The following is a 57,671-nucleotide window of genomic DNA, read 5'->3' as shown; positions in this document are numbered from 1 at the left end:
TCGGATATTTATCAACGGCAATGGCTGACCAATAGTGGCCCGCTCCACCAGGAATTAACACAAAGACTGGAAGATTATCTGGGGGTACAAAACCTGTTGCTGGTATCTAATGGCACCCTGGCATTGCAGGTGGCGTTTAAGGCGCTGGGCCTGCAGGCAGACGGCAAGGTGCTAACCACACCTTTTACATTTGCTGCCACCCCCGGTGCCCTGGCGTGGGAGGGGTTAAAACCGGTGTTTTCCGATATTTGCCCTAAGAGCTTTAATCTCGCCGCTGGCACTCTGCCCGAGAATGGGAATTTTAGTGCAATTCTTGGTGTGCATGTCTTTGGTAATCCCTGCGAAACCCAAGCTATACAAGCTTACGCCGATGCCAGGCAAGCCAAGGTGATTTACGACGCCGCGCATGCTTTTGGGGTGACACAAAAAGGCAAGTCTGTACTCTGTGCAGGTGATGCGTCAACCCTGAGCTTCCACGCCACCAAGTTGTTCCATACTGTTGAGGGTGGGGCTATTGTGTTTCGGCAGCGCGAGGATTTTGAACGCGCCAAGCAGATGATTAATTTTGGCTTGGATAGTCACGGCATACCCCAGACGATAGGTATTAATGCCAAGTTGAGCGAAGTTCACGCCGCGATGGGATTGGCTGTATTAGATGATATTCAACGCATAACTGAACGTAGGCTGGCAATAGTTAATCAATATAAACTGAATCTGCAAGGGTGTGTTGGTTTTCAGCATTGGCAGGAAGGTGCATCGATCAATGGTGCTTATATGCCTGTAGTCCTGGAATCAGAGGCAGATATTAATCGTTGTGTGAAAAACCTGCAAGAAGAGCAAGTATATCCCCGGCGCTATTTTTATCCCAGTCTGAACAAAGCTCCGGCATTTTATCAACAGTCTGATTGTTCAAACTCGGAGTCTTTGGCGAATCGAATACTTTGTCTTCCTCTCTATACAGACTTGTCAACACAAGAGGTGGATCGCATATGTCACATCTTAAAAAGTGGTTTGAGTTCCTAGCTTGGAAATTGCTCAGAATGCTCGAATTGTGAAAATAAGCAGCCTATGAACTTATTTAATCGTGCCAAAAAAGGCTTGGCCTGGAATTCTCTTGGCACTTTGTTAAAAAGTGCACTCGGATTGGCACAAATAGCCTTGTTGTCACGTTTTTTTTCGGCAGAAGAGCTTGGAACGTATTCACAGTTCTTCCTGGTGTATACCTTAAGCTTGATGTTGGTTGATTTTGGCTTAACAACCGCAGCTATTAACAGAGATCAACTGACAGAACATGAAAAAAGACAACTGGGACTCGGATTCATTGGTAACGGCCTGCTGATATCTGTAGCCTTGTTTGTCGCTGCGCCTGCACTGGGTGCCTTGTTAAACAATCCATTGCTAGCCACTATATTACCTTGGTACACACCAGCACTGTTAATTATGGCTGTTGGTAACTATGCCGCGATGGAATGCCAAAAGACATTAAACTTCAGTAGGTTAGTGTTGGCAGAGACCTTGGCTTCGGTGATTGGCTTTACCTTTTTGACAGTTGCACTGCTAAATGGCTTTGGTGTCTATTCTTTTATACTGTCCATTACAATCAATCACCTGGTACGAACCGGGATGCTCTTGGTGGTGCATCGACAATTATCCTGGCGCCTCTGGGAACTGCGCATCAGTCAACTCAGCGCGTTTTACCGTTATGGAGGACACTTTACCGGCGCTAACCTGCTGAGCTTCTTGGTAACCAGTCTGGATATTTTACTGATCAGCCGTTTTCTGGGGGTGGAAAAAACCGGGCAGTACGGCCTGATTAAGGACTTAGTTTTCAGAATTGCCACCTTACTTAACCCTGTGCTTACTCGTGTTGCCTTGCCTTTTTACGCAAAAATGCAAGGGTATACTGGCCTTGGTAGTATCTACTGCCGGGTCAAGGAACTCCTTTGCTATTTGACTGTGCCCATTTATAGCTTTTTTATTATGTTCCCAGAACTGAGTATCAATGCGCTGCTTGGTGAAAAATGGTTGCACCTGTCAGTATTGCTGCAACTTTTGGCGGGCTGGATGATTATTCGTTCAGTAATGAGTCAGTCCGGTTCACTACTTTCTGCTATAGGTTGGGTAAGGCAGGCATTTGTGTGGAATATCTTTATCGCAGTGCTGGTTCCGCTTGTTATCTGGTTTGGTACACAATCAGGAATAAAAGGCGTTGCAACAGCGTTACTCGTTATGCAATTGTCATTGTACCTCCCACATTGGTATTTTTTGCTTCGCCCTGCAGCAGCAGTCTCTGTCAGTCATTACCTACTGGCGCTCGCATTGCCGCTGCTTACTAGCATACTGACGCTGTCTTTTGTTGAAATGTTGCTACCAGGCGAGTCCAATGACATCGGGACACTACTCATCGCATTGGTAATGGCTGCGCCGATTTATATGCTACTAGCATCATTTAGATTAAAGCATTTGTACCTGCAACTAAAAACACAAGTCTCCGCGGTCAGTTAGCTTCAAACGTGTTTTTTAAGATAAATTCACCAGCACTTATGAAGTGTATTCAGCCAAGAGGTCGATATCTATTATGAAAACCCTGCTTATCACTGGTGGTGCCGGATTTATTGGTTCTAATCTGGTACGTTTTATTAACCGCATTTCAGACTGTCGGATTGTCAATGTTGATAAGCTAACCTATGCCGGGAACTTGGCTTCACTTGACAAGCTGACTAACCCAGCGCGACATGTATTCAAGCAAATTGATATATGCAACAAAGACAAATTAGATTCTTTGTTTACTGAGTACAAGCCCGATGCCGTTATGCACCTGGCTGCAGAGTCTCATGTGGACCGTTCAATAGATGGACCCGCAGAATTTATTCAGACCAACATAGTGGGTACTTACAATTTACTTGAAGCGGCCAGAGCTTACTGGAATGGGCTGGACGAGCAGAAGCGGAAAGAGTTCAGGTTCCATCATATTTCAACAGACGAAGTGTTTGGCGATTTGGAAGGTCTGACAGATTTATTTACTGAAGATACCGCTTATCAGCCGAGTTCTCCGTATTCGGCCAGTAAAGCGGCGTCAGATCATCTAGTCAGGGCATGGCACCGCACCTATGGACTCCCCGTGTTGATTAGCAACTGCTCAAATAACTATGGTCCATTCCATTTTCCTGAAAAGCTGATCCCCTTGATGATACTGAATGCATTGGAAGGAAAGCCACTACCTGTGTATGGCGATGGTGGTCAAATCAGGGATTGGTTGTATGTTGAAGATCACGCTGAAGCACTGTGGACTGTGGTGAATCATGGCAGAGTTGGTGAAACCTACAATATTGGTGGACACAACGAGCAGACCAATTTGAAGGTAGTGCAAACAATATGTGCCATTTTGGATGAACGTATAGCGGAAAAGCCAGGTTCAATTGCCAGCTTTGCTGAGCTGATTACCTTTGTTAAAGATCGACCGGGTCATGACCGACGTTACGCAATTGATGCCAGCAAGATGGCGAAAGAGTTAGGCTGGCAACCCAAAGAAACTTTCGAGTCAGGGCTTAGAAAAACCATTGAGTGGTACTTGAGTAACTTGGATTGGTGTGCCCAGGTACAAAGCGGGAATTATCAGCGCCAGCGGTTAGGCCAGCACAATGAATCATGACGGATAATGGCCCTCATCATTGTGCATGGAAACAAAAAACGACATTCAGTATTATTCGCTGCCTAAGTGCAGCCAGATTTAGCCGAGGAAAACAGTGACAACGGAACAGCGCCAGACAAAGGGGATAGTGCTAGCGGGGGGCAGTGGCACGCGCTTATACCCATTAACTATGGGGGTATCGAAGCAACTGATGCCTGTTTACGACAAGCCGATGATTTACTACCCCATTTCTGTGCTTATGTTGGCAGGTATCCGGCAGATCGCATTAATTACTACCCCGCACGATCAATCTCAGTTCCAAAAACTACTTGGTGATGGTCAACGCTTTGGAATAGAGATCACTTACTTGGTACAAGAGCAGCCAAATGGTATTGCCGAAGCATTTTTAATCGCGGAAGATTTTATTGCCGGTGACAATGTCTGTCTTGTGTTGGGTGACAATATTTTTTACGGCTCAGGCTTCTCTCCAAAACTCAAAGCTGCCGCCAGGAAAAATAGCGGAGCTACAATATTTGGCTATCAGGTTAAAGATCCGGAACGTTTCGGTGTGGTTGAGGTTGACGAGCATCTCAATGCGGTGAGTATTGAAGAAAAGCCTTCTAAGCCAAAATCTAATTACGCTGTTACTGGCTTGTATTTCTATGACAGCCAGGTTGTGGAGATTGCAAAAACTATCCAACCATCTGCCAGGGGCGAGTTGGAGATCAGTTGTGTCAATGATGTTTATTTGCAGAACAAACAATTGCAGGTAGAGATTCTCGGACGGGGGTTTGCCTGGTTAGATACCGGCACCCATGATAGTTTGATGGAAGCTTCTCAGTTTGTTCAGACTGTTGAACATCGGCAAGGATTCAAGATTGCTTGCTTGGAGGAAATTGCATTCTTGAACAAATGGTTGCAAGCGGACGACGTTTTAAGGTATGCCGAAATTCTAGAGAAAAACGATTATGGTCAGTATCTTCGGTCGCTAGTTAATATATGAGTATGGGAAGGGTAATGGTGATCCATGTTTTTCACTCAACACCTCAACATAACCTGAATATGATCCCATATTTCAGAAAAGTATATATTGAGCAGGATTTGTCTTTTTGTGTCCGAGTGCCAAATGACAATGAAAAACTCAAATATGCACACTTAGAAGGGGTAGAGTTTTACGGTAACGCACAACAGTTGTTCGAATTGTTATCTACCAAAGACTGCGACGCTATTGTATTCCATGGCATGTTTGATCTGGCTGTGGCCTATCGACTGGCACTCTCTAAGTTAACGTCCAAGTGTCATTGGATAGCTTGGGGAGGAGATATTCATGATATGCGTGTCCGGCCCAGACGACTTTATTCAAGAACTCTCAAGCGCATCATTCGAGGGCTGGCGGCTCACAGAATGAAATCTGTTTCAGCACTGAACAGTGGTGACGCAGAGTTGCTTGAAAAACTACTTAAGCATCGCAATGTCGGAGTGTTACCTTATCCTTTAATCGATGTTAAACCACTGCCCTTCAAAAAGAATACTGGTGGTCCTCTGAAGATCCTGTTAGGAAACTCTGCGACAGAAACCAACTGTCATATTGAACTTTTACATGACTTAAGCAAGCTTGCATCCGAAGATATTGAAATTCATGTGCCATTGAATTACCCAAGCGTAGTCAGCAGAAAGTATATAGAAATGGTTATTGACACAGGGAAGCGTCTCTTTCCTTGCAAGTTTATTCCTATATTAGAGCTGTTGAGTAAGTCTGATTTTGAGGAATATCTACTTGATATGGACGTGGCAGTTCTCGGACATGAAAGGCAGCAAGGACTTTTTGTGGCATATTATATGCTCATGAATGGAAAAACCCTTTATGTTAAAAGTGGTACTAGCAGTTTTAACACTTTTAAACAGCTTGGATTTTGTATTAAAGATACCCGTACTATTAAGGATGAAGATTTCTTATCTATATCTATTAAATCTGATGTGAAACTTAATAGGAATAAAGAATTGTTGCTTGCCAACTTCTCCGAGCAAGCATTGCAAGATACTTGGTTGAAGTTGTTATCATGAATTTTAGTTCATTAAATAAATATATTTTACTCACCAGTAATGCTTACTTACCTAATCGGGGTGGAGTAGAAAATTCTTTGTATTATCTTGCCAGAGCATTCTCTGAAAAAGGATATAATGTAATAATATTGATTAGTGACGTCGGCTGGTCTCCAGCTTATGTGGATGAAATAATCGAGAATGTTGAAGTCAGGAGATATCGTACAAGATTTATTAATTCAAAAATAGCACTACCTTTTAATGGAATTATTGTGCTAATGAATTTGCTTTCCCAGTTTATAGAAATTAGAAAGCGTTATTCACCTGTTCTTACTGTTTCACGCTATCACCTTACCACGCTTTTAGCCACCATGGCTGGTCTAAAGCCTCAGTGTTACTTAATTCCCGGTGTGGTTAAGTATCAGGATTCTGTTAAGAATTTGCAATCAAACCCGGGACTCTCTCGTTCCATGATATTACGGTTGAAAAAGAGATATCATATGTGGGTGCAAAAGTTGGCACTTTCTTTTGTTGACAGGTGCTTGGTATTCAGCGAGACCATGTTTAAACAAGTGGCAACTGTTGCATCCCCAAAAGACACTGTATCAATTGTAAAACCTGGGGTTGATTGTGACTTTTTTAAACCGCTTAGTGAACAAGCTAAAAAAGCACTGAAAAAAGACTCTTCCATCTTTGAAAATGACTTTGTGTTTTTGTCAGTGGGTCGAATGGTTAGAGCCAAAGGTTTTGATCTTTTAGTAGACGCTATGCGGTCCTTAAGTCAATGCAAGCTTGTTCTTGTTGGAGACGGTCCAGAGCTGGAAGAACTAAAGCGTCGTGCAAATGAACTCGGCATGTCAAACCAGATTGAATTTATAGGTCAAAGTTCCAATCCACTTAAGTATTATCAGATAGCTGATGCTTTCGTTATGAGCTCAAGATATGAGCCATTGGGGCAGACGATACTGGAGGCGCTGGCCTGCGATTTGCCTGTGGTTGCTTTTCGAAGTGGACCAGGCGTTGATACGGCAACCGAGGAGGTCATTGGTAAATATGCCTTTTATGCTGATGATGCGAATGCTGAGTCTTTGGCTGAGGCGATGCAAAGATGTATGGAATGTAAGTTTAACAACGGTCTGGCATATCAACCCAGACAACTGGCGCTAACTTCCTTTTCGTGGAAAACGCTGGCCGGGAAACTGTTGAATGAGTGAAATCATTGTGTCGGTCATTATACCGGTTTATAACGACACGAGCCGACTTTTCAAGTGCCTCTCAGCGCTTAATGTGCAAAGTGGAGATGTACCTTTTGAAGTTATAGTTATCGACAACGGCTCAAGTGAACCATCTGCAATTGAGAAGTGTTGTAGTCCCTTTAAATTTGTCAGATTAGCCACAGAAACCGAAAAGGGGTCTTACAAAGCTAGAAACAAAGGATTATGTATTGCCCAAGGAAACATCATTGCATTTACTGATTCAGATTGTATTCCCGACCCAAGTTGGATTGCCGAAGGGGTAGCTGCCCTTAAAAACGAGTCAAAAAATGTAATAGTGGCGGGGGATATAAAGGTTTTTTCAGCTTCAAGTGTTCCCAATTCAATTGAATTATATGAACAACTATTTGCCTTTCAGCAACGTGAAAACGTTAGAGCGGGGCACTGTGTTACTGCCAACTTGTTTTTGCATCGAAAGATATTTGAAGATATCGGTGTATTTAATGCTGAGACATTGTCTGGCGGAGATGTTGAGTTTTGTAAACGTGCAAGTCGGATGGGAAAATCTTTTGGTTTTGCTGAACACGCAGTTGTTTTACATCCTGCCAGGGCCAGTTGGAAAGAGTATCGAACCAAAATTAGAAGGATAATGGGCGGTGCATACAAATTGAGAAATCAGGAAGATTACATGGCCGAACAATTCACTTTCTTAGGGCTGCTTAGACTATTAATACCGCCAGTTAATGGTGTGATGTACATTGCCAGAAGGTCAAATAGCTTGACGGATTTTATTCGAATTGCTTCTGTCTTAATGATGGTAAGGTATTATGGGTTTTGGATTAAGTTTCTGTACAAGTTCAAGATTTTGAGGGAGTTCGAGAGAAAATGATTGAAATCACTAAGCTCATTCTTTTCAAATTTCTCATCTTTTTTTTGGGATTTGCATTGAAAATTTTTTCTTCCCCAAAAGGGAGTGATCTGTTAGCAACGATGCAATATCGCTTTGATCTAATAAGATATAAGAAGAAGGGGGTGGTGATTGGTGCTGGCTCGGTTTTGTATGATTGTCGATTCTCTCATTCTTACAAAGGAGATAGATTCTTCATTGGTAACAATTGCACTATAACTGGTACTACTTTTCTAGGGCATGATGCCTCTCCAACAGTCTTTATGCCCGAGCTTAAGGTGCGAAGCCAGCCATATTTGCCTGGCGCTAGACGTTCTTATAGGTCTGCTATTCATGTAGGCGATAATGTATTTATAGGTGTCGGAACTATTGTATTAGCAGGCGTCACTATCGGTAGTAACGTCGTAATTGGGGCCGGTAGCGTTGTCACTAAAAATGTGCCCAATAGTACAGTGGTTGCAGGAAATCCAGCTAAATTTATTAAGCGTTTCGAAGAATACGAGAGTAAATACAGACAGCGATTTCTAGATGAACCGGAGGCGTTTTGAAACTGTCTGGTATAGAAGTCAGTATAGATATACCGAAGTCGATAATTCTTCTTTGTGTTTTAATTTTGCCGTTAGTTGATAACCTTACGGGGGCGTTGTTTAAGTTAGGGGTGTTATCGGAAGGTGCGATAGGTTCACCTTCTCAATTGGCACGTGTGTCAATGCTTTTAATTCTATTCTTTGCTTCCTTTCAGTTTAGTCAGTCTCGGGTTATTTTGTTTAAATTTTTTGCTTTACTTGGCTTTATGTTGTTGACAGAGTCAGTGGTGGCATTTTTTCATGTGAATCCAAAGGCATATATTTTTGGAGTGGTATTTCTCACAAAGGTACTTTTCTTCTTTTTATTATATGAATTTCTTAAGGCCTGGATTCAATGCCGTGACGATGCCTATGCCTTTATTATGAAGTCTGCGGTTTTATATGGAGTTGTTATCTCTATCACTCTGATTGCTGCGTATATCTCAGGTTTTCATATACCAAACTATGAAGGTAGAGGTGCGGCTACCAGAGGACTATTTGTTTCAGGGAATGGCATAGGTATTACATTGGGGATCGCTTGTCTTCTTAGTTTATATGCCAACTATCTGAGCAATAAGTTAAGTTACCTATGCTATTCAATCTTAATGCTATTTTCGATTGTGTTGATTGGTACTAAAGCCGCTTTAGTGCTCTCTATAATTTGTTTCTCGGTGCTTGCTTTTTTGTGCTGGAGAAGGGCTCCTATACTGACTTTAATCTTATTTTTATCATGTATCTTTTTTTTCTACTCTCATTTGGTTTCATTTCTTTCGCTGGTTTTTGAAAATATACTATCAAAACTAAATTCGGACTATGACAAAGTTCAGATACTGGCAAGTTCCAGAGATGTATTTATAAAAGATGCTTTCTCGGTAATAAATTGGAATGATTGGAAAAGTCTCAGATTTTTATTTGGTGGCGGGGCATATTATAGCTATCTTGACTTTTGGTACAGCCAATCTGTAATTAGAAAAACATTAGAGAACGATTTTTTTGAACTTTTTTTCTGTTATGGAATATTGATGGCTCTATTGTTTACTGTTCTTCTGATCAGAGGAATGGTTAAGGGTATTCTGTCAGGGAAGATATTTATTGTTATGTGTCTATTCCTGATTTCAATGCATTCTCTTCTGGCTGGTCATGTGCTATTTAATGGTACGTCTTCAATTATGTTAAGTATTGTGCTTGCACTGGCGTTTACTTCAACTTCGTCAGATATTCGCGATAGGTGGGCAAAAAGTGGTTGATATCTCTGTTGTAATTCCTCTTTATAATAAGAGGGACTATATCATCAGGGCTGTGCAGTCTGTTTTAGAACAGACGTATCAAGCGCTAGAGATTATCGTCGTCGATGATGGTTCAAATGACGGTAGTGCGGAGCTAGTGAGAAAGTTGGCGCATAGCAAAATTAGAATCATACGACAATCTAATCAAGGAGTATCGTCGGCACGAAATACTGGTTGGAAAGCTTCCATGGGAGCACATATTGCCTTTTTGGATGCGGACGACTACTGGCAGAGCTCATTTCTTGAACAGATTGGTCTGCTTATTGAATCGTATCCGGATGCTGGCGCGTATTGCTCTGCCTACTCCTTTCTTATTGACGGGGTCAGAAAGCCTGCAAAGTTATCCGAAGTTCCTCATCGGTCGGGGTTACTTGATAATTATTACGCCAGCGCCAGTAAAGGGCACTTGCCGGTAACGGCTTCATCTGTCGTTATTAAAAAATCCAAACTTCAGCAATTTAACGGTTTCCCTGTTGGTTGGCCAATGGGAGAAGATCAATTCATGTGGATGTCGTTGGCAAGTCATTCAAAAATTGCTTTCGTAAACATAGATTTAGTTACATATGTTCATCAAGTTGACGGGAGTGCTTGTAGTGTTAATAAAGTGTTGGAGCCACTTCCGCATGTCAAGTTACTCAATTGTTGGTTGCAAGAGGGTGTTATTGCTAGAGAGCATACTCAAGCCGTTAAAGTGCTATTAAACAGAAGCGGTATATATATGGTTTTGAATAACATTTCTTCAGGGCGAACAGTCGAAGCTCGAGCTTATCTCAAGTCACTTCCGTATATAAGCTGGAATGTTCTGTCTATTGCCAGCTTTGTGTTGAGTTACTTACCCAATAAATGGTCTTCTTTTGTTATCCAAAAGGTATTGAAGAAGTGAACGCCCTGATTAATTTAAAGCTTAAGAGTGCCCCCTCAACTGAAGAGTTGTTGGCGTCCCTTTTAGTCGACCATGATGAGCCTGTTTCAGTATCTTTTGTCAACCCCTACTCCTATCAAATACTAGCGCAAAGGCCTGATCTATTGAATGCCTTGGATCATCTTTATTGTGACGGTGTTTCGGGGGCCAAGCTGCTATCTTGGAGGTTGAAATGTAAAATAGAGAGAGTCAGTTTCGACATGACGTCACTGGCTCCCATATTTTTTAGATTCTCTGAAGAGAACAATCTGCGAGTTTATTTGTTGGGTGCCAACCAGAAGGAAGTGGAAGGTTCCCGGGATTCTTTTCTTAAGACGTTTCCGAAACTTAATGTTGTTGGTGCAAGGAATGGCTATTTCTCGAATGAGAGTGAGATGACAAAAGCCTGTGAAGATATTTTTTCCAAATCTGCAGACGTGGTAATAGTCGGCATGGGGACACCTAAACAGGAAGAGTTTATAAAATATATTAAATCTTACTCAAATACCGGACTAAAAGGTATTTTTACTTGTGGTGGGTTCATTCATCAGAGCTCCCTGAAGGCAGAGTATTACCCCTATTGGATAAACAAGTTGGAGCTACGTTGGCTGTATCGCCTGTTGTTTGAGCCTCATTCCCGCAAGAGAGTGTTTAAATACTATCCAAAATTCCTAATCAATTTATTATTTAGTAAGGACTCGTCATGGCAATAAAGCAAGAGAATATGCTGTTAAAGATAGGAATAGGAGAGTTCTGTCATGAGCTTATTAGGCGTTGGACTTGGGTCGCTGCCTCAGGTATTGCAGTCGGCATTGTCTTCGGCATTTTTGCCTGGACAACCTACGACACATACCGGGCCGATGTACTACTAGTGCCAAACTCTGTTAATGATGCATCTGGACTTTCGGCAATGGCCAGTCAATTTGGTGGTTTGGCCAACCTGGCGGGTTTATCAATACCTCAAGCGAAAGATAAAACCACTTTGGCATTGCAAGTTCTGGAATCCAGGCAGTTTTTAAACGAATTTGCCAGGAATCGGAATTTGGAAGTGCCGTTAATTGCGGTTAAAGGTTGGAATAAGGAGACTGATACTGCGATCTACGATTTGGAAAAGTTTGATCCAAAAACCAATACCTGGCTGAAGAGACAAAGTGGTGAAAGTACCTATTATCCTACTACAACAGAGCTCTACCTCGCTTTAATGAGATTAATTGAAATTGAATACAACAAAACAGAACAGACAGTGTCGATTTCATTCGTTTATTATGAGAAGCATCGATCGAAGCAATACCTAGACTGGCTAATTTCTGATTTGAACGAAAACATGAGAAATGCTGAAGTATTGGAGTTGCAACGCACGGTGGACTATTTGACGGAGAAAGCTGAATCGGCCTCTAATGTTGATATTCAAACTAGCTTTTATCGTATTATTGAGGAACGCCTTAAGGCAATAGCTTTAGCGAGTGTCCGCCTTGAGTACGTATTAAAAACTATTGATCCCGCAATAACCCCGGAAGAGAAATATGCTCCTAAGCGTGCTCTAATTGTGGTGTTGGGAGTTCTTGTCGGAAGTTTATTTGGAAGTTGCGGGATCTGTATATCAATAATGTTTCGAAGGTAAGAATTTATTTTTTATATTAATGGCTGGAATAAGAATTATAGCTTTTTCCTACTTTTAAGTTGCCCTTTTCCAGCCTGAATTTTAGAGTAGACTGTTAAAGCATTACCCGGGTATATGTCAGATTAATCTAGCACATATTTTAGAAAGCCAAGTTGCAAATTGGCATAAGGTTGTCTGATTTTTTTCAAAAAAAACGTTGCGCTTATATTGCGTATTGAATAGCTGTCCCGCATTCAATATCTATTTTTCAAGAGGATGTGGACGTTGTTTGTATATGGAAAGACAGTATTCCTTCCGCCGCCAGCACCCATGGAAACGTTGAGATGGTACAACGATTAGAAGTATCCCTTTAGTGATGCTTATCGTTGGTTAATAAATACCCTGACGCTCCCATATAGTTATCTATATTTCTTAGTGCAAAATCAGATAGTTTTTCAATATTTTGTAGATGTTGCTTTAGTACTTTGCTTTCGTATCCTTCGAATTTAAGACAAGTACTCCTGAGTTCTTTCCAGTAAAGAACATTCATTTCGATAATTTTATTTATTATTTCTTTTGCCGCGCTTTCCAATTGATTTGAGTTGGAAAATAATCCACTGATGTTTATATAGTTAAGGATGAAGTTAACTATCATCATTAGGCTGGTCCATCTATCTTTACCTGGAATTACCAGACTGCTAATATCTAGCCTGTTGTCTTCTAATGCGAATGTGCTAGGCAGAAAATCTCGTAGCCCTTGCATTTCTTTAGGTATTTTGGCATTGTTAACGGCACCTGTACAATTAAGTACTCTTATATTCAATCCATTTGAAATTTGAAATTCTAAAGGAACACTGAAAAACCATGGGGCATGCTCGTCTACAAAGCCATAGGTGAGATAAGTAATTACAGGATCGTCAAAATTATATCTAACAAAGATCTCATCTCCACTGTTAAGCTTGTTACCTGCTACTTCAATGCTTGGCTTATCTTCATTCACTGAATAGCCAGGCACATGCATGGAGTGGTTTAGAAAATCAATAACAGATAGCAACCCATATTCGACTTCGTTATGAGTTCTAACTCCCGCTGTCTTAAGTGTTTTCTGATTATATGAAAATCTTCGAGATGAAAAATAACTGCTGATCAATAACTCCTCATTTTTTTCTGAACGCAGTAAATCCAGCATGGCATTGAGTGAGCTGGAATGACGTTTACTTTCGCAAAGTTTGTTCAACAGCTCAGGATGGGCAGCCAATGCGGTAAGAGGATAAACATCCTTCCACTGTTGAATTTTTCCTGTTGCATTATATAGCTCTATCAACAACTGCATGATTGGAACGGATTCAGAGTTCATAGGTACTTTTTTCGGAGTACAAATCAATTGATAGCTAGTATCAATGCTAAACTCATAGTCGTCTAACAAAGGCATGCAGCGAACAGGAACGGACATAAGAACTGTAGGGTCTTCTATTGACTGAGAAGTGACAATGGATAAATTCCCGTCAAAAATTACAAAGCGAATTCTTTGGTCGAAAAATGCTCCATTTTTTTCAAGTGTTGTGATTAATTTTTTTGTTACATCAATGGCGTGTTGATTATCTCCATCCACTCGATGAGAGGGTATGTAACTTGTTGTTTTATAGTTTATAGTTCTTGTGTTATTTTTTGTTGTGATTCTGTCTCTTACTTCTGAAAACCAAATTTCATTTTCAATTGATTTTTCTATCTTTTTAAAAAAAGAACTCTCTTTTTCAAACTCATTACATTGATGAAATAAATTAAGAGCTTGGAGTAAGTAATTTTTTTCAAGAAAGTTAGATCTTGCTACAGCTTTGTCAAGCCATTCAAGCATTGAAACTCGATCATTGTTTTTTTGATGGCAATCTATAATAAAGAATAAAGTGCGATTGCTCTGCTCTTCATTACTTAATAATGGTTTGGCAAATTCCACTGCTTCACTATAATGTTGTTCTTCGAATAGTATATTGCATAACTTCATCCTTGCCTGAATGTTGGCGATAGAACCATCTATATTAACACTCTGTATTAGTGAGTTTTTAGACAGTTCTTTATCTTGAAGAAAGTGTCCCACTGCTGACAGATTGTTAAGCGTTCTAATGCGTTGCTGTGGTTCCGTCGCCATATTCAGGGCTTCGCTAAAAGAAATTTTTGCTAATTTGTATTGTTTGGTATTAAACCAGCAAAGCGCTTCTTGCTCAGCGGATAGAAAGTGCTTAGGTTTTTTATTTTTTTTCAACAGTGACAGTGCTTTTTTGAACTTTCCTGCTTCTATCAAGGTTCCAATGTCATCGCTCATCTACAATAAACTCAGGTATATGGCTATTTGGTCCAGCATAAACATAATGTTCTTCATCTGTCCATACACAGCCTGCTGAAGACGGCTGTGTAGTGGCCAAGTGAATTAGGCCACCTGATTAGAGCTGCGATGATGTTGCCTCAACCACATTAGGTGACACAATGGCAAAGACGAAAACCCCAACTTCCTCTTCTTGTTTGAAGCACCAGGCAAACAAGTTGCATGTTGCTCGATTGAGCTAATTATAAGTGTTCCTATTTCTCTGCCACATTAATGGTCCCATGGCCTTTGCCAGGGAACGGGAATGCTGCCATAAAGTCTTTCTCTTGTTTATGCAATGTCCACATCACTTCGCATTGATGGCTGCGGCTCTCGGTTTTATGCAGGGTATAACAGAGTTTTCAGTTCTGTTGACTCAGGGAGTACAGACCGGCTGGAGCATCAACCTCAGCATGGCGATAAGCAAGTCAGAACTTTTTAAATTCTAACCTGGTCTGGCATTATATAATCCTTCCATATTGGTTTGTTCTTGGCGTTGACACCAACCATATTCCGAGCTGCGGGGCTGCAATAGGTCAGCAATCTGACTACTGCTATGACCTTGGTTGGCAGAGTCGGCTTCCTTGTGTGATCGATAGGTAGGAACAGCTATTTGGCCAAGCCATGTTGGTCAGTGCGGCGAGGTCACCACCACAACGTGCTACTTTGTAGCAAGGTTAAATACAATATCAATTAATAACATTTTGTACGGTTGATTAAATTTTCGGTAAGCATACACTCTAACAGTCCATTGGCGCTTTGGGCCGTAAAGCCTGAAGAGTATAAATATAACGAGAATAGGATATGGGCAGGAACTTGATGAACCGGCTGCAATCTCTTAGAATTGCCGCGCCCACTAGGGCTTTAGCAGGAAGGAACCTGACAAAAGTAACTGGTTATACAGGTTTTCTTATCCTTAATTTTCCTTTGTAGAGTTTTATCGTGTTAAGTACTGCAATAGTTGTTGCTGTAGCATTCGCCACGTCTTTTTTGTGTGTGATGACCTTCCGCCCCCTTGCTATCGGTATGGGGCTGGTGGACAGACCTTGCGCCCGCAAGCAGCACATAGGTGATGTGCCGCTGGTGGGTGGGCTGGCCATTTATACTGCTATCTGTGTTAGTAGTTTCTTGTTCGTGGACTTTGACAATCAATATAAGCTGTATCTGATCTCCACCGCCTTTATGGTGTTGATCGGGGCGCTGGATGATTATCATGATTTAGACGCTGGCTTAAGGCTGGTGGCGCAGTTTTTGATAGGTTCACTGATGGTGTTTGGTGCCGATCTCTATATCAGTGAACTGGGTAATCTTTTCGGTGGTGGCAGTATTAATCTTGGTTGGTTTGCGCCTCTGTTTACCTTGTTAGCAGTAGTGGCCGCCATCAACGCTTTTAATATGACAGACGGCATTGATGGACTGGTAGGCACCCTGAGCATTAATACCTTCGTGGCGATGGGGATTCTGGCGCTGTTTTCAGGCGTGGTCATTTCATCCGAGTTGCCCGCTATGTTCCTTGGCGCATTGTTTGCGTTCCTGTTTTTTAACTTTGGGCGCTTTAAAGGCGGTCGCTATAAAGTCTTTATGGGTGATGCGGGTAGTATGCTGATTGGTCTGACCATGATCTGGTTGCTGGCTTATTTCACTCAGGGCGACGGCGCCTTTATTCAACCTGTAACTGCCTTGTGGCTGATTGCGGTGCCCTTGATGGATATGGTCTCAGTGATGCTGAGAAGGATATTAGCCGGTTTGTCACCGCTGCGGGCCAGTCGCGATCATTTACATCATATTATGTTGTTCAATGGCTTGAGCCCTTTCCAGGCCACCTGTTTTATCGGCGTAGTGTCTGCGGTGGCCAGTTGTGTCGGTATCGTTACCCAATTAGCGGGTGTCAGTGAGAGCACAAGATTACTGGCCTTTATCGGAGTCTTTGTGCTGTACAACAGCCTGATGATCAAGCAGGACAAAAAGATGGGCAACCACGCCCAGAATCTGGATTTGTTTAAGCGCTTGCGCTAATTGTTGACTACAAAGCCCTTAAATTTGAGGGCTTTTTTATTGCTGTCAATTTCCCGCCGTCTAAAAACATAGATTAACCTACTGATATTTATAGGCTAAAAACTGGCACGGTCTCTGCTTTGCCCTTATGTCCGTTGTATAACGTCCAAGTTTTGACATGAGGTAGCCATGCTTAGCCAGCCTAACGCCGCTGCAGACCAAACCACTCTCCATTCACAAATGGAGATTTTACCCGACGCCGGTGAGCTTTTGCGTTTACAGCAACAGTCCTCGCGGTTGGAGCATTTGCTAGAGGTGATGCCGGCCGGCGTGATTGTGGTGGACGGCCATGGCCAGGTACGCCAGGCCAATCAGGTTGCCATTGAATTGCTGGGCGAGCCTTTGGAAGGCGAGGCCTGGCGCACTATAATTCAACGTTCCTTTAAGCCGCGTGCCGATGATGGTCATGAGATATCGTTGCGTGATGGTCGCAAGGTGAAACTGTCTATCAGCCCATTGGAGCTGGAACCCGGTCAGTTGATTGTGCTGACCGATCTGACCGAAACCCGGCGCCTGCAGCAGCAGCTCAGCCATATGCAGAAGCTGTCGTCCTTAGGGCGTATGGTCGCATCCCTGGCCCATCAGATCCGCACGCCGTTATCTGCGGCTATGTTATATGCGGCCAATTTACAAAACACCACTCTGACACTGGATGCCAGAGGCCAGTTTGCCGACAAACTGCTATTCCGGCTTAAAGATTTAGAGCAGCAGGTGAATGATATGTTGCTGTTTGCTAAAAGCGGCGAACAGCAGGTGGTCAGTGAGTTATCGCTGCAAAGCCTGATGCTGGAAGTAGAAGCCGGTGCCGAAGCGATGTTGATGGCGCGTCAGGCCATTCTGACCGTGGAGCTTCCCGAGCCGGATATTCTGGTACTGGGCAATAAAACCGCCCTGGCCAGTGCCCTGCAGAACCTGATTCACAACAGCATTCAGGCCATGCCCAAGGGCTGCCGTATTCACCTGCAAGCCGGGCGCGATCCCCTCAATCCAACCGAAGTGGTGATCAGCGTGGCAGACAACGGCCCGGGCATTCCCAAAGCGCAGTTGCTGCATATTTTTGACCCATTCTATACCACCAAAAGCCAGGGCACAGGTCTTGGTCTGGCGGTGGTCAAGGCCGTTGCCCAGTCCCATCAGGGCCAGGTGCGGGCGGCCAATCTGGAACAGGGTGGGGCCAAATTTGATATTCGCTTGCCCATCTTGCGGCAACTGGAAAAAACCTTAACTCCTAAGGAGTGCAGAGGATGAGTAACAGTAAAATCCTGATTGTTGAAGACGACGCTGGTTTGCGCGAAGCACTGATTGATACCTTACTGCTGGGCGGCTATCAGATTGTGGAAGCCGATTGTGCGGAAGCCGCTATGGCGATCCTCGGCCAGGAGCCGGTGGACTTGGTGGTCAGTGATATTCAGATGGGGCAAATGTCTGGTTTGTCGCTGCTGCGCAGCATTAAGCAGAAGCTACCTAATTTGCCGGTGCTGCTGATGACGGCATATGCCACAATTGACGACGCAGTGCAGGCCATGCGCGACGGTGCCACGGATTATCTGGCCAAACCATTCGCTCCGCAGGTGCTACTTAATCTGGTTGGGCGTTATGCACCAGCGCAGAAGGTGGAATCCCGCCAGCCTGTGGTGGCAGACCCTGCCAGTAAAAAACTACTGGAACTGGCCAAAAAAGTGGCTAAGGCCGATGCCACTGTGATGGTGTTGGGCCCGAGCGGCTCCGGAAAGGAAGTGCTAGCCCGCTATATTCATGACCAGTCCAGTCGCAGTGAACAGCCTTTTGTGGCAATTAACTGTGCGGCGATTCCGGAGAATATGCTCGAAGCCACTTTGTTTGGTTATGAAAAAGGCGCTTTCACCGGCGCGCTGCAGGCTTGTCCGGGCAAGTTCGAACAGGCTCAGGGCGGCACCATTTTGCTGGATGAAATTACCGAGATGGATCTGGCTCTGCAAGCCAAGTTATTGCGCGTGTTGCAGGAAAAGGAAGTCGAGCGCCTGGGCAGTCGTAAAACCATCGACCTGGATGTGCGTGTAGTGGCAACCAGTAACCGCGACTTACGTCAGGCGGTGGCGCGGGGCGATTTTCGCGAAGACTTATATTACCGCCTCAATGTGTTTCCATTAACTTGGTCGCCTTTAGCCCAACGTCCTGGCGATATTATTCCGCTGGCCCAGCACCTGATTGAACGACACAGCCAGAAAGTAGGGGCGGCCATTCCTGTGCTTAGCGCTTCGGCGCGTAATAAACTGCAGCAATATAGCTGGCCAGGTAATGTACGGGAACTGGAAAACGTTATTCAGCGCGCCCTTATTCTGGCCACAGATGAGCAGATTGATGCCATGGATTTGATGCTGGAGCCGGACTTGCCTCATGAGCTGCCGGAACTGGATACCGAGCCTGAAGGCAGCAAGCTGGGGATGGAGTTGCAACAGCAGGAGCACCAGATAATTCTCGACACACTCAAATCCTGTAATGGTAGCCGCAAGGCCGTAGCAGATAAATTGGGGATCAGCCCCCGTACTTTGCGCTACAAGCTGGCCAGAATGCGCGATGTAGGGATTGAGGTGCCGGCCTGAACAAACTTCTGGCCCCGAAAAATACCAAACATTTCTTGCGGAGACGCAGAGAAACGCAGAGTTACTGAATGATTAGAATACTCTGCGAGCTTTTCTCAGCGCCCCCAGCGTCTCTGTGTGAAGTATTCCGGTATCAGCGAAAAGCCACTCTCGCCAAGCCGCAGAGCTCGCCGAGATAATGCCATGAAACCTCTGTGAATCTCCGTGTTCTTCGTGTCTCTGTGGTGATAATCTATATCCGCCGCCAAATTCCCGTCACGCTATCCTAGCAAACCTGTCAACTACTTGAATTTAAAGGAATAAATAATATGGCACTAGTATTGCTAGGGTTCTGCTAGTCAATTATTCCACGCCCAGTTTATGGAGCCGCCGATGGATATTAAAGCCCAATCCTTGTACAGCGAACTGCAGTCGTTGGCCCGTCAGGCCAGCCTGGACAGCAGTCAGGCGCAACCACTGGTAACCAACCCCAGTTCACAGAATTTTGGCGATATGCTGAAACAAGCGCTGGACAATGTGAACGAGTTGCAGTTTGACTCCAGAAACAAGCAGGTGGCATTTGAAATGGGCGATAAAAGCCTGAGCCTGGTGGATGTGATGGTGGCCAAGGAGAAATCCGGCATTGCCTTTGAGGCCACAGTGCAGGTGCGCAATAAGGTGATGGAAGCCTACAAACAAATTATGAATATGCCGGTGTAACGGGAGACTAAGCTGTGGCAGAAACAACTGGTACAGAACTGGCCGTAACGGGCAACGCCCCCGAGGCCGACAACAACCCGGAACAGCGCTCCGGTTTTATGGAAGGCCTGGGCGGCATCGACTTGCTGCGTCAGATTACCTTGATTGTGGCGCTGGTTATTTGTGTGGCCATTGCCGTGTTTATTGTTATCTGGGCCCAGGAGCCGGACTACCGCCCGCTGGCCAAGATGCCCACCGAAGAGCTTATTCAGACGCTGGATTATCTGGATCAGAATCAGATTGATTACCGCCTGGAAGGCAACGTTGTTTATGTAAACGAAGAGCAGTATCAAAACATCAAACTGGGCATGGCACGCCAGGGCATCAGCCAGGAAGCTAACAGCGGCACCGATATCATCATGCAGGATATGGGCTTTGGTGTCAGCCAAAGGGTGGAAAAAGAACGCTTAAAACATGCCCGTGAACAACAGCTCGCCCGTACTATTGAAGATATCAGCGCCATAACCCGCGCCAATGTGCTGCTGGCCCTGCCCAAGGAAAGCGTATTCGCCCGGGTAGAGAAAAAGCCCAGTGCTACCGTTGTGCTTACCTTGCGCCGCGGTTCGGTATTATCCGGTGAAGAAGTCGATGCGGTGGTGGATATTGTTGCCTCGGCGGTACAGGGTATGGAGCCTGGACGGGTAACAGTGACAGACAATAATGGCCGCTTGCTGAATTCCGGCTCACAGGACTCCCTTTCTGCCCGCTCACGCAAAGAATACGAAATTGAAAAGCACCGTGAAACCGAGTACCTGCAAAAAATCGATTCAATACTGATCCCAGTGCTTGGCCTGGGCAACTACACCGCGCAGGTTGACGTTTCCATGGATTTCACCGCGGTGGAGCAAACTCAGAAGCGTTATAACCCCGATTTACCTGCAGTACGCAGCGAAATGACCATTGAGGAAAACTCAGTGGGCGGCATTGCTGCAGGTATTCCCGGTGCGTTAACTAACCAGCCACCGCTGGACTCCAACATTCCTGAACAGGCCAACAGCAACAATGCCAAGACTACCACCCCTGGCCGTTCCCATAAGGAAGCGACTCGCAACTATGAGCTGGATACCACCATCAGCCATACCAAACAGCAAACTGGCGTGATACGTCGTCTGTCTGTGTCTGTGGCTGTTGATCATACCCAGCAGACTGCTGCCGATGGCACCACCTCGAGTGTGCCCAAAAGTCAGGAAGAGCTGCTGAATATTCGTAGATTGCTACAAGGCGGTATCGGCTTTGATGTGACCCGCGGCGATTCACTGGAAGTGGTGAGCATTCCCTTTAGCCGTATCGACGACCTGGTGGTAACCGAAGTGCCATTGTGGGAGCAGGAATGGTTTATGCGCGCACTGCGCCTGGTGGTGGGTGGACTGGTGATCATTACCTTGATCCTGGCCATTGTCAGACCCATGCTTAAGAAACTGATTTACCCAGAAGACACCCGCGAAGCCGACGCATTTGATGCCGATGCCGGGTTGGATCTGGGTGATGAAACTATCAGTATGCTGTCTCAGGAGTTTGATGAAGGGCAGGTGGGCTTTGCTGCTGACGGTTCATTGATGCTGCCAGACTTACATAAAGATGAAGATATACTTAAAGCGGTTCGTGCCCTGGTGGCCAATGAACCCGAATTGTCAGCCCAGGTGGTCAAGGGCTGGCTGATGCAGGATGAATAATCATGGCAACCAGACAAGTCGCTAAAGTCGCTCCTGAAGAAGCGGAATCCAGTCCAGGCTACGATGTCAGTAAACTGGAGGGGGTAGAGAAAGCTGCTATTTTGTTGCTAAGTTTGTCCGAAGAAGATGCCGCGCAGATCTTAAAGCATCTGGAGCCCAAACAGGTCCAGAAGCTGGGCAGTGCCATGGCCACCATGGAAGATATGACCCAGAACAAAATCACTGCGGTGCATAAGCACTTTATTGAGGAAATTCAGAACTACAGCACCATTGGCTTCCAGAGCCAGGAGTTTGTGCGTAAAGCCCTGACTGCGGCATTGGGTGAAGACAAAGCCGCTAATCTAATCGATCAGATCCTGATGGGCGGCGGTGCCAAAGGCCTGGATTCCCTGAAGTGGATGGACTCCAAGCAGGTGGCCAGCATTATTCGCAACGAACACCCACAGATTCAGACCATTGTGTTGTCTTATCTGGATGCAGAGCAGTCAGCAGAAATTATTGCTCAGTTCCCGGAAAAGGTGCGCCTGGATTTGATGATGCGTATTGCCAATCTGGAAGAAGTGCAACCCGCCGCATTACAGGAACTGAACGAGATTATGGAAAAACAATTCGCCGGTCAGGCCGGTGCTCAGGCAGCCAAGATGGGCGGCCTGAAGTCTGCCGCAGATATTATGAACTACCTGGATACCAATATCGAAGGTCAGTTGATGGATGCCATCCGCGAGCAGGACGAAGAGATGAGTCAGCAGATTCAGGACCTGATGTTCGTGTTCGACAACCTGGCCGATGTAGACGATCGGGCGATTCAGACCATTCTGCGCGAAGTGCAACAGGATGCGCTGCTCAAGGCCATCAAAGGGGCCGACGACGAAGTCAGAGACAAGATCACCAAAAATATGTCCAAACGTGCGGCCGAAATGCTTATCGACGATTTGGAAGCCATGGGGCCTGTGCGTATCAGCGAAGTGGAAGCGGCGCAGAAAGAAATTCTGTCAGTGGCCCGTCGCCTTGCCGATGCCGGCGAAATTATGCTTGGCGGCGGTGGCGGCGAAGAGTTCCTCTAATTTAGTGGGTGAATGTGGATGAGCGGTTCCAAAGTCCTTAAATATCAGTCCCAGGAGCAGGGTGTACGCACCTGGGATCTGCCTTATATGGAAGATACCCAGCCCGAACCGGATAAAACCAATGCCATTAACCGCAGCAGCGAATGGAAATACGAACCTCCCGAGCCTGAAGAAGAAATTCTGCCTCCCACTGCGGAAGAAATCGAGGCTATTCGTCAGTCTGCGTATCAGGAAGGCCTGGAAGAAGGTCGTCAGGCGGGCCACGAGCAAGGCTTGTTGCAGGGGCGCGAAGAAGGGCTGAGCGAAGGCCGTGAGCAAGGTCTGGCTCAAGGGCTGGAAGAGGGCAGACAAAGTGGTCTGGAGGAAATGCAACAGGCGGCCACCATCTGGCAGGAACTGGCGACCAGGTTAACCAAGCCGGTTACGCAGGTGGACAATCACCTGGAGCGCGAACTGGTGGAACTTGCGGTGTCTTTAGCCCGGGCGGTGATCCGAACAGAAATACAAAGCAACAAAAATGTGCTGCTGCAGGCCATTAGCGAAGGGTTAAAAGTGTTGCCTATTCAGGAACGTCGCTATCAGATGCATATGCATCCGGAAGACATCGCCCTGGTAAGGCGCCATTTTTCTGACGAGCATATTGAATCTCAGCATTGGCAGTTTATTGAAACCCCCAATATGCAGCGTGGTGGCTGCGATATCGTTACTGATGCCAATGCGGTGGATGTCAGTATTGAGCGACGGGTGCGTCAGGTGCTGGATAAATTTCTGCTGGAGCAAGGCTTAGACCGGCAATAATGCGGGCTACGGGCTACGGGCTACGGGCTACGGGCTTCCCAAACATTAGCCTCTGTAGGTCGGACTTAAGTCCGACAAAAACACCTAAACAGACTAAACAGGTACATCTTGCAAAGCCTTAAAGACAAAATCGCCGCCTACCGGCAACAGGTTCCGCAGGCACAAACCGTGGCAGCAGGCAAACTGGTGCGGGGCATCGGCCTGACCCTGGAAGCGGTAGGCTGCCAAATGCCAGTGGGCAGTCAGTGTCTGGTACAAACCATCGACGGCGAAATAGAAGCCGAAGTGGTGGGGTTTGCCGAGAATATCACCTACCTGATGCCTACCGAAGCGGTACGGGGCATTGTGCCCGGCTCCAGGGTTCAGCCATTGTCCCGTGAGCAGGGCATTGGCGTTGGCATGGAGCTTTTGGGCCGCGTGGTTGACGGTAATGGTCAGCCCCTTGACGGGCTGGGTGCCATCAAAGTTGAAAAGCGCATTCCGCTTAGCCGCGCGCCGATTAACCCCTTATCTCGCCGCCCTATCAATCAGCCACTGGATGTGGGCGTACGCTGTATTAACTCGTTAATCACCGTGGGCGTCGGGCAGCGTATGGGGCTGTTTGCCGGTTCCGGGGTGGGTAAAAGTGTACTCATGGGCATGATGACCCGCGGCACCAGTGCTGATGTTGTGGTGGTCGGCTTGGTGGGGGAGCGGGGCCGCGAAGTGAAGGAATTTATTCAGGATATCCTCGGTGAAGAAGAGCGGCAAAAGTCTGTAGTGGTGGCCGCACCCGCGGATACCTCGCCTTTAATGCGTTTAAAAGGTTGCGAAACGGCGGTAGCCATTGCTGAGTATTTTCGAGATCAGGGCATGAATGTACTGCTGCTGGTGGACTCACTGACCCGCTACGCCATGGCGCAGCGTGAAATTGCCCTGGCAGTGGGGGAGCCTCCTGCCACCAAAGGGTATCCACCATCAGTGTTTGCCCGCCTACCGGCATTGGTGGAACGCGCCGGCAATGGCAGCGACAAGCAAGGAGCGATTACCGCCTTCTTTACCGTGCTGACCGAGGGGGATGATCTGCAGGATCCTATCGCCGATTCGGCCAGGGCGATACTGGACGGACACGTGGTGCTGGCCAGACGTCTGGCTGACAGTGGCCACTATCCAGCCATTGATGTTGAAGCTTCAATCAGCAGGGTAATGCCAATGGTAGTCAGTGACGAGCACCTGAAAGCCGCCCGGCGGATTAAGCAGGTTTACTCTAACTACCAACAGAATCGTGATCTAATCAGCATCGGCGCATATAGCCGGGGCTCAGATCCACGAGTCGACTTGGCGATTAAGGCCGAGCCGGTGATCAACAAATTTCTGCAGCAGGAAATGAAGCAAGTGCTTCCTTACGATGAAAGTCTTGAAGACATGGCATCTCTGGCCAAAGGACTGGGAGAAGGCTGATGTCTACACGCCAGTTGCAGCAGGTGGCCAGGTGGGAGCAGGAAAAAGAAGATAAGCTGGCCAAAGATTATCGTCTCGCCGAGCAAAATGTGCAGGCCAATGTGCAAAAGCTGACCGGTTTGCAAAACTACCGCCTGGATTACCTGCGCCAGTTACAACAGCGCGCTAACCAGGGGCTGGGGGCCACGTCTTTTGCTCAGCATCAGGCTTTTATCGACAAGTTAGACAAGGCCTGTGCCCAGCAAAACCAAATGATTGCCAATGCCAGGGCGGTAGCGCAGCAGCGCCGCGGACTATGGCTGAAACAGCAACAAAAGCGTAAAGCGGTGGAAATGTTGATCGACAAAAAACGTCAGCAGGCCCAGCAATTGGAAGACCGGCGCGAGCAGGCCTTGCTGGATGAAGTTGCGTTGCAACGTTTTGTGCGCAGAAAGGCGCAGGAGTAAGTCAGCCAAGGCTTGAATGCGTAATCCTACCAACTTGGAGCGCTACTTGCATAACACTGGCTACGAACTAACGCATTATCTACCAAAGGCCCCAAAGTAAAAGGCTGATGGCTTTAAACCTAAGTTCTGGAAACGCCCTATGATGCAACAAGTTGCCGCCGCTAATCCCAAACTTGCCGCCCCTGGCGCAGTGGCTGATGACAATGAGCAAATGCTTGAAAGTGGTCAGGCAGACATTTTTCGTCAGCAGTTAAGCTTAGAGCAAGGCAAGGGCCGACACAGTGTTGAGCCAGTGCGAAAGGGCGGCCCGGAAAAACCCGGCTTCGAAGTCACCGAGCGTGATAACAAGGAAAGTCGTCAGACCGAAACTCTGTCAAAAAGCGAGACAACTGAGTCCGACAAGGCCAGTATCCCCGCCGCTGAAGAGGCTGATAAACAGTCTGAAAAAGGCGATGCGATAGTTATTGATGCACAAAGAAGTGCGGATAAAGGGCAGACTGACTTGTCATCATCCACCAACGAGCAGCCAGAGGAAGGGGCGATATCAACGCCGCAAGGCGAACCGCAGGCGGATGATTGGCTGAAGTTGGTTTATCAACTGGTGTTGGGACAGCAGTCAAACACAACCGTAGAGCAGGAGCCAAGCGAATCACAAGATGATGTGTTGCAGGTTGGTGCGACTGAAAACAATGTCGATGGCACCGACACTGAAGCCGACTGGACTGAACAAAATTTAGCTCTACTGGAACAGCTTGGGTTAAACCCGGATATTCTTCAGCAACTCCTGACGCCAGAGCAACTAACCGAGTTTAAACAGTTTTTGACGCAGATGTCGCCACAGTCAGACGATATGATGTTTGCCAATGTGTTAGTAACCCTGACAAATATGTTGGAAGATGGTGAAACACCAGAGATTCCGCTAGCGCTGTTTGACGCAAAGGGCAGGCAGCAGTTAACCAACCTGGCTGGTGAAAATCTGGTGAAGGCGCTGGCGCCTGAGCAGATTGCCAAGTTGCCACTGATAACCCCACAAGAACAGGTCGATTTACCGAAAGACAACTTGCAGGACGGAACCCTTAATCTGAAGGAGCTTAAAGCTGCGCTTCTTAGCCCTGAGGGGGAAAAGGTCAGCAGAGAGCAGATTTCAGCCGCTGATGATGCAATGAAACAACCCAAAAAATCGTTGCTCAGTGCTGAACCTGCCGCAGATAAAGCTAAAGTCTCCTCAACTGCAAAACCGGTTACTTTGCAGGAGTTGGTTCAGTTATCCGAAAAAGAGCTGGATAAGCGACTCACCGAGCTAGCCGAGCGACTGCAGGTTAAGCAGCAAGGGCCACAAGCCGTGCAAGATTTTGTTGCCAGTTTGAAAGCCGGTATTGCCGAATTTAAAGCGCAGTTACAGCAAGGGCGTGAACCTGGCCTGGACTTGCAAAGCCTGGTGCAAGCCAGCTTAAAAGAACAAGGCATCCAGATCCCACAACCTGGGCTACAGCCCGAATTGCAGCGTTTTGCAAGTTTAATGGAAAGCCAGGTCAGTCAACGGCAGGACGCGTTTGACCCCAGTCTCAGAGCTGTAGCTGAGCGACAAGTGGCGGCTGAAACCGCCCATGCACAGGTAGAAAGCAGCAAAACAGCCAATGCATCGTCCAGTAGTTTCCTGGATAAGGCCATTAATATCGCCAAGCCCGAAGCGGCAGTGCAACTGGCAGAGCGGGTGCGGATGTTGGTGAATCAAAGCAATATGAGTGCGGATATCCGTCTCGATCCGCCGGATCTAGGCTCCATGCAGGTGCGCATTCAAATGCATGGCGACCAGGCCAGCGTGAACTTTGTGGTGCAATCGCAGCAGGCCAGAGACATGCTTGATCAGGCGGTACCCAGATTGCGTGAAATGTTGGCGGAAAAAGGTATTGAACTTGGGCAATCATTTGTTCAGCAGGAAGGTAAGGGCGAACAGTTTGCCCAGCAGCAAGGCCAGTCTGATGGCGAAGAGCCACAGCAGTCCTTGAATGAACAGCAAACAATACATGATATGCCGATATCTAATGGCCGACTGGGTGGAATCGACTATTTCGTTTAACACAATTGCTATTCCCTGTGTGACAGATAAGATCAGTAGCCATACAGGTAACTAAATTGGATTGATAATGGCGGAAAAAGAACTGGAGCTGGAAGACGGCGGTAACAAAAAAGGCAAGATGATGATTATCATCATCGCCGCTGCCGTATTAGTCATTGGTGGCGCCGCGGCGTTTTTCCTGCTGGGTGGTTCAGATGAACCAGCAATGGATGAGCAGGCCATGAGCCCTACGCCAGGGGCCAGTGACGGCGCGCCTGCTGCCAATAGTGCTTCGTTAGGGTCAGCTTTGTATGTTGCTATGCCAAGGCCCTTTGTATTTAACGTGCCTGGTACCGGCCGTGACCGCCTGGTGGAAATCAAGGTGCAGCTGTTGGTACGCGGTGCCGATAATGAAGAACAGGCCAAGATGCATATTCCTATGATAGAAGGCACACTGCTGAGAGTGTTTTCCAGTGCCAATGCTGATGATTTGGTCACCGAAGCGGGTAAAATTGCCCTGCGTGAACAGTCCATCAAAGAAGTGCGCAAGGTGATGCAGGAGATAGCCGGCAAGGACGTGGTGTCGCAGGTGTTATTTACCGGTTTTGTAATGCAATAGGATTAACAGGTGAGCGATTTATTATCCCAGGACGAGATCGACGCGCTGTTACACGGCGTTGATGAAGTCGAAGAAGAAGAGATAGACAGCGGAGAGGGCGGTGGCTCGGCGCTGGAGTATGACTTTTCTTCTCAGGACCGTATTGTCCGCGGCCGTATGCCGACCCTGGAAATCGTTAACGAACGTTTTGCCCGGCATATGCGGGTCAGTTTATTTAATATGATGCGCCGCAGTGCCGAAGTATCGATTAACGGCATTCAGATGATTAAGTTCGGTGAGTACGTACATACTCTGTTTGTACCTACCAGTCTGAATATGGTGCGCTTCAGACCGCTAAAAGGTACGGGTCTTATCACCATGGAAGCCCGCCTGGTATTTATTCTGGTGGATAACTTCTTTGGTGGTGATGGCCGTTATCATGCCAAGATTGAAGGGCGGGAGTTTACTCCTACCGAACGACGCATTATTCAGATGTTGCTCAAGTTGATCTTTGAGGATTACAAGGAAGCCTGGGCACCAGTTATGGACGTTTCTTTTGAATACCTGGACTCGGAAGTCAACCCGGCCATGGCGAACATCGTCAGCCCTACCGAAGTGGTGGTGATCAGCTCTTTCCATATTGAGCTGGATGGCGGCGGTGGTGACTTCCATGTGGCGCTGCCTTATTCCATGCTGGAACCCATTCGTGAGTTGCTGGATGCCGGGGTGCAAAGCGACAAGGAAGATACCGATCTGCGCTGGAGTAAGGCACTCAGGGATGAAATCATGGATGTGCAGGTGGAAGTGTCTGCCACCCTGATGGAAATAGAGTTGTCTTTACAGGAAGTGATGGACCTGCAGGAAGGCGATATTATTCCCATCGAGTTGCCGGAGCATGTGGTGATGTTTGTTGAGGACTTACCCACCTTCCGCACTAAAATGGGCCGTTCCAGAGACAATCTGGCGCTGAAGATTACCGAGAAAATACCAAGACCGACCTCTGTGAAGTCAGAACTGCAACTGTTAACCAAAGGCGGACGGCGACTGGACAGCGATGCAGAGCTGGCCAGCCTGGAAGACGATTTATAACGCCGGTTTCCGGCATGATTTTTTGCATCAGGGCTGCCCTGGTGCCAATTGAAAGTGAGGTAGCGCGATGAGCACCGAAAATGATGACGCAATGGACGACTGGGCGGCGGCCATGGCTGAACAGGCCGAAGCTGAGGCTGGTGATGACAATGTACAGGTAGCCGAGCTGGACGAATTGCAGGACGATGCGCCGATTACCGGCGAAGAAAAGCGCAAACTGGATACCATATTGGATATTCCGGTCACCATCTCTATGGAAGTGGGGCGCAGTCACATCAGTATCCGAAATTTGTTGCAGTTGAACCAAGGCTCTGTGGTGGAATTGGACCGGGTAGCCGGCGAACCTCTGGATGTGCTGGTAAATGGCACGTTGATTGCTCATGGAGAAGTAGTAGTGGTCAACGACAAATTCGGAATTCGCTTAACCGATGTTATCAGCCAAATCGAACGTATTAAAAAACTCAGATAAATCAAAGGCCAAGCTGTATCTTTGCGGCTTGGCCTGGCTCTCTTCCCCCGCTTTTGCCGACAACAAACCCCTAAGTAGCTCCGTCGATTATTTGTCGATTCTGCTGTCACTGGCCTTAGTTATTGGCCTGGTGTTTATGCTGGGCTATCTGTTGCGCCGGTTTAATGTCACTCAAACCGGCAGTGCACAAATGAAAGTGGTGGGCTCCATGGCCTTAGGTACCCGCGAGCGTATATTGGTGATTCAGGTTGGCGAGGAGCAGCATATGCTGGGCGTCACGCCGCAAAATATTAATCATCTGGCCCGTTTGCAGACAAATCTGGACACGCCAGCACCATCGGGGGAGAGTTTTAAGCTGAAACTGGGTCAACTGATGCAGGGCCAGAAGGGGAAAGATCATGACTAGGCTATTGATTACGGTATTGGCGCTGGTGATGATACTGATGCCAGACGGGGCCTGGGCCAATCCAGGTGTCAAAGCCTTGACCGTCACCACTAACCCGGATGGCAGCCAGGATTACAGCATGACACTGCAAGTGCTGGCGATTATGACGGCGCTAAGCCTGATCCCAGCCTTTGTGATGATGATGACCTCGTTCACCCGTATTATTGTGGTACTGTCGATTCTGCGGCAGGCTATCGGCCTACAGCAATCGCCTTCAAACCAGATCCTGATTGGCGTCAGTCTGTTCCTCAGCTTGTTTATTATGGCGCCGGTGTTCGACAAGGTGAATGAAACCGCCCTGCAGCCCTATTTAAATGAAGAAATTACCTCCATTGAGGCCTATGAAAGAGCCAAAATACCGATGCGGGCTTTTATGCTGTCGCAAACCCGGGTCAAAGATTTAGAAACCTTTGTGGAAATCGGCGGATACCAGGGCCAGTTCCAGAGTCCTGAAGAAGTGCCGATGAATGTGCTGATCCCCGCGTTTGTGACCAGCGAATTGAAAACCGCCTTTCAAATTGGCTTTATGCTGTTTATTCCGTTTTTAATTCTGGATTTGGTAGTGGCATCGGTACTGATGGCCATGGGGATGATGATGCTGTCGCCCATGATCGTCGCGCTACCCTTTAAATTGATGCTGTTTGTGCTGGTGGATGGCTGGAATCTGATCTTCGGCACCCTGGCTAACAGTTTTGGTATGTAGGGGGAATCTGATGAGCCCGGAAGTCTTTGTTGACGTATTACGCGAAGCCCTGTTTATGGTGATTCTGCTGGTGTCCGCTATTATCCTGCCCAGCCTGTTTGTGGGGCTGATAGTGTCGGTATTTCAGGCTGCCACCTCCATTAACGAACAAACCATCAACTTTTTGCCACGTTTAATCGTTACCTTACTGGCGCTGTCCTGGGGCGGCCACTGGCTTACCGGGCAACTGATGGATTTCTTTTTTGAGATGGTCAATCGTATCCCGGAAGTGGTGGGGTAAAAGTGGTCAGTATGCTGTGTGCAGTTGGCAGAGTTGCTGTGGGTAATAGCTCAGTAGGTCGAACTTCAGTTCGACACAACAAGCACACATTGCCGCACAAGTTAAGCCATATAAGCCTTAACATCGGGCGCAAGCCCGACCCACATACGGGCGAATAATGGAAATTCTCTCCACCACTATTACCCAATACCTGGCGGATTTGCTGCTGCCCTTTATGCGTATCAGCGGTATGTTTGCAGCCATGGTGGGGATTAGCGCCAAAACGCTGCCTCCGCCGGTCAGGGCTTTGCTGACCTTATTTTTGACCGTACTGATTATGCCGGTGGTGCCACCCGTGCCCATTGCTGAGATGGTGTCGGTGGGTACCTGGTTGATGGTGATTCAGCAGCTCCTGATAGGTATCGCTATTGGCTTTATTTCTACTTTGGTGCTCAACACTTTTGTACTGGCGGGGCAAATCGTCGCCATGCAAACCGGTCTGGGCTTTGCGTCAATTGTGGATCCGGTCAATGGCATTAACGTGCCGGCGGTGGGGCAGTTTTATCTGATTCTGGCTACCTTGTTGTTTTGGGCGCTGGACGGGCACCTGGCGATGATCAAAATGATTGTGCTGAGTTTTGAGGCATTTCCTGTTGGTCCCAGCACATTAAGTTCCGAGCAATTCAGGGAAATCGCCCATTTTGCCGGTTGGATGTTTGTCGCTGCCGTGACCATTTCCCTGGCGCCTATTGTGTCATTGCTGATTATTAACCTGGCCTTTGGGGTGATGACCAAAGCGGCACCGCAGCTCAACGTATTTACTATTGGTTTTTCCATTGCGCAGATCGTTGGTCTGATCATTATCTGGCTGACCATGGATAACTTCACCTACCATTTTGAACAGGAATGGGAGCGTGCCCAGTTATTTATGTGCCAGCTTCTGCGGGTCTGCCAATGACACCCTTTTATTTGCTAAATCATCGCGATCATCAGGTGCAGTGCCTGAACCCTTATCAGGAGTGCCCTAATGGCTGATGCACATGAGAAAACAGAAGACCCCACGTCGAAAAAACTCGAACAGGCGCGTAACAAAGGCCAGATTGCCCGTTCCCGCGAGCTGTCTACCACCCTGGTTTTAATTGGTAGTGCGGCGGCACTGATTTTTCTTGGCCAAAGTATCGGCGGGGCATTGTTTCGGGTGATGCAGCGTATGTTTACCTTATCCCGTGATGAAACCTATGATGCCAACCATATGTTCCAGGCCTGGGGCAGCAGTGTCCTGGAAATAGCCGGCCCGGTGCTGTTTTATATGGTGATTGTGACGATCGCCGGAATTTACGGCAGTATTGCCCTGGGCGGCTACAACTTTACCTGGGAATCAGCCAGTCCCAAGGCCAATAAGATTAATCCGATTAACGGCTTAAAGCGGATGTTCGGCCCTAATGGTCTGGTGGAACTACTTAAAGCCCTGGCCAAATTTATTATTGTGGCGGTCAGCACTTACCTGGCCCTGCGACTGTTCAGCCATGAAGCGCTGCATCTGGATATGGAACTCTACCCACGCAATATTATGCATGCGCTGGAGTTACTTGGCTGGGCGTTTTTAATCATCTGCTGTGCCATGATCCCTATTGCGGTATTTGATGTGCCTTATCAGAAGTTCAAACATGATAAGGAAATGAAAATGACCAAGCAGGAAGTCAAGGACGAGCGTAAAAATGCCGAGGGTAACCCCGAGGTGAAAAGCCGTATCCGTCGCCTGCAATTCCAGGCTGCGGCCCGGCGTATGATGCAAAAAGTACCGGAAGCCGATGTCATCGTGACTAACCCCACGCACTTTTCGGTGGCGCTTAAGTATGATCAAAATGGCACCCGTGCGCCGGTGTTGGTAGCTAAGGGCATTGATGAACTGGCCATGCATATTCGTAAAATCGCCAATGCCCATCAGGTACCTATTGTTGAATCGCCAATGCTGGCAAGGGCTATCTACTACTCCACCGAGGAAGATCGGGAAATTCCTGAAAAGCTGTTTATGGCGGTCGCCCAGGTACTGGCTTATGTGTACCAGTTGAAAAACTGGAAGAAAGGCCGGGCCAAACGACCTAAGCCACTGGCTAAAGAGCTACCTATTCCACCTGAGCTGCGACGTTAGACTGGGTTTGCAGTTGAACTCTCGGTCTGGTGCTATTCATTTGATTCTGTTTTAACCTTTGACGAGTTAAGCCCGCTGAACTCAAGCCCAACATTAGGGGGGATCTGGGTTTTTGCTGTCGGAATAAATTCCGACCCACTGTGGGTTGGGCTTAAGCCCAACAACGATGGAATAGCAAACTTGGGCGGTTAATTGGGGACTGCTCAGTTTTGAGCTGATAGCTAGAGGGTGTTCAAAGCTCTGTTGCAGCTTAAATTGTCATCATTTAAAAACGGGTTAAAGCGGTTGTTTAAGGCTTTTCCAATTAATCTGGTTGGCCAGGCGCAGTTCGCGCAAGCTTAAGGTGCGGGGCAGGGACTTGCGGGCGTGTTTCCAGCTATGGCCACAACAGGCGGCGCTTAGGGTTGTTTTGCCTGGCACCAGCAGGGCTTTGTCAACGTTATGTGGCTGCGGCAAACCGTCTAGATGAAACCAGCCATGTTTGTTCAGATGCAGTCTGTCGTTCTGCAGTTCCAGACGGTCGATGCTGTCCAACTCCAGATGTTCAATACCCAGGTGCTGTTGCCAGACCGGCACGGGCAGGCCAAAACAGGCATGTTGTTTAAACCAGTGCAGTGTGTCGATTTTATCTTTGCCTTGGGGGCAATGCGCGCTTTGCCTGGCCTGCCAACTGGCGTTATGAATATCCAGTTGTAAGGGGCCGGCATGTTGCAACATACCTGCGGCAACCCGCTTGATATGATGACTTAAGCCTTTAAGACGACGTTGTAGTAGTGACAGACTGGCGTTTTGCGACAGGGTAAGGAGCTCGCGTTCATACAGAGCATTGCACAGCTCCGCATACTGCAACTGCGCTTTGTCATCGCGAAAAATATCGGTTTGATTGGACTGCATAAGGATGCAAAAAGGGGGCCGCTGCCCCCCTTTCTAATCTCAGGCCTGGCCTTTGATTTCCTTGCGGCCATGATAGGCCACATTGCCAGCTAATTGCTCTTCGATACGCAGCAATTGGTTGTACTTGGCAACGCGGTCAGAACGGCACAATGAACCTGTTTTAATTTGACCTGCGGCGGTACCTACAGCCAGATCGGCAATAGTGGCATCTTCTGTTTCGCCACTACGGTGCGAAATCACCGCGGTATAACCGGCTTCCTTGGCCATACGAATGGCTTCCAGGGTTTCGGTCAGTGAACCAATCTGGTTAAATTTAATCAGAATGCTGTTAGCGATGCCGTTGTCGATACCGCGCTTTAAGATCTTGGTGTTGGTCACAAACAAGTCGTCACCCACCAACTGCACTTTGTTGCCAATCTTCTTGGTCAGGCTGGCCCAGCCGTCCCAGTCGCTTTCGTCCAGACCGTCTTCGATAGACACGATAGGGTACTTGGTGGTCAGTTCAGCCAGGTAATCGCCGAAAGACTCTGAGTCAAATACTTTGCCTTCACCTTTCAGGTCGTATTTGCCATCGTGGTAGAACTCGGAGGCCGCGCAGTCCAGCGCCAGGGTCACGTCTTTATTCAGCTCGTAACCGGCGGCAGCAATCGCTTCAGCAATTACGGCCAGGGCTTCTTCATTAGATTTCAGGTTAGGAGCAAAGCCACCTTCATCACCCACGGCGGTATTCAGGCCTTTAGCTGACAACACTTTTTTCAGGCTGTGGAAGATCTCGGCACCCATACGCAGGGCTTCACGGAAGCTGGCCGCGCCCACGGGCTGTACCATAAACTCCTGAATGTCCACGTTATTATCGGCGTGCTCACCACCATTGATGATATTCATCATTGGCACCGGCATGCTGTACTGACCCGGCGTACCGTTCAGTTCGGCAATATGCTGATAAAGCGGAATGTTTTTATCCATGGCGGCGGCCTTGGCGTTGGCCAGTGACACGGCCAGAATGGCATTAGCACCCAGTTTCTCTTTGTTTTCGGTGCCATCCAGCTCAATCATCACGGCATCAATAGCTTGTTGATCGTGGCTGTTTTTACCCAGCAGGGCTGCCTGGATATCATTATTCACTGCAGCGACGGCTTTTAATACGCCTTTGCCCAGGTAACGGCTTTTGTCACCGTCACGCAACTCCAGTGCTTCACGGGAGCCGGTGCTGGCACCACTGGGGGCACAAGCACGGCCCCAGGCGCCGCTGGCCAGATAAACTTCTGCTTCAACCGTGGGGTTACCGCGTGAGTCCATCACTTCGCGGCCAATAATCTTACTGATTTGTGACATTGTTGCCTCTGAATATAAAAGATAAATCGCCCGGCTGGGCGATATTATTATTCGCTCAGGCGTAGCAGGCTACGCCCATCAATTATTGCTTTTATGATGTTGCCCGGCGGCGGCCACAAACCCTTCAAATAAAGGATGACCATCGCGCGGGGTAGAGTTGAACTCAGGGTGGAACTGGCCGGCGACAAACCATGGATGATCATCTATTTCGATGATTTCGACTAAACGCTTGTCGGTGGACAATCCCGTCACTTTCAGACCCGCTGCCTCGATTTGTGGACGCAGGTTATTGTTTACTTCGTATCTGTGGCGATGACGCTCATAAATCGTTTCGCTGCCGTACATGGCATGCACTTTACTGCCTTTGATCAAATGGCACAACTGGCTACCCAGTCGCATGGTACCACCCAGATCGGAATTTTCGGTGCGGGTTTCGGTGCTGCCGTCGGCATCCAGCCACTCGGTAATCAGGCCTACCACCGGGTTTGGCGTACTGGTATCAAACTCGGTGCTGTTGGCATTTTCAAGACCAGCCACATTACGGGCGTATTCAATCACCGCCACTTGCATACCCAGGCAGATACCCAGATACGGTACTTTATTCTCACGGGCGTAGCGGGCCGCGGCAATCTTGCCTTCAATACCCCGTTCACCGAAACCGCCGGGCACCAGAATAGCATCCAGGCCAGCCAGTAAGTCTGTGCCTTTGCTCTCAATGTCCTGCGAATCAATATACTGGATATTGACCGTCAGGCGGTTTTTTAACCCGGCGTGCTTTAATGCTTCATTCACTGACTTATAGGCATCCGGCAGCGCCACATATTTGCCCACCATGCCAATGGTCACTTCGCCATTGGGATTGGACTCGGCGTATAGCACCTGCTCCCATTCTGCCAGGTCGGCTTCCGGGCAGCTCAGGCCAAAACGTTTAACCACTAATTCATCCAGGCCCTGAGATTTCAGCATGGCTGGGATGCGGTAGATACTGTCTACATCTTTTAAGCTGACAACCGCTTTGTCTGCCACATTGGTAAACAGGGCGATTTTTGAACGTTCATTGGCCGGTAACTGGGCTTCGGAGCGACAGACCAGAATATCCGGTTGAATACCAATGCTGCGCAGCTCTTTCACTGAGTGTTGAGTCGGCTTGGTTTTCACTTCACCAGAGGCGGCCATATAAGGCACCAGGGTCAAATGCATGTACATGGCGCGCTCGCGGCCAATTTCAGTGCCTAGTTGACGAATAGCTTCCAGGAAGGGCTGGGATTCAATATCACCCACTGTGCCACCAATTTCGACAATGGCGACATCCACACCTTCGGCACCTTCAATCACCCGGCGCTTGATTTCATTAGTAATATGCGGAATAACTTGAATGGTGGCACCCAGATAGTCGCCACGACGTTCGCGTTTGATCACTTCTTCATACACCCGACCGGTGGTGAAGTTGTTGCGGCTGGTCATGCGGGTGCGGATAAAGCGTTCGTAATGGCCCAAATCCAGATCGGTTTCGGCGCCATCATCGGTAACAAACACCTCACCGTGTTGAATTGGGCTCATGGTGCCTGGATCCACGTTGATATAAGGATCCAGTTTCAGCATGGTTACTTTCAGGCCCCGGGCCTCCAGAATAGCAGCCAGGGAAGCGGCAGCAATACCTTTACCCAGTGATGAAACCACACCACCCGTCACGAAAATATAGTTTGTCATGCGAAACCTAAGACTTGGGAGTTAATCGAAAATCCATGCCACAACGCAAACGAATCCACCAGAAGTGGATAGCATGGAGGCGCGTGGAATTCTTATCAGGACGGGAAAACAGTATACGCAAATAGCGGATATCTCTCAATCTAAAACACCAGAATCAGGTCGAAATCTTGCATGGTCAGCGCAGTGAGAGACATGCAGGGCGAAGCCAGGCTGCGCCCTGCAAGTGGCAGAGGTTAATCCTGGGCCAGGCGTTTCAATTCATACAGCATATCCAATGCCTGCCTGGGGCTAAGTTCATCTGGATTCAGGCGCTTAAGATGCTTGCGTAGCGGGTCTTGTTGCTGAATAAAGTCCAATTGGGCTGGCGGGGCAGGGGCGATGTTACCCGACGGCTGGGACTCATTCCGCTCCAGTTCCTGCAATTTAGCCTTGGCTGCCAGAATCACGGGCTTAGGTACGCCAGCCAGCATGGCCACTTGCAAACCGTAGCTCCGGTCCGCTGCGCCTTCCTGCACGGCGTGCATAAAGCTAATGCCATCATCATGTTCCACCGCATCCAGATGTACATTGGCCAGCTGTTGCATGCTGTCAGCCAGTTGCGTCATTTCAAAATAATGGGTGGCGAACAAGGTAAAGGCATGAATCTTTTCGGCCAGATAACAGGCCGTGGCCCAGGCCAGTGATAGGCCGTCATAGGTACTGGTGCCGCGGCCGATTTCATCCATCAGTACCAGGCTGTTGGCACTGGCATTATTCAGAATATTGGCGGTTTCGGTCATTTCCACCATAAAGGTGGAGCGACCGGAAGCCAAATCATCTGATGCGCCAATGCGGGTAAAGATTCGGTCCACCGGGCCAAGCCGGGCATTTTCGGCTGGCACAAAGCTGCCCATGTGCGCCATCAGCACAATCAGAGCGGTCTGGCGCATATAGGTAGACTTACCGCCCATATTCGGCCCGGTAATAATCAGCATGCGGCGCTGATTGCCAAGGGCCAGTGGATTGGCAATAAAAGGGTCGTTAAGCACCTGTTCCACCACCGGATGGCGGCCGCGATCATATTGGATACCTGGCTCTTCGCTGAACTGTGGACGCTGGTAATCAAAACGCAGGGCGCAGTCGGCCAGATTGCTCAATACATCCAGTTCGGCCAGCGCAGCACCGCTAAGCTGTAATTCAAACAGTTGTGGCAGCAATTCATCAAACAGCGCATCGTAAAGTTGCTTTTCCAGGGCCAGGGCGCGGCCCTGACTGGTCAGAACCTTGTCTTCATACTCCTTCAACTCAGGAATAATGTAGCGTTCATTGTTTTTCAGGGTCTGACGACGTACATATTCTGGTGGCACCAGATCGGCGTAGCCGCGACTGACTTCGATATAGTAGCCATGCACCTTATTAAAGCCGACCTTCAGAGTGGGAATATCAGTACGCTGTTTTTCCCTTTCTTCCAAACGCTCCAGATAATCTGTGGCACCTTTGGACAGTGCTCGGAGTTCGTCTAATTCGGCGTTAAAACCGGGGGCTATCACGCCGCCATCACGGATCAGGACCGGCGGGTTGTCGATAATTGCCCGTTCCAGTAAGTCGAGCAGGGCCGGAAATTCGTTGATTTCCCTGCCTAGGTTGTCCATAGGCGGACAGTCCAGGCTGGCCAAAAAAGTACGAATAGCAGGGAGCTGAGCAAAAGCCTGGCGCAGACGGGCAAAGTCTCTGGGCCGGGCGCTACGCAAAGCCAGACGCCCTAATACCCGTTCCATGTCGCCGACCTGCTTCAGATAGTCTTTCAGTTCGCTGATATCGGCGTCTATCAGGGCCCGAATGCAGTCTTGCCTTTGCTTCAGGGTTTGAATATTGGTGAGTGGACGGTGGATCCAGCGCTGCAATAAGCGGCTGCCCATGGCGGTGCTGGTTTTGTCCAGTACCGATGCCAGGGTATTTTCGATGCCCCCGGCAAGATTCTGAGTCAATTCCAGATTTCGCCTGGTGGCGGCGTCCATTTGCACGGTATCCGCCTGAGTTTCCAGACGAATGGCGCGAATATGCGGCAGGGCGGCACGCTGTGTATCTTTGACATATTGCATTACGCAGCCAGCGGCGCACAGACCCAACTCGGCTTTTTCTACACCAAAGCCGCTTAATTCGCGGGTGCCGAACTGTTGGTTCAACTGGGTAATGGCGGTTTGCAGATCGAACTCCCATTGAGGGCGGCGACGCAGGCCACGACGTTGTTCAATCAGGTTAAATGCTGCCATGCCTTCGGGATACAGCAGCTCAGCGGGTTGGGTGCGCTGTAATTCTGCTTGCAGGGCTTCTTCGTTTTTCAGTTCACAGAGGCTGAAACGGCCACTGGATAACTCCAGCGTGGCGTAGCCGAAACCGGCCTTGTCTTGCCAAACAGCAGCCAGCAAGTTGTCTCGCCGGTCTTCTAAAAGTGCCTCATCGGTGATAGTGCCTGGGGTGACTATACGGGTTACTTTGCGTTCCACCGGCCCTTTGCTGGTGGCCGGGTCACCAACCTGCTCACAAATCGCCACGGATTGTCCCAGTTTGACCAATTTGGCCAGATAGCCTTCCACGGCATGGTAAGGCACACCGGCCATGGGAATCGGATCGCCGCCGGATTTACCCCTGGCCGTCAGCGAGATGTCCAGCAACTGGGCGGCCCGTTTGGCGTCGTCGTAGAACAGTTCATAGAAGTCACCCATACGATAGAACAAAAGAATCTGCGGGTGTTCAGATTTGATGCGCAGATATTGCTGCATCATCGGCGTATGCTGGGCGAGCTGCTGTTGGTTAAAAAGACCGGCTTGCATGGCAAAATTATCAGAGGGCATAATGACGCTATTCTTTGTTATTGTCGGGATTAGAAAAGATGACGACAGAAACGAGCCTGCGCCTGGCCGGTGAGTTGGGCGACACCCTTAAACAAAAGGGTTGGACAATGACCTGCGCTGAATCCTGCACCGGAGGGGGCATAGGATACGCCATTACCAGCGTCTCTGGAAGTTCCTCCTGGTTTGAACGCGGCTTTATCACCTACTCTAATCAGGCCAAGCAGGATTTACTTGGTGTGCAAACTGACACCCTGGTGGTGCACGGCGCAGTATCAGCCCAGACCGTCGAAGAAATGGCTCAGGGGGCATTAAATGCCGCCAAGGCTGACATGGCCATTGCCGTAAGCGGTATTGCGGGCCCGGATGGTGGCAGCCCGGAGAAGCCGGTTGGCACTGTGTGGTTTGGCTTGGCCTTGAAGGGCGAAACAAAAAGTGTTCTGCAGCGCTTTGAGGGCGATAGACAGCAAATTCGCCAGCAAGCGGTGGAATTTGCCCTGAGGTTTGGGGCTGAAGCTATTCGTTAACGGTTGCACTTGGGCCGGCAGCAAGCAACAAGTATCCATACTGACATATGGGCGCTAAGTTCGCTCAGAATGGCCTGTTATTGAACAGCAACCAGTTGATTAATGGTTATTTTATGGATGATTTTGCGTAACTGGTATTCCTGGATTAGGTTTAATTAACATCGGTTCCACTTGACCGACTGTTAATGATAATAATTATTCAATCTGGGAAACCCAATAATGAAAAAATCACTCCTTGTTTTGTCCGTTGTGGCGCTGTGCACCAGTCCATTCACTTTGGCTGCTGATTTGGTTAGTGGCGACAATTCCAATTTAACTGCGATTTGCATTGCTGCTGCTGAATCTGATGCTGCAATGGAAGCCAAAGCTGAAGAATTTGGATTTAACCAAACAGAATTGCAAACCTTCAGCTGTAACGGCATGACCTTAAAAGAATTTGCCAAGAAATACCGCGACAACACCTCGGGCAAATCTGTTGTGGTGTACACCTTCGAGAAGACTCAGGATAGCCGCGAATCCGAGCTGTGCTTTGCTGCAGTGACCTCTAGGGAGGTCTATGAGAAGGTTAAGCAAAGTATGTTTAATGGTAGGGTTGACGACGTGCAATGCAATGGTTTACCCATAGAGAAGTTTGCCAGACGTTATGGCAATAGAGGATTCTCTAAGTAACAGCATCGCCGCCAGGCACCGCCCTTGTTGGTATAGCCGCAGGGGCGGCACCCTATTAAACGCCAATCTACACAAATTTTCCATCAAGCTCTTGTAACTGTATGGCTATACAGTATACTTGCATTCAATAAATGACGACTGTCAACCTGCTCAGAGAAGGAGCGACCAATGGAAGATAATAAAGCCAGGGCCTTGTCAGCCGCCCTGGGACAAATTGAAAAACAATTCGGTAAAGGTGCCATCATGCGTCTGGGCGATAACCAGGCGATGGATATTGAAGCTATTTCCACTGGCTCTTTGAGTGTGGATGTGGCGCTGGGGATTGGCGGCCTGCCTTGTGGCCGGGTAGTGGAAATCTACGGTCCTGAATCTTCTGGTAAAACTACCTTAACACTGCAAGTGATTGCCCAGGCCCAGAAAATGGGTAAAACCTGCGCATTCGTGGATGCCGAGCATGCACTTGACCCTGTTTATGCTGGTAAGCTTGGCGTGAATGTGGAAGAGCTGCTGGTATCTCAGCCGGATACCGGTGAACAGGCGCTGGAAATTTGCGATATGTTGGTGCGTTCAGGCGCCGTGGATGTGGTGGTAGTAGACTCAGTGGCAGCCCTGACGCCTAAAGCTGAGATTGAAGGTGAAATGGGTGACTCTCATGTAGGGTTACAGGCTCGTCTGATGTCGCAGGCACTGCGTAAGCTGACCGGTAATATTAAGCGCTCCAATACCCTATGTATTTTTATCAACCAGATCCGTATGAAAATTGGTGTGATGTTCGGCAACCCCGAGACCACCACTGGTGGTAATGCTCTGAAATTTTATGCCTCGGTTCGCTTGGATATCCGCCGTATTGGTGCGGTGAAAGAGGGGGATGAAGTGGTTGGCAGCGAAACCCGCGTGAAGGTGGTAAAAAACAAAGTGGCTCCCCCCTTCAAGCAGGCCGAATTTAATATTATGTACGGCGAAGGGATCAGCAAAGAAGCCGAGCTGGTGGACATGGGCGTGCTGCACAAGTTCGTGGAAAAAGCCGGGGCCTGGTATAGCTATAATGGCGAACGTATCGGCCAGGGTAAGGCCAACGCAGTAAAATTTATGAAGGAAAAACCGGAGATTGCTCAGGCGATTGAAAAGCAACTGCGTGACAAACTGTTATTGGCTAAAACAGTTAAAGCCGAGGAAGGCGTTTCTGAAGATGTACTGTAAGCATTAGCTTGTTTGTGAGAAAGGCCCGTTTTCGGGCCTTTTTGTTTTCAGATATTAATAATACGGCTTCACTTTTATCAGTTTTGTTGGTTGGAAGACTGATGAAAATAGCGGTAATGTCCGGTGATAGGAAAGCTGAACAGCCGGTTGTCCTCTACTGGCCCTGCGCCGATATTGTGCAGTACTAATGGTGTTCCATCTGCGGCTTTACTGGTACTGACTATACCTATATGAGGCAGATTGCCTGGCAACATCCAGGTCACCAAATCGCCGGGCTGATAGTCTGATTTATCCTGTGAATTTGGCAATGTCAGGCCCTGTCGACTGAAAAATACCTGCAGGTTGGGGACTCGTCTGTGGTCAATATTGCTGTCAGGTTTTTGCAAGCCCCAGATGCGTTTGGATGGATATAAGGAAAAATTAGCCAGCATATCCTCGTGCACTAATTGTTGCAGGTCCACACCAAGTGCGCGATAGCTGCGGATAATCAGGTCGGTACAAACACCGATATTGTCAGGCACATCGCCGCCTGGATAGGCCAGCTTGCGGTAACTACCATTATAATGAACTTCAATCTGGGTGCGGGCCTGGGCCGCAGCTACTAAGGATGTTGGCTTGGCCATCAGAAAAGGTGACCACAGTACCCACACAAGGGGTAAATGCTGCAGAAGTTTAATCATCCCTGATTCTCCAATGGCCCGTCAGACAACTGCAATGCTTGTCGTTCAGCCCGTCTAACCTGTTGATAAAGAACGAACACCGCCAAACAGCAAAAGCTCGTGCAAAGAAACAGTGCGGGGCCGCCATAGGCCTTGAGCAGCAGACCACCGATATAAGGTGCAATAGCAAATCCCAGCGAATAGATAGCCGCAGCCCCGTAGTAAACCCCGCGCATATTGGGCGGCGCAATGCGATCGATTTGAATATTCATGGTAGGAAAAAGCACACATTCGCCCAGGCTCAGTAGAAAGGTGGCAACTATCCAACCCCAATACCATTCTACCGGATTAAGGGCATAACCTAACTGGGAGAGTGTCAGCAGTACCATGCCTACTTGCACCCTGTGAGTCAAACTGCGCTTTTGCATCAGTCTTACCATCACAAATTGGAAACAGACGATCGTCATACCGTTGGTGAAAATCAGGGTGCCAACTAACTGCACCACGTTGTCCAATCCTTCACGACTCAGATACTGAACCAGGGATGAGTCCATATGCGCAAAGACAAATGCCACTAAAGTATTGGCGGCAACCAGCAGCAAAAACAGCTTATCCTGCTTAAGTACGGTTAATATCTGTCTGAGGGGCACAATGCTGGCTGTCGCAGTTTTGGGGGACGAAGGACGACGAAACCCCCACCAGACAACCCATAGCAAAATAAGATACACGGCTGCAACGGCAAAAAACGTATGCTGCTGGCCGGAAAAACCCAGCCATACGCCCGCCAGGGGAAACAGTGCCGCACCCACATTGATGGAAAAGTAGCGTAACTGAAAAGCCATCTCACGCATTTCACTGCTTGGCAGCATATCGCTGATGATGGCTTTGGCTGGTGGTTCCCAAATCTCCCGGCTAATGGCGCAAAAGGTCATGCAGATAGCATAAAGCAGTACCTGATCGGCAACGGCAAGCAGACTGAAAGCCAGTACTGCCAGCACCCCGGCAGTGATCAGCATGGTTTTACGCCCCAGCCTGTCGGTGAGTGCCCCGGCGTAAAACCCCACCAATACGGCCGATACGGCAGACAAGGTCATGGTCAGGCCCACTTGCCATTCGTTCAGGTTGAACTTCTGGTAAAGCATAATGGCCATGAAGGGCCAGACCATAAAGAAGGTACCACGTGAAAAGAATACCCCCAGGATCATAATCCACACCAGGGAAGGAAATTGTCTAGCCAGTTGCCAGTTCACGCTATCTGGTCCTTCAGGGTCTTTTAACAGGTGTATAAGCTATAGGTTTTACTCTTGATTTAAAAGTCACCTTTTACAAACCGATCCTCTGCACGCGCGGTAATGGCGGCGCTGACGTACTGCAAAGACAGACTGTGAACTTTGATTTCCATCTTATTATACTTGTTTTGGACGTCTAGACGTAAAGAGGTTGACATTTCCAGACGTCTTGGCAAGATCGCCATAGCGCCGGGGCGGCCTATTCGTTCACTTGTTCGGAGCACTACCATGCCAATTCGCATACCCAATGACTTACCTGCACAAGATGTTTTAGGCGAAGAGAACATTTTTGTGATGGGGATGGACCGTGCGGCCCATCAGGATATTCGTCCTTTGGAAGTCGGTATTCTGAATTTGATGCCGAATAAGATTGAGACCGAAGTGCAACTGTTGCGACTGCTGTCCAATACGCCATTGCAAATCAATGTGGATTTAATTCGGATTGACAACGAAGCACCGAAGAATACCCCGAAAGCCCATATGGATGCGTTTTATCACCAGTTTGAAGATGTGGCGCAGAAGAAGTATGACGGGCTGATTGTCACCGGCGCACCGCTTGCCTTGCTGGATTATGAAGATGTTAAGTACTGGGATAAGATGCAATCGGTACTGGATTGGGCACGACGCCATGTGCAGTCCACCCTGTTTTTGTGCTGGGCCGCCCATGCAGCCATGTACCATTACTATGGTATTGACCGGCGTCTGCGCGAAAATAAGCTCTCTGGCGTGTTTGTGCATCAGGTTAATCAGGAGCACGATGAACTGCTGCGCGGTTTCGACCCGGTATTCAACGCCTGCCATTCCCGTTTTGGGGAAATTCCGACAGACACCTATTTGTCATTAGCGGATATCAAGGTACTGGCCACCTCAGACAAGGCCGGGGTTTACCTGGCAGCCAGTAAGGACAAGCGTTTGGTATTTGTTACCGGTCACCCAGAATATGACCCTGATACCCTGGCAGGTGAATATCAGCGCGATCTGGATAGTGGCCTGTCGCCTGCTGTGCCGGATAATTATTTCCCTGGCGATGACCCTGGCAAGCCGCCATTGGTCACCTGGCGCTCCCATGGTAATTTGTTGTTCACCAACTGGCTGAATTACTATGTGTATCAGGAAACCCCGTATAACCTGTCGGATATTGCCTGAAAGGCATAAAGAGGATTGTTTAGTTGAAGCTTAAGCCCATCGAAGAGGCCCTGAAATCGCGCATCCTGATCCTGGATGGCGCCATGGGCACCATGATCCAGCAGCATAAGCTGGAAGAAGCCGATTATCGCGGACAGCGTTTTGCCGACTGGCATATGGATATCAAGGGCAACAATGATTTGCTGGTATTAACCCAGCCAGAGATTATTTCTGACATTCATGAACAGTATCTGGCTGCAGGGGCCGATATTCTGGAAACCAACACCTTTAACGCCACCTCTATCGCCATGGCGGATTATGATATGCAGGCGCTGGTGTATGAAATTAATCTTGAGGCCACCCGTTTGGCCAGGCAGGCTTGCGACAAATACAGTACGCCTGAACGCCCCCGCTATGTCGCCGGGGTGTTAGGTCCCACTAACCGCACCGCCTCAATCTCGCCAGATGTGAATGATCCAGGCAAACGTAATGTCACCTTTGATGAGTTGGTAGCAGCCTATGAAGAGGCCACTCAGGCCCTGATGGAAGGCGGTGCAGATATTATTCTGATTGAAACCATCTTTGATACCTTAAATGCCAAAGCAGCCGCCTTTGCGGTGGAAAATGTATTTGAAAAACGCCAGCAACGTTTGCCGGTGATGATCTCAGGCACGATCACCGATGCGTCGGGGCGTACCCTGTCCGGGCAAACCACCGAAGCTTTTTATTATTCACTGCGCCATATAAAGCCGCTGTCCTTTGGTCTTAATTGCGCTCTGGGGCCGGATTTGCTGCGCCAGTATGTGCAGGAGCTCAGTGATGTGTGCGAATGTGCGGTATCTGCCCACCCCAATGCCGGTCTGCCCAATGAATTTGGCGAATACGATATGGACGGCGAAGAAATGGCGGTACATATTCGTGAATGGGCCGATGCCGGAATGCTCAACATAGTCGGTGGCTGTTGTGGCACCACGCCTCAGCATATTCGTGTGCTGGCCGATGCCGTCGCGGGTAAAGCGCCAAGAACCGCGCCAAAGCTGCCGGTCAGATTACGCCTGTCCGGCCTAGAGCCCTTTGTACAGTAACAGACCGAGGTAAGCATGACTCAACAAGCCAGCGCCAACTTTATTAACGTCGGCGAGCGTACCAACGTCACAGGCTCCGCCCGCTTTAAACGCCTGATTCTGGAAGGAGACTATGAAACCGCCCTGGATGTGGCCCGTCAGCAGGTGGAAAACGGTGCCCAGGTGATCGACATCAACATGGACGAAGCCATGTTGGACTCAGAAGTCGCCATGGTGCGTTTCTTGAACCTGATTGCCTCCGAGCCGGATATCAGCCGGGTGCCGGTGATGATCGACTCGTCCAAATGGTCGGTAATAGAGGCGGGCCTGAAGTGCGTGCAAGGCAAGGCCATTGTTAACTCCATCAGTCTTAAGGAAGGCGAGGAGCAGTTTCTGCATCAGGCCAAACTGATTAAGCGTTATGGCGCTGCTACTGTGGTGATGGCCTTTGATGAAACTGGCCAGGCCGATACCGAAGCGCGTAAATTTGAAATTTGTCAGCGCAGTTACAAGCTGCTCACCGAGAAGATCGGCTTTGCCCCGGAAGATATTATTTTTGACCCGAATATCTTTGCGGTGGCTACCGGCATTGAAGAGCACAACAACTATGCGGTGGACTTTATCAATGCCACCCGCAAGATTCGTCAGCATCTGCCCCATGCGCATATTTCCGGCGGCCTGTCTAACGTGTCATTCTCGTTTCGCGGCAACGAACCGGTGCGCGAGGCCATGCACTCGGTGTTTCTTTACTATGCCATCAAGGCCGGGATGGATATGGCCATTGTTAACGCCGGGCAGTTGGCGGTATATGACGACATTCCCCAGGAACTGCGAGAAGCCGTCGAGGATGTCATTCTTAATCGTCACCCCGATGCCACCGACCGGTTACTGGAACTGGCGCCCAAATACAAAGGCGACGGTAAAGAGGTAGAAAAAGAAACCCAGGAATGGCGCAGCTGGCCGGTGAACAAACGCCTGGAACATGCGCTGGTAAAAGGTATTACCGATTTTATCGAAGAAGACACCGAGGCGGCCCGCCAGCAAGCCGAGAAACCCCTGCATGTGATCGAAGGGCCGTTAATGGACGGCATGAATGTGGTGGGCGACCTGTTCGGCGAGGGCAAGATGTTCCTGCCGCAGGTGGTCAAATCGGCGCGGGTTATGAAGCGCGCGGTGGCTTACCTGCAGCCTTATATTGAAAAGGAAAAAAGTGCCGGTTCCTCCAACGGCAAGATCCTGCTGGCCACGGTAAAAGGCGATGTCCACGATATCGGCAAGAATATTGTTGGTGTGGTGCTGCAATGTAATAACTTCGAGGTGATTGACCTTGGTGTGATGGTGCCGTGCGAGAAGATTCTGCAAACCGCCCGCGAACAACAGGCCGATATGATTGGCTTATCCGGTTTGATCACCCCGTCGCTGGATGAAATGGTGCATGTGGCCAAGGAAATGCAGCGTCAGGGTTTTGAATTACCTTTGCTGATTGGCGGCGCGACCACGTCCAAAGCCCATACCGCGGTAAAAATTGAACAGAATTATCATGGCCCTGTGGTGTATGTGCCTAACGCGTCCCGCGCGGTAGGGGTGTGTCAGAAACTGATTTCAGCTACAGGGCGCGCCGATTTTGCCGCTGAGCTGTCACTGGAATATGCCAAAGTTCGTGAGCAGCATGCCCGTAAAAAGCCGCGTACCAAACCTGTTTCCTTGGAGCAGGCCCGTGCTAATGACGTCAAACTGGACTTTAGCGACTATCAACCCAAGTCGCCCAATCAACCTGGCGTGCAGGAAGTCACGGCGGATATTGCTACATTGCGCCGCTATATTGACTGGACACCGTTTTTCCTGACCTGGTCACTGGCCGGTAAATACCCGCGTATCTTTGACGATGAGGTAGTGGGCGAAGAGGCAAAAACACTGTTTGCCGATGCCAATACCATGCTCGATCGTTTTGCTCAATCTGGCGAAATTCAGGCCAAAGGGGTGGTAGGCATCTTCCCGGCCAACCGGGTTGGCGATGATATTGAAATTTACGCAGATGAAAGCCGTAGCCGGGTGCTGAGCCGGGCTTGTCATTTGCGCCAGCAAACCGAGAAGGCGGATTTTCCCAATTACTGCCTGAGTGATTTTATTGCCAGCAAAGACAGTGGCATTGCCGACTATACCGGCGCCTTTGCCGTTACCGGCGGCATTGGTGAAGATGAGCTGGCCGATGCCTATAAAGCTGCAGGGGATGACTATAACGCTATTATGGTTAAAGCCGTGGCTGACCGCTTAGCAGAAGCCTTTGCCGAGTATCTGCATGAAAAGGTACGCAAGGAAATCTGGGGCTATGCAGCGGATGAAAACCTGGATAACGATGAGTTGATCCGCGAGAAGTATCAGGGTATTCGCCCGGCGCCCGGCTATGCAGCCTGCCCTGAACACACCGAGAAGCAGAAAATCTGGGATTTGTTGGATGTAGAGCGCCGGATCGGTATGCAACTGACATCCAGCTATGCCATGTGGCCCGGAGCTTCGGTATCCGGCTGGTATTTTGCCCATCCGCAAAGTAAGTATTTTGCCGTAGCGCAGATTCAAGCCGACCAGTTGGCAGACTATGCGCAGCGCAAGGGCTGGGATACGCAGACTGCTGAGAAGTGGCTGGCGCCGAATTTAAGTTAGCCGTTGTTAGATGTCAGTTGTCAGGGAGGGAGCATGAGCTCCCTCATTCTAGAAAATTTAGATGTATCCAACCAATCTCCCCTTTGTAAATAACTGCACCCCATTCTCCAGAAACATCGAAGACAGGAATTTTATTTCCTCTAGTAAGAGTGCCTATAATCTTCGCGGTAGTGCTTGGCTTTTCTCTTACATTTAGGCTCGATGCTTTGACCGCGTATGTTTTAGAACGAGCTGGTGTCTTGTCATCATATTGATAAGGCTGGCCATAAGACACTGAGGGGCTGCTGGGTGAGGCGGGGTCTTTTGACGACTGAGGAAAGCTGTAGACTCTCTTCGGTGAATAGTGCGTTGTTCCAATTCGACAAGTCTTGTTTTTAGAGATACATGAATTCCCACAAGGCTTACCTTTTTTACATGCTTTTGCTTCAACTTCAACGCCATAGGCTAATACACATAGTATTATTGTGATTACTTGAAGTATTTTCATAAGATTGGCTCTGTACTCGTGTCAGTCATTACTGACAGTTCATTGAAATAGATGGTGTAAGGTTAGTGTCTGTAAAATTTTTTAACCAAGAATTGTTTCAATCGCTTCAACAGGGGGCCAATGAGAGCCCCAGACGGCGGTTAAATCACAATATTCATCAGGATTTGAATGACCCGGTACAAAGGCTGTTTATTACCTTGATGCCAGACTCTTATGTACGTCCGCACCGGCATAGTCAGTTGGAAAAATGGGAATGCTTTTTGATGTTGCAGGGGCAAGTGGCATTCTTGATCTTTGATGAGTCGGCAAAGTTACTACAAAGGTATGAACTCAATGCTGATGGCCCACTCAGGGGGCTGGAGATCCCGGCTAACACCTGGCATACCGTTGTGCCTGGTGATGAACCCGCGACCTTTTTTGAAGTTAAACAGGGCCCTTGCCAGGCGATGGAGGATAAAGACTTTGCCGCCTGGGCGCCGATAGAGGGGCCACAAGGGCAAGATTTTCTGAGTAGATTAAAGTCACTGAAGGTGGGACAAAGCGCCGCCCGATAGTTTGCGGCGGCGACTTTAGCAGACTTGGATATTTGTGCTGAGAGCCAAGTGAATCGGTGTTCTTAGCCGCGACGGAACCTGCGTAACATCACCAGGCCCAGCGCCATCAGCGGGGCAGTGGCAGGCAAAGGAACGCGGGTGACCTGTAAGCCCGCCAAGGCAACGGAATCATCATCTCCGTCAACCCACAGCATAAATGCCTTACCAACCAGAGCACTTGACGGGTCGTTTGCGGCTATTACACCAAACTCTGGTTCAATGTCATGGAAGCTTATCTGCAACTCAGGTATACCGCTGCTGAAATCTACCAGGGAAATATTGATATCATCTGATCTGCCGACACCTTCAAAAAACATCATGTCTAAAGAGACGGTATGGGAAAATACCAGCAGAAAACCTTCATCAGGATCTTCATCATAATATGATGAGCTGCCACCATCCAGAAATGGACCGTCATCGTCGGAGGAAATCAGACCCAAACCGAGGTCGGCATAAAAAATACCGGGAAAGCTAACCGGCTGCCAGGATTCTTTTTGTTCGCCATCAGAATTGAAGCTGGTGGTCCAGCCGCTCACCTGTAGTGCTAAGCCAGCATCGTACATATCAATCTGGGGTAACACTTCAGGGGCGTTCATATTGATAAAATCAAATTGGTGAATCAAACCGGCATTAGCTTGCAGGGAAAACATAGTAAAGATGGCGGCACCAAAAGTGCGACGAATAGATAACATCAATTAACTTCCTACTAACAACAACTTTTTCTGGTGAAATATGTATAGCGCTGCCGCTTTAAGCACAAATTGGGCCAACAAGGAAAGTTATATAAAAACAATTGTTTATGCTCCACTTCGACGTTGGAGGTTAAGTTGTGTAAATATATCTGACATTTGGTGTCTATTATTTAAACATTGGTCGACTGCAATAAGTTGGGTAATGCAATAGCTTTAGGTATGATTTCTGTTTAGCGTTTTGTGGATACTGGTATGTCAAAGTCTTTTAGTCAGGCCTGTGAAAATAATAAACAGCCCATACTGCAATTTCTGCGGGTTCGTTTCAGTAATGTCAGGCATGTACTGGAGATTGGTTCCGGCACAGGCCAGCACGCGGTGTATTTTGCCCCGTCACTGTCACCTATAGTCTGGCAGTGCAGTGATATGCCGCACAATCATGCCGGTATTAATGCCTGGATTGATGAGTTTCCCTGTGACAACTTGCGTCGCCCGCTAAATTTTACTGTGGGTGAAGATGACTGGCCGGATACCCAAGCGGATGCGGTGTTTACCGCCAATACCACACATATTATGCAGCCGCAGCAAGCCCGATTGATGATGGAGATGGTGGCTGAGCACTTACCCTGCGGCGGGGTATTTTGCCAGTACGGACCTTTTAATATTGATGGTCAGTACACCAGTGACAGCAATGAGCAATTTGATCTGCACCTAAAAGCGCAGGGCTATGGTGGAATTCGCGATATCAATGAGTTGCAGGATTGGCTGTCGGGAACCTCACTAAGCTTAGGGCAAAGAGTACAGATGCCGGCTAACAATCAATTATTGGTTTGGCAGAAGATGCCTTAAGGCGATAAGGCCATTTGGCGGTCAAGGATTTGCTGCCACTTCTGATAGCTAAGTCTGGATAACCCGTTTTGCTCAAATAGCGGCCAAACCCGGTCTTCCGATACCAGTTTGTTCAGTCCATTGTTTAACGCCCTGGCGAAACGACCGAAGTTGGCATTACCCTGGCGCCCCATAATATGAATACCTGCCTCCATAGGCATGTCCCCAGCTTCCAGACACAAGTTTTGTCGCTGTCCACTTTTATCGCTGCAGTAATAACGGGCCAGGGTTTCCACGATAAAGATGTGCTTTACCCTGCCACCTTTAAGCAATTGCAGCAGTGCGTCGCTCTCCACCAAGCCATATAGGTTATTGTAACCACTGTCGCGCAGAAACTGACTTTGTGCCGAGCCCTCAATAACCCCTACCAGCAAATCCGATGTGCGGATCTGTTCGGCACTTGCAAAGGGCTGGCTGGATAAGCGAAAAAAACCTGCTCTTGAGATAGCTAATGGTGCAGTAAACTGAGCCCATCGCTCCCGCTCTGGGGTGATGGCGGCAAAAAACAATGCGTCCAGTTTGCCCTGCTGCAACTGACTTTGCGACCAGGCCCAGGGCATTGATTGCAAAGTGAGCTTGAACTCCTGGTTGTTGCCAAGCACTTGCTGAGTTAACTGCCAGGCTAACCGGTACTCGCCAGGTCTGGCCAGGCCGCTTTCGTGGCGCTCCGATACGCCAAGAATAAGTGTTTGGCCGAAGCCAGCAAAGGAACAAATCAATAGCAGTACAAAACTGATATAGCCAGAGTATTTCACAAGTTACTGCCAGCACTTTTTATTAAAAGGTAGCAGTCTTTTGAGCGATGCGCTCAGCCAGAGTGCTGTGAGCCTCTGGCAAAAGGTAAAAACTGCATGGCATTATCTTTGTAGCTGGCCAGTTGCTGTTTCTCATGTTGAATAAAATTGTGCACTGCCGAGTGCAACCGGTCATGGGCCAGCCAATGATTGCTGAAACATAAGGTTGGTTCAAAGCCCCTCAGTAATTTATGTTCTCCTTGTGTACCTGGGTTAAAAACGAGCAGACCTTTCTCTATACAAAATTCAATGCCCTGATAATAGCAAAGCTCAAAATGCAGCCCGTCCACTTCTTCTATGCAGCCCCAGTAGCGGCCGTACAGGCATATGTGATCATAAAAAAGCAGAGCACAAGCCAGCAATTGCTGGTTTTTGTGGGCCTGCACCAGCAACATCTGTTCCGGCATACTTTGCACCAATGCATTGAAAAATGCGCGATTCAGATAGCCCGTATGGCCGGAACGTTTGAGGTAAGTATTGCAGTAGCATTGGTAAAAGTCGTCCATGTCTGCAGCACTGAGGTCAGCACCACTTAACCGTCTGAAGGTCAGTCCGCTGTCAGCAAGTTTACGCCGCTCCTTGAGCAGGTTTTTGCGCTTTCTTGAATTAAAGGTGGCAACGAACTCGCCGAAGTTGTGGTAACGGCGGTTATACCAATGAAACTGAATGCTGTGGCGCTGGACACAGTTCAGTGGCTGAAGTTGGTCTGAATCGGCTTGCTGCAAAAACAGCAGATGGATCGAAGAGTAGTGCTGCAGCTGACATTGCTGCTGCAGATACCGTACAACATCTTGCCACAGTAATTGCACATTAAGATCGGCCCTGACCAGCAAACGGTCACCGGGCACCGGCGTAAATGGGATGCCAGCCAGCAACTTGGGGTAGTAATTCAGCCCCTGAGCTGCGTAAGCATCGGCCCAGGCAAAGTCAAACACATATTCGCCGTAACTGTGCCATTTCTCATAAAGTGGCATCACCGCCGCGATACCCAGATTGTCTTCTATCAGTAAATGTTTGGGTTGCCAGCCACTACTGCCGCCCACACACTGAGACGCCTCCAATGCCGATAAAAAATGATAGTGCAGAAAAGGCCCGGCATCAGCCGCCAGCTTTTGCCACGCTTTAGGACAGATCCGTTTAAGGCTATCGATAAAACTGAATTTCAAATCCATACCGACCCGGCGTTACAATATATGGGGAAACTATGTTACTGCGGATTACTATGACAGATGCTGATCGCAAGATCATCCGGGAAACCCTGACATCCCTGCTGGCAAGACGTGAGCACAGTCAGGCCGAATTGTTGACCAAGCTGGCGTTACGGGAACTGGACGCAGAGCTGGGCAGACAAGTGTTGCAGGAATTTATTGAACGCGGCTGGCAGTCTGATTTACGTTTTGCCGAAAGTTTTGTTCGGCAAAGGGTCGCTAAGGGCCAGGGGGAACTGCGTATCAGGGCCGAGCTCAGGCAGCGACAAGTGGCCGACTATCAGATTAAGCAGGCACTTGAAGCATTACAGGTGGACTGGTTTGAAACGGCCAAAAAGCTGTATCAACGCAAGTATTCTCGCCCTGCAACGGATTGGAAAGAGCAACAAAAAAGAATGCGTTATCTGCAATACAAAGGCTTTAGCAGTGAGCAGATTCGTTATGCATGTGAAGCAGAATAATTGTTAGTTTCAGCAATTGGATAGCGCAATGCCACTGAAGTGCCAGAAAAGATCGCAATGGGTGCTGGCAGCCCTTTTATTTACTTATGATTGCACCTGACAGTCAGCGAGATTTCATGATATTGTCCGCACTGATTTCAAGGTTTATTTTTCACTGTTTTTTTCTCCGGGATGTTAAATGACTATTAGCACTGCTGAAATTCGAAGCGCATTTTTGGACTACTTTGCCAAACATGGTCACCAGAAAGTGGCGAGCAGCTCATTGGTGCCTGCGGACGACCCCACGTTACTGTTCACCAACGCAGGTATGAACCAGTTTAAAGATGTATTCCTGGGGGCGGAAAAGCGCGCTTACACGCGTGCGGTCTCTTCTCAGCGCTGTGTGCGGGCCGGTGGCAAACATAATGACCTGGAGAATGTCGGTTATACCGCCAGGCATCACACCTTCTTTGAAATGCTGGGGAATTTCAGCTTCGGCGACTATTTTAAGAAAGAAGCCATTGCCCTGGCATGGAACTTCCTGACTGAAGAACTGAAATTGCCCAAACACAAGCTATTAGTCACAGTGTATGCCGAAGATGACGAAGCCTTTGAAATCTGGGAAAAAGAAATCGGTATTCCGAAAGACAAAATTATTCGTATCGGCACCTCGGACAACTTCTGGTCAATGGGCGATACCGGCCCTTGCGGTCCCTGTTCAGAGATTTTTTACGATCATGGCGAACATATCTGGGGTGGCCCGCCTGGAACACCGGAAGAAGATGGCGATCGTTTTATCGAAATCTGGAATCTGGTGTTTATGCAGTTTAACCGTCAGGCCGACGGTAGCATGGAGCCTCTGCCCAAGCCTTCTATTGATACGGGGATGGGGCTGGAGCGAATCTCTGCCATTTTGCAGCATGTGCACAGCAACTATGAAATCGATCTATTCCAGGCTTTGATCAAAGATGCCGCCAGTGTGACCGGCGCAAAAGACCTGCAGGACAAATCCCTGCGCGTGGTGGCTGATCATATTCGTTCCTGTGGCTTTTTGATTGCTGACGGTGTACTGCCGTCCAACGAAGGGCGTGGCTATGTGCTGCGCCGCATCATTCGCCGCGCGGTACGGCATGGCTATAAGTTAGGCGCTCAGGATATTTTCTTCTACAAGCTGGTGGCGTCTTTGGTGACACAGATGGGCGCAGCTTATCCTGAACTGAAAACCCAGCAGGCCAGTATCGAAAGGGTGCTTAAAGCCGAGGAAGAGCAGTTTGCCCGCACGCTTGAGCGCGGTATGCAAATTCTCAGCGACGCCCTTGAAAGTCTGGATGGCAAGGTCATTCCGGGTGAGCTGGTGTTTAAACTCTACGATACCTACGGCTTCCCGTCTGATTTAACCAATGATGTGGCCCGTGAAAAAGGCTACAGCATTGATGAGCAGGGCTTTGAAGCCGCAATGGCCGAGCAGCGCAAACGCGCGCAGGCGGCCAGCAACTTTGGTGCGGATTACAACGCACAGCTCACCAGCGAGAACTGTTCTGAGTTCACCGGTTATGACAATGAAGCAGGCATGGCGCAAGTGCTGGAGCTGTTTAATCTGCAAAGCGCGGTGGCCAGTCTGGCCGTCGGTGAACAGGGTATCGTGGTATTAGATAACACTCCCTTTTATGCCGAATCCGGTGGGCAAGTTGGTGATACTGGTGTGCTTAAGCTGTTAAATGGCGTATTTCGGGTAACCGATACGGTCAAACTGGGTAATGCTATTGCCCATAAAGGTGTCGCCGAAACAGCCATTCGCGTTGGCGATAAGGTGGATGCGCAAATCGATGCGGAGCGTCGTCAGGCTATCAAACTGAACCACAGCGCCACACATTTGCTGCATGCCGCATTGAAACAAGTGTTGGGTGAGCATGTTAACCAGAAAGGCTCGCTGGTCCAGCCCGACAGACTGCGTTTTGATTTTTCCCATTTCGAAGCAGTCAGTCGCGAACAACTTATTGAGATTGAGAGCCTGGTGAACCAGCAGGTGCGCCAGAACCATGATCTCAGCACCAGGCTGATGGCTATAGAAGATGCCAAAGCGGCCGGTGCTCAGGCGCTGTTCGGTGAGAAATACGACGATGAGGTGCGGGTGGTGTCCATGGGCGAGTTTTCCATGGAACTATGTGGTGGTACCCATGTGCAGCGTACCGGTGATATTGGTTTGTTCCGTATTATCAGTGAAAGCGGCATTGCCTCCGGAGTGCGCCGTATCGAAGCCGTGACAGGTGCTGGCGCATTGGCTTTCAGCCAGCAACACAGCACGCAACTGCAAAGTATGGCCGGTCAATTGAAATCCGATCTGGCTGGCTTACCAGAGCGGGTTGGGCAATTGCTGGAACAGTCCAAAGGGCTGGAAAAAGAGATTCAGCAGTTGAAGCAAAAGCTGGCCAGCCAGGCCGGTGCCGATCTGCTTAACAGTGCCGTGGAAATAAAAGGCGTGAAACTTCTGTCGGCCAAACTGGACGGTGTGGAAGCCAAATCATTGCGCGACCTGATGGACAGCCTGAAGACCAAACTGGGTTCCGGGGTGTTGATGCTGGCGGTAGCGGAAGGTGAAAAGGTCAGCCTGATTGCTGGCGTGAGTAAAGATCTCACCGACAAAGTCAAAGCCGGCGAACTGGTGAACTTTGTTGCCCAGCAAGTGGGGGGCAAAGGTGGCGGCAGGCCGGATATGGCTCAGGCTGGCGGTACACAACCGGAAAATCTCGACAAGGCTCTGTCCAGCGTGTCGACATGGCTGGAAGATAAGCTATAATCCGCCGCTCACTTTTTGAGTAAATGGGCCGGTTTTTCGCAGTGACACGGAAAACAAGGAACGGCTGCTAGATAATCTCTTGTGATAACAGAGAATTACGCTAGCTTTAAGTAAGGACTTGTTGGAAAAACGGAACAGGAGCAAGCGAATGCTTATATTGACCCGTCGTGTAGGAGAGACCCTGATGATTGGTGACGAAGTGACCGTCACTGTATTGGGCGTCAAAGGAAACCAGGTTCGGATTGGCGTAAATGCCCCGAAAGAAGTATCTGTGCATCGTGAAGAAATTTATATGCGTATCCAGGCTGAGAAAAACTCTCAGTATCCGGGTGACGACGCATCTGATGATGCATAAGAAAAAGAAGGCTGGGTAACCAGCCTTTTTCTTGCCCTCGACTTTCCCCTGAACCGTCAAAAAATCTCTGTTTTGCATGAAAATTGGCTGAATTGCTCAAATGCTCAACGAACAAACCTCCAGTCCGGAAAAAAGGTTTGACTTCCCCCAGTGAATCATTAAACTGCGGCTCCACATCGAGGAGAGATGGCCGAGTGGCTGAAGGCGCACCCCTGCTAAGGGTGTATAGGTTAACCCCTATCGAGGGTTCGAATCCCTCTCTCTCCGCCATTTCCTTTTGAAGGAAATGCGCAGGATTCAAAGTTTACGCGTGTGTAGCTCAGCTGGATAGAGTACCTGGCTACGAACCAGGCGGTCGGAGGTTCGAATCCTTCCACAC

52 protein-coding genes and 2 tRNA genes (1 of these 54 cut by a window edge) are annotated in these 57,671 nt (G+C 48.6%); 43 read left to right on the top strand and 11 right to left on the bottom strand.

All coding sequences use genetic code 11. The annotated features are described in order from the left end of the window. From ABD028_RS08760 to ABD028_RS08705, 12 genes are all read left to right on the top strand, one after another. Positions 1 to 1,023, top strand: the 3' portion of a protein-coding gene (locus tag ABD028_RS08760; RefSeq protein WP_343844234.1) for a DegT/DnrJ/EryC1/StrS family aminotransferase. 57 nt of this gene lie to the left of the window's left edge; 1,023 of the gene's 1,080 nt are visible here — the last part of the coding sequence; the start codon falls outside the window, past its left edge; it ends in the stop codon at positions 1,021 to 1,023. A gap of 45 nt (positions 1,024 to 1,068) precedes the next feature. Next, positions 1,069 to 2,505: an oligosaccharide flippase family protein gene (locus ABD028_RS08755; protein ID WP_343844232.1), complete on the top strand. Its 1,437-nt coding sequence runs from the start codon at positions 1,069 to 1,071 to the stop codon at positions 2,503 to 2,505. A 73-nt stretch (positions 2,506 to 2,578) separates the two neighbouring features. Further along, a complete protein-coding gene (rfbB, locus tag ABD028_RS08750) occupies positions 2,579 to 3,652 on the top strand; it encodes a dTDP-glucose 4,6-dehydratase (RefSeq protein WP_343844230.1) in 1,074 nt (357 codons plus the stop codon). A gap of 94 nt (positions 3,653 to 3,746) precedes the next feature. Beyond that, positions 3,747 to 4,634, top strand: a complete 888-nt coding sequence (gene rfbA, locus ABD028_RS08745) for a glucose-1-phosphate thymidylyltransferase RfbA (protein ID WP_343844228.1) — start codon at positions 3,747 to 3,749, stop codon at positions 4,632 to 4,634. 14 nt (positions 4,635 to 4,648) lie between these two features. After that, entirely contained in the window at positions 4,649 to 5,695 is a 1,047-nt protein-coding gene (locus ABD028_RS08740) for a TDP-N-acetylfucosamine:lipid II N-acetylfucosaminyltransferase family protein (RefSeq protein WP_343844226.1), read from the top strand. Beyond that, positions 5,692 to 6,888, top strand: a complete 1,197-nt coding sequence (locus tag ABD028_RS08735) for a glycosyltransferase family 4 protein (protein WP_343844224.1) — start codon at positions 5,692 to 5,694, stop codon at positions 6,886 to 6,888. Before ABD028_RS08740 ends, ABD028_RS08735 begins: the two co-directional genes overlap by 4 nt. Continuing rightward, positions 6,881 to 7,777 (top strand): glycosyltransferase family 2 protein, encoded by an 897-nt coding sequence (locus tag ABD028_RS08730; RefSeq protein ID WP_343844222.1) that lies wholly within the window; start codon positions 6,881 to 6,883, stop codon positions 7,775 to 7,777. Before ABD028_RS08735 ends, ABD028_RS08730 begins: the two co-directional genes overlap by 8 nt. Then, positions 7,774 to 8,343, top strand: a complete 570-nt coding sequence (locus tag ABD028_RS08725; protein ID WP_343844220.1) for an acyltransferase — start codon at positions 7,774 to 7,776, stop codon at positions 8,341 to 8,343. The genes ABD028_RS08730 and ABD028_RS08725 overlap by 4 nt, the downstream gene beginning before the upstream one ends. Next, on the top strand, positions 8,340 to 9,608 hold the full coding sequence (locus ABD028_RS08720; RefSeq protein ID WP_343844219.1) for an O-antigen ligase family protein: 1,269 nt from the start codon (positions 8,340 to 8,342) through the stop codon (positions 9,606 to 9,608). The genes ABD028_RS08725 and ABD028_RS08720 overlap by 4 nt, the downstream gene beginning before the upstream one ends. Further along, the gene (locus ABD028_RS08715) at positions 9,601 to 10,530 is read left to right on the top strand and encodes a glycosyltransferase family 2 protein (protein WP_343844217.1); all 930 of its coding nucleotides are present in this window, start codon (positions 9,601 to 9,603) and stop codon (positions 10,528 to 10,530) included. Before ABD028_RS08720 ends, ABD028_RS08715 begins: the two co-directional genes overlap by 8 nt. Then, positions 10,527 to 11,261, top strand: coding sequence for a WecB/TagA/CpsF family glycosyltransferase (locus ABD028_RS08710; protein ID WP_343844215.1), 735 nt, complete (start codon positions 10,527 to 10,529; stop codon positions 11,259 to 11,261). The genes ABD028_RS08715 and ABD028_RS08710 overlap by 4 nt, the downstream gene beginning before the upstream one ends. Then, a complete protein-coding gene (locus tag ABD028_RS08705) occupies positions 11,252 to 12,169 on the top strand; it encodes an LPS O-antigen length regulator (RefSeq protein ID WP_343844214.1) in 918 nt (305 codons plus the stop codon). Before ABD028_RS08710 ends, ABD028_RS08705 begins: the two co-directional genes overlap by 10 nt. Positions 12,170 to 12,518: 349 nt before the next feature. On the opposite strand, the gene ABD028_RS08700 is transcribed toward ABD028_RS08705, so the two are convergent. After that, entirely contained in the window at positions 12,519 to 14,468 is a 1,950-nt protein-coding gene (locus ABD028_RS08700; protein ID WP_343844213.1) for a hypothetical protein, read from the bottom strand. 981 nt (positions 14,469 to 15,449) lie between these two features. Between ABD028_RS08700 and wecA the strand changes: the two genes are divergently transcribed. The 18 genes from wecA (at position 15,450) to flhB (ending at position 33,077) form a co-directional block, all read left to right on the top strand. Then, positions 15,450 to 16,523, top strand: a complete 1,074-nt coding sequence (gene wecA / locus ABD028_RS08695; RefSeq protein WP_343844212.1) for a UDP-N-acetylglucosamine--undecaprenyl-phosphate N-acetylglucosaminephosphotransferase — start codon at positions 15,450 to 15,452, stop codon at positions 16,521 to 16,523. 219 nt (positions 16,524 to 16,742) lie between these two features. Then, a complete protein-coding gene (locus ABD028_RS08690) occupies positions 16,743 to 17,810 on the top strand; it encodes a sensor histidine kinase (protein WP_343844320.1) in 1,068 nt (355 codons plus the stop codon). Then, positions 17,807 to 19,144 carry a sigma-54-dependent transcriptional regulator gene (locus ABD028_RS08685; protein WP_102798321.1) on the top strand — a complete coding sequence of 446 codons (1,338 nt, stop codon included), beginning with the start codon at positions 17,807 to 17,809 and terminating at the stop codon, positions 19,142 to 19,144. Before ABD028_RS08690 ends, ABD028_RS08685 begins: the two co-directional genes overlap by 4 nt. A 372-nt stretch (positions 19,145 to 19,516) precedes the next feature. After that, positions 19,517 to 19,843, top strand: coding sequence for a flagellar hook-basal body complex protein FliE (gene fliE, locus ABD028_RS08680; protein WP_343844210.1), 327 nt, complete (start codon positions 19,517 to 19,519; stop codon positions 19,841 to 19,843). A gap of 14 nt (positions 19,844 to 19,857) precedes the next feature. Further along, a complete protein-coding gene (gene fliF / locus ABD028_RS08675) occupies positions 19,858 to 21,555 on the top strand; it encodes a flagellar basal-body MS-ring/collar protein FliF (RefSeq protein ID WP_343844208.1) in 1,698 nt (565 codons plus the stop codon). 2 nt (positions 21,556 to 21,557) lie between these two features. Beyond that, the gene (gene fliG / locus ABD028_RS08670; RefSeq protein WP_343844206.1) at positions 21,558 to 22,619 is read left to right on the top strand and encodes a flagellar motor switch protein FliG; all 1,062 of its coding nucleotides are present in this window, start codon (positions 21,558 to 21,560) and stop codon (positions 22,617 to 22,619) included. An 18-nt stretch (positions 22,620 to 22,637) separates the two neighbouring features. Beyond that, positions 22,638 to 23,417, top strand: a complete 780-nt coding sequence (gene fliH, locus ABD028_RS08665) for a flagellar assembly protein FliH (RefSeq protein WP_343844204.1) — start codon at positions 22,638 to 22,640, stop codon at positions 23,415 to 23,417. 105 nt (positions 23,418 to 23,522) lie between these two features. Then, the gene (gene fliI / locus ABD028_RS08660) at positions 23,523 to 24,857 is read left to right on the top strand and encodes a flagellar protein export ATPase FliI (protein WP_425542090.1); all 1,335 of its coding nucleotides are present in this window, start codon (positions 23,523 to 23,525) and stop codon (positions 24,855 to 24,857) included. Then, entirely contained in the window at positions 24,857 to 25,303 is a 447-nt protein-coding gene (fliJ, locus tag ABD028_RS08655) for a flagellar export protein FliJ (RefSeq protein WP_343844200.1), read from the top strand. Before fliI ends, fliJ begins: the two co-directional genes overlap by 1 nt. Before the next feature lie 139 nt (positions 25,304 to 25,442). Beyond that, positions 25,443 to 27,383 (top strand): flagellar hook-length control protein FliK, encoded by a 1,941-nt coding sequence (locus ABD028_RS08650; protein WP_343844198.1) that lies wholly within the window; start codon positions 25,443 to 25,445, stop codon positions 27,381 to 27,383. Positions 27,384 to 27,450: 67 nt separating this feature from the next. Then, a complete protein-coding gene (fliL, locus tag ABD028_RS08645; RefSeq protein ID WP_102798313.1) occupies positions 27,451 to 27,981 on the top strand; it encodes a flagellar basal body-associated protein FliL in 531 nt (176 codons plus the stop codon). A gap of 9 nt (positions 27,982 to 27,990) precedes the next feature. Next, on the top strand, positions 27,991 to 29,049 hold the full coding sequence (fliM, locus tag ABD028_RS08640; protein ID WP_102798312.1) for a flagellar motor switch protein FliM: 1,059 nt from the start codon (positions 27,991 to 27,993) through the stop codon (positions 29,047 to 29,049). A gap of 67 nt (positions 29,050 to 29,116) precedes the next feature. Next, positions 29,117 to 29,518, top strand: a complete 402-nt coding sequence (fliN, locus tag ABD028_RS08635) for a flagellar motor switch protein FliN (protein ID WP_102798311.1) — start codon at positions 29,117 to 29,119, stop codon at positions 29,516 to 29,518. A gap of 28 nt (positions 29,519 to 29,546) precedes the next feature. After that, on the top strand, positions 29,547 to 29,924 hold the full coding sequence (fliO, locus tag ABD028_RS08630) for a flagellar biosynthetic protein FliO (RefSeq protein ID WP_343844193.1): 378 nt from the start codon (positions 29,547 to 29,549) through the stop codon (positions 29,922 to 29,924). A gap of 28 nt (positions 29,925 to 29,952) precedes the next feature. Beyond that, a complete protein-coding gene (fliP, locus tag ABD028_RS08625; RefSeq protein WP_425542088.1) occupies positions 29,953 to 30,666 on the top strand; it encodes a flagellar type III secretion system pore protein FliP in 714 nt (237 codons plus the stop codon). A 10-nt stretch (positions 30,667 to 30,676) separates the two neighbouring features. Continuing rightward, positions 30,677 to 30,946, top strand: coding sequence for a flagellar biosynthesis protein FliQ (fliQ, locus tag ABD028_RS08620; protein ID WP_102798308.1), 270 nt, complete (start codon positions 30,677 to 30,679; stop codon positions 30,944 to 30,946). Positions 30,947 to 31,103: 157 nt separating this feature from the next. Next, on the top strand, positions 31,104 to 31,883 hold the full coding sequence (gene fliR / locus ABD028_RS08615; RefSeq protein ID WP_343844187.1) for a flagellar biosynthetic protein FliR: 780 nt from the start codon (positions 31,104 to 31,106) through the stop codon (positions 31,881 to 31,883). A gap of 69 nt (positions 31,884 to 31,952) precedes the next feature. After that, positions 31,953 to 33,077, top strand: coding sequence for a flagellar biosynthesis protein FlhB (gene flhB / locus ABD028_RS08610; protein ID WP_102798306.1), 1,125 nt, complete (start codon positions 31,953 to 31,955; stop codon positions 33,075 to 33,077). Positions 33,078 to 33,353: 276 nt separating this feature from the next. On the opposite strand, the gene ABD028_RS08605 is transcribed toward flhB, so the two are convergent. The 4 genes from ABD028_RS08605 to mutS all read right to left on the bottom strand — a co-directional run bounded on the left by ABD028_RS08605 (position 33,354) and on the right by mutS (position 39,850). Beyond that, entirely contained in the window at positions 33,354 to 33,971 is a 618-nt protein-coding gene (locus tag ABD028_RS08605; RefSeq protein ID WP_343844185.1) for a hypothetical protein, read from the bottom strand. 39 nt (positions 33,972 to 34,010) lie between these two features. Next, the gene (eno, locus tag ABD028_RS08600; RefSeq protein ID WP_343844182.1) at positions 34,011 to 35,306 is read right to left on the bottom strand and encodes a phosphopyruvate hydratase; all 1,296 of its coding nucleotides are present in this window, start codon (positions 35,304 to 35,306) and stop codon (positions 34,011 to 34,013) included. A 78-nt stretch (positions 35,307 to 35,384) separates the two neighbouring features. Then, a complete protein-coding gene (gene pyrG, locus ABD028_RS08595; RefSeq protein WP_102798303.1) occupies positions 35,385 to 37,016 on the bottom strand; it encodes a CTP synthase in 1,632 nt (543 codons plus the stop codon). Between the two features lie 233 nt (positions 37,017 to 37,249). Continuing rightward, entirely contained in the window at positions 37,250 to 39,850 is a 2,601-nt protein-coding gene (mutS, locus tag ABD028_RS08590; protein ID WP_343844180.1) for a DNA mismatch repair protein MutS, read from the bottom strand. Positions 39,851 to 39,888: 38 nt separating this feature from the next. Here mutS and pncC point away from each other — a divergent pair, with 38 nt between their 5' ends. The 3 genes from pncC (at position 39,889) to recA (ending at position 42,243) form a co-directional block, all read left to right on the top strand. Further along, entirely contained in the window at positions 39,889 to 40,374 is a 486-nt protein-coding gene (pncC, locus tag ABD028_RS08585; protein ID WP_343844178.1) for a nicotinamide-nucleotide amidase, read from the top strand. Positions 40,375 to 40,593: 219 nt separating this feature from the next. Further along, positions 40,594 to 41,043, top strand: a complete 450-nt coding sequence (locus ABD028_RS08580; protein ID WP_343844177.1) for a hypothetical protein — start codon at positions 40,594 to 40,596, stop codon at positions 41,041 to 41,043. Between the two features lie 168 nt (positions 41,044 to 41,211). Further along, positions 41,212 to 42,243, top strand: coding sequence for a recombinase RecA (recA, locus tag ABD028_RS08575; RefSeq protein ID WP_102798299.1), 1,032 nt, complete (start codon positions 41,212 to 41,214; stop codon positions 42,241 to 42,243). Between the two features lie 77 nt (positions 42,244 to 42,320). On the opposite strand, the gene ABD028_RS08570 is transcribed toward recA, so the two are convergent. Both ABD028_RS08570 and ABD028_RS08565 read right to left on the bottom strand, forming a co-directional pair. Continuing rightward, entirely contained in the window at positions 42,321 to 42,866 is a 546-nt protein-coding gene (locus tag ABD028_RS08570) for a DUF1287 domain-containing protein (RefSeq protein ID WP_343844318.1), read from the bottom strand. Between the two features lie 53 nt (positions 42,867 to 42,919). After that, complete coding sequence (locus ABD028_RS08565; RefSeq protein WP_343844176.1) at positions 42,920 to 44,152, bottom strand: MDR family MFS transporter; 1,233 nt, start codon at positions 44,150 to 44,152, stop codon at positions 42,920 to 42,922. A gap of 267 nt (positions 44,153 to 44,419) precedes the next feature. Between ABD028_RS08565 and metA the strand changes: the two genes are divergently transcribed. Genes metA through metH form a run of 3 tightly spaced genes read left to right on the top strand, consistent with a single transcriptional unit; the run spans position 44,420 to position 49,041 of the window. After that, positions 44,420 to 45,337, top strand: coding sequence for a homoserine O-acetyltransferase MetA (metA, locus tag ABD028_RS08560; RefSeq protein ID WP_102798296.1), 918 nt, complete (start codon positions 44,420 to 44,422; stop codon positions 45,335 to 45,337). A gap of 23 nt (positions 45,338 to 45,360) precedes the next feature. Beyond that, positions 45,361 to 46,401 (top strand): homocysteine S-methyltransferase family protein, encoded by a 1,041-nt coding sequence (locus tag ABD028_RS08555; RefSeq protein WP_343844175.1) that lies wholly within the window; start codon positions 45,361 to 45,363, stop codon positions 46,399 to 46,401. 15 nt (positions 46,402 to 46,416) lie between these two features. Continuing rightward, on the top strand, positions 46,417 to 49,041 hold the full coding sequence (gene metH, locus ABD028_RS08550) for a methionine synthase (protein WP_343844174.1): 2,625 nt from the start codon (positions 46,417 to 46,419) through the stop codon (positions 49,039 to 49,041). Between the two features lie 43 nt (positions 49,042 to 49,084). On the opposite strand, the gene ABD028_RS08545 is transcribed toward metH, so the two are convergent. Then, entirely contained in the window at positions 49,085 to 49,528 is a 444-nt protein-coding gene (locus ABD028_RS08545) for an SH3 domain-containing protein (RefSeq protein ID WP_343844173.1), read from the bottom strand. A 65-nt stretch (positions 49,529 to 49,593) separates the two neighbouring features. Between ABD028_RS08545 and ABD028_RS08540 the strand changes: the two genes are divergently transcribed. Continuing rightward, positions 49,594 to 50,082, top strand: a complete 489-nt coding sequence (locus tag ABD028_RS08540; protein ID WP_343844171.1) for a WbuC family cupin fold metalloprotein — start codon at positions 49,594 to 49,596, stop codon at positions 50,080 to 50,082. 62 nt (positions 50,083 to 50,144) lie between these two features. On the opposite strand, the gene ABD028_RS08535 is transcribed toward ABD028_RS08540, so the two are convergent. Then, positions 50,145 to 50,816 (bottom strand): hypothetical protein, encoded by a 672-nt coding sequence (locus tag ABD028_RS08535; protein WP_343844169.1) that lies wholly within the window; start codon positions 50,814 to 50,816, stop codon positions 50,145 to 50,147. 249 nt (positions 50,817 to 51,065) lie between these two features. On the opposite strand from ABD028_RS08535, the gene ABD028_RS08530 reads away from it, so the two are divergent. Beyond that, positions 51,066 to 51,659, top strand: coding sequence for a DUF938 domain-containing protein (locus tag ABD028_RS08530; protein WP_343844167.1), 594 nt, complete (start codon positions 51,066 to 51,068; stop codon positions 51,657 to 51,659). On the opposite strand, the gene ABD028_RS08525 is transcribed toward ABD028_RS08530, so the two are convergent. Then, positions 51,656 to 52,453: a substrate-binding periplasmic protein gene (locus ABD028_RS08525; RefSeq protein ID WP_343844165.1), complete on the bottom strand. Its 798-nt coding sequence runs from the start codon at positions 52,451 to 52,453 to the stop codon at positions 51,656 to 51,658. The genes ABD028_RS08530 and ABD028_RS08525 overlap by 4 nt on opposite strands. A 53-nt stretch (positions 52,454 to 52,506) precedes the next feature. Beyond that, positions 52,507 to 53,664 carry a GNAT family N-acetyltransferase gene (locus ABD028_RS08520; RefSeq protein ID WP_343844163.1) on the bottom strand — a complete coding sequence of 386 codons (1,158 nt, stop codon included), beginning with the start codon at positions 53,662 to 53,664 and terminating at the stop codon, positions 52,507 to 52,509. Between the two features lie 32 nt (positions 53,665 to 53,696). On the opposite strand from ABD028_RS08520, the gene ABD028_RS08515 reads away from it, so the two are divergent. The 5 genes from ABD028_RS08515 to ABD028_RS08495 all read left to right on the top strand — a co-directional run bounded on the left by ABD028_RS08515 (position 53,697) and on the right by ABD028_RS08495 (position 57,671). Further along, positions 53,697 to 54,161, top strand: coding sequence for a regulatory protein RecX (locus ABD028_RS08515; RefSeq protein ID WP_343844161.1), 465 nt, complete (start codon positions 53,697 to 53,699; stop codon positions 54,159 to 54,161). Positions 54,162 to 54,339: 178 nt separating this feature from the next. After that, on the top strand, positions 54,340 to 56,937 hold the full coding sequence (gene alaS, locus ABD028_RS08510) for an alanine--tRNA ligase (protein ID WP_343844159.1): 2,598 nt from the start codon (positions 54,340 to 54,342) through the stop codon (positions 56,935 to 56,937). Between the two features lie 148 nt (positions 56,938 to 57,085). Next, positions 57,086 to 57,292 (top strand): carbon storage regulator CsrA, encoded by a 207-nt coding sequence (gene csrA, locus ABD028_RS08505; protein WP_102798289.1) that lies wholly within the window; start codon positions 57,086 to 57,088, stop codon positions 57,290 to 57,292. Between the two features lie 180 nt (positions 57,293 to 57,472). Beyond that, positions 57,473 to 57,562, top strand: a tRNA-Ser gene (locus ABD028_RS08500). Positions 57,563 to 57,600: 38 nt separating this feature from the next. Beyond that, a tRNA-Arg gene (locus tag ABD028_RS08495) sits at positions 57,601 to 57,671 on the top strand.

Origin of the sequence: Bowmanella denitrificans (assembly GCF_039522935.1) — a bacterium.
GTDB classification, from domain to species: Bacteria; Pseudomonadota; Gammaproteobacteria; order Enterobacterales; family Alteromonadaceae; genus Bowmanella; species Bowmanella denitrificans.
Note: the sequence above shows the minus strand (reverse complement) of the source record. Positions and strands in the feature narration are given on the sequence as shown.

Excerpts from the sequence above, each read along its gene's own strand:
- ABD028_RS08755 (WP_343844232.1), top strand. The coding sequence starts at position 1,069 with ATGAACTTATTTAATCGTGCCAAAAAAGGCTTGGCCTGGAATTCTCTT.
- rfbB (WP_343844230.1), top strand. The coding sequence starts at position 2,579 with ATGAAAACCCTGCTTATCACTGGTGGTGCCGGATTTATTGGTTCTAAT.
- ABD028_RS08740 (WP_343844226.1), top strand. The coding sequence starts at position 4,649 with ATGGTGATCCATGTTTTTCACTCAACACCTCAACATAACCTGAATATG.
- ABD028_RS08735 (WP_343844224.1), top strand. The coding sequence starts at position 5,692 with ATGAATTTTAGTTCATTAAATAAATATATTTTACTCACCAGTAATGCT.
- ABD028_RS08730 (WP_343844222.1), top strand. The coding sequence starts at position 6,881 with ATGAGTGAAATCATTGTGTCGGTCATTATACCGGTTTATAACGACACG.
- ABD028_RS08725 (WP_343844220.1), top strand. The coding sequence starts at position 7,774 with ATGATTGAAATCACTAAGCTCATTCTTTTCAAATTTCTCATCTTTTTT.
- ABD028_RS08705 (WP_343844214.1), top strand. The coding sequence starts at position 11,252 with ATGGCAATAAAGCAAGAGAATATGCTGTTAAAGATAGGAATAGGAGAG.
- ABD028_RS08700 (WP_343844213.1), bottom strand. The coding sequence starts at position 14,468 with ATGAGCGATGACATTGGAACCTTGATAGAAGCAGGAAAGTTCAAAAAA.
- ABD028_RS08690 (WP_343844320.1), top strand. The coding sequence starts at position 16,743 with ATGGAGATTTTACCCGACGCCGGTGAGCTTTTGCGTTTACAGCAACAG.
- ABD028_RS08685 (WP_102798321.1), top strand. The coding sequence starts at position 17,807 with ATGAGTAACAGTAAAATCCTGATTGTTGAAGACGACGCTGGTTTGCGC.
- fliE (WP_343844210.1), top strand. The coding sequence starts at position 19,517 with ATGGATATTAAAGCCCAATCCTTGTACAGCGAACTGCAGTCGTTGGCC.
- fliG (WP_343844206.1), top strand. The coding sequence starts at position 21,558 with ATGGCAACCAGACAAGTCGCTAAAGTCGCTCCTGAAGAAGCGGAATCC.
- fliH (WP_343844204.1), top strand. The coding sequence starts at position 22,638 with ATGAGCGGTTCCAAAGTCCTTAAATATCAGTCCCAGGAGCAGGGTGTA.
- fliJ (WP_343844200.1), top strand. The coding sequence starts at position 24,857 with ATGTCTACACGCCAGTTGCAGCAGGTGGCCAGGTGGGAGCAGGAAAAA.
- ABD028_RS08650 (WP_343844198.1), top strand. The coding sequence starts at position 25,443 with ATGATGCAACAAGTTGCCGCCGCTAATCCCAAACTTGCCGCCCCTGGC.
- fliL (WP_102798313.1), top strand. The coding sequence starts at position 27,451 with ATGGCGGAAAAAGAACTGGAGCTGGAAGACGGCGGTAACAAAAAAGGC.
- fliN (WP_102798311.1), top strand. The coding sequence starts at position 29,117 with ATGAGCACCGAAAATGATGACGCAATGGACGACTGGGCGGCGGCCATG.
- fliP (WP_425542088.1), top strand. The coding sequence starts at position 29,953 with ATGATACTGATGCCAGACGGGGCCTGGGCCAATCCAGGTGTCAAAGCC.
- fliQ (WP_102798308.1), top strand. The coding sequence starts at position 30,677 with ATGAGCCCGGAAGTCTTTGTTGACGTATTACGCGAAGCCCTGTTTATG.
- fliR (WP_343844187.1), top strand. The coding sequence starts at position 31,104 with ATGGAAATTCTCTCCACCACTATTACCCAATACCTGGCGGATTTGCTG.
- flhB (WP_102798306.1), top strand. The coding sequence starts at position 31,953 with ATGGCTGATGCACATGAGAAAACAGAAGACCCCACGTCGAAAAAACTC.
- ABD028_RS08605 (WP_343844185.1), bottom strand. The coding sequence starts at position 33,971 with ATGCAGTCCAATCAAACCGATATTTTTCGCGATGACAAAGCGCAGTTG.
- eno (WP_343844182.1), bottom strand. The coding sequence starts at position 35,306 with ATGTCACAAATCAGTAAGATTATTGGCCGCGAAGTGATGGACTCACGC.
- pyrG (WP_102798303.1), bottom strand. The coding sequence starts at position 37,016 with ATGACAAACTATATTTTCGTGACGGGTGGTGTGGTTTCATCACTGGGT.
- mutS (WP_343844180.1), bottom strand. The coding sequence starts at position 39,850 with ATGCCCTCTGATAATTTTGCCATGCAAGCCGGTCTTTTTAACCAACAG.
- pncC (WP_343844178.1), top strand. The coding sequence starts at position 39,889 with ATGACGACAGAAACGAGCCTGCGCCTGGCCGGTGAGTTGGGCGACACC.
- ABD028_RS08580 (WP_343844177.1), top strand. The coding sequence starts at position 40,594 with ATGAAAAAATCACTCCTTGTTTTGTCCGTTGTGGCGCTGTGCACCAGT.
- recA (WP_102798299.1), top strand. The coding sequence starts at position 41,212 with ATGGAAGATAATAAAGCCAGGGCCTTGTCAGCCGCCCTGGGACAAATT.
- ABD028_RS08570 (WP_343844318.1), bottom strand. The coding sequence starts at position 42,866 with ATGGCCAAGCCAACATCCTTAGTAGCTGCGGCCCAGGCCCGCACCCAG.
- metA (WP_102798296.1), top strand. The coding sequence starts at position 44,420 with ATGCCAATTCGCATACCCAATGACTTACCTGCACAAGATGTTTTAGGC.
- metH (WP_343844174.1), top strand. The coding sequence starts at position 46,417 with ATGACTCAACAAGCCAGCGCCAACTTTATTAACGTCGGCGAGCGTACC.
- ABD028_RS08545 (WP_343844173.1), bottom strand. The coding sequence starts at position 49,528 with ATGAAAATACTTCAAGTAATCACAATAATACTATGTGTATTAGCCTAT.
- ABD028_RS08530 (WP_343844167.1), top strand. The coding sequence starts at position 51,066 with ATGTCAAAGTCTTTTAGTCAGGCCTGTGAAAATAATAAACAGCCCATA.
- ABD028_RS08520 (WP_343844163.1), bottom strand. The coding sequence starts at position 53,664 with ATGGATTTGAAATTCAGTTTTATCGATAGCCTTAAACGGATCTGTCCT.
- ABD028_RS08515 (WP_343844161.1), top strand. The coding sequence starts at position 53,697 with ATGTTACTGCGGATTACTATGACAGATGCTGATCGCAAGATCATCCGG.
- alaS (WP_343844159.1), top strand. The coding sequence starts at position 54,340 with ATGACTATTAGCACTGCTGAAATTCGAAGCGCATTTTTGGACTACTTT.
- csrA (WP_102798289.1), top strand. The coding sequence starts at position 57,086 with ATGCTTATATTGACCCGTCGTGTAGGAGAGACCCTGATGATTGGTGAC.